Annotated in this window: 64 protein-coding genes and 1 pseudogene (2 of these 65 only partly in view); 64 read left to right on the forward strand and 1 reads right to left on the reverse strand. The window is 25.8% G+C overall.

Going from position 1 to position 57,671, the window contains the following annotated elements; translation table 11 throughout:
• The 60 genes and pseudogenes from HF862_RS00790 to HF862_RS01095 all read left to right on the forward strand — a co-directional run.
• Nucleotides 1-1,540, forward strand: partial view of an adenine deaminase gene (locus HF862_RS00790; protein WP_170186019.1) — the 3' portion only. Its footprint begins 242 nt before the window's first position; only the last 1,540 of its 1,782 coding nucleotides appear in the window; its start codon lies off the left edge, out of view; the stop codon is at nt 1,538-1,540.
• Between the two features lie 29 nt (nt 1,541-1,569).
• Nucleotides 1,570-3,303: an adenine deaminase gene (ade, locus tag HF862_RS00795; protein ID WP_170186020.1), complete on the forward strand. Its 1,734-nt coding sequence runs from the start codon at nt 1,570-1,572 to the stop codon at nt 3,301-3,303.
• A 32-nt stretch (nt 3,304-3,335) separates the two neighbouring features.
• Nucleotides 3,336-4,898, forward strand: a complete 1,563-nt coding sequence (locus tag HF862_RS00800; RefSeq protein WP_170186021.1) for a xanthine/uracil/vitamin C permease — start codon at nt 3,336-3,338, stop codon at nt 4,896-4,898.
• 311 nt (nt 4,899-5,209) lie between these two features.
• Complete coding sequence (locus HF862_RS00805; RefSeq protein ID WP_170186022.1) at nt 5,210-5,869, forward strand: epoxyqueuosine reductase QueH; 660 nt, start codon at nt 5,210-5,212, stop codon at nt 5,867-5,869.
• Nucleotides 5,862-6,797, forward strand: coding sequence for a TIGR01212 family radical SAM protein (locus tag HF862_RS00810; RefSeq protein ID WP_170186023.1), 936 nt, complete (start codon nt 5,862-5,864; stop codon nt 6,795-6,797). Before HF862_RS00805 ends, HF862_RS00810 begins: the two co-directional genes overlap by 8 nt.
• Nucleotides 6,781-7,635 carry a MurR/RpiR family transcriptional regulator gene (locus HF862_RS00815; RefSeq protein WP_170186024.1) on the forward strand — a complete coding sequence of 285 codons (855 nt, stop codon included), beginning with the start codon at nt 6,781-6,783 and terminating at the stop codon, nt 7,633-7,635. Before HF862_RS00810 ends, HF862_RS00815 begins: the two co-directional genes overlap by 17 nt.
• Nucleotides 7,636-7,665: 30 nt before the next feature.
• Nucleotides 7,666-8,505: a glucosamine-6-phosphate deaminase gene (gene nagB / locus HF862_RS00820; protein ID WP_170186025.1), complete on the forward strand. Its 840-nt coding sequence runs from the start codon at nt 7,666-7,668 to the stop codon at nt 8,503-8,505.
• Nucleotides 8,506-8,828: 323 nt separating this feature from the next.
• Complete coding sequence (locus HF862_RS00825; RefSeq protein ID WP_170186026.1) at nt 8,829-9,329, forward strand: helix-turn-helix domain-containing protein; 501 nt, start codon at nt 8,829-8,831, stop codon at nt 9,327-9,329.
• A gap of 167 nt (nt 9,330-9,496) precedes the next feature.
• The gene (locus HF862_RS00830) at nt 9,497-9,769 is read left to right on the forward strand and encodes an immunity 17 family protein (RefSeq protein WP_170186027.1); all 273 of its coding nucleotides are present in this window, start codon (nt 9,497-9,499) and stop codon (nt 9,767-9,769) included.
• A gap of 82 nt (nt 9,770-9,851) precedes the next feature.
• The gene (locus HF862_RS00835; protein ID WP_170186028.1) at nt 9,852-10,601 is read left to right on the forward strand and encodes a GNAT family N-acetyltransferase; all 750 of its coding nucleotides are present in this window, start codon (nt 9,852-9,854) and stop codon (nt 10,599-10,601) included.
• A gap of 58 nt (nt 10,602-10,659) precedes the next feature.
• Nucleotides 10,660-11,763, forward strand: coding sequence for a hypothetical protein (locus HF862_RS00840; protein WP_170186029.1), 1,104 nt, complete (start codon nt 10,660-10,662; stop codon nt 11,761-11,763).
• Between the two features lie 19 nt (nt 11,764-11,782).
• Nucleotides 11,783-11,965: a hypothetical protein gene (locus HF862_RS00845; RefSeq protein ID WP_027129107.1), complete on the forward strand. Its 183-nt coding sequence runs from the start codon at nt 11,783-11,785 to the stop codon at nt 11,963-11,965.
• Between the two features lie 15 nt (nt 11,966-11,980).
• Nucleotides 11,981-13,192, forward strand: coding sequence for a DUF1266 domain-containing protein (locus tag HF862_RS00850; protein ID WP_170186030.1), 1,212 nt, complete (start codon nt 11,981-11,983; stop codon nt 13,190-13,192).
• Nucleotides 13,192-14,676 carry an ankyrin repeat domain-containing protein gene (locus tag HF862_RS00855; protein WP_170186031.1) on the forward strand — a complete coding sequence of 495 codons (1,485 nt, stop codon included), beginning with the start codon at nt 13,192-13,194 and terminating at the stop codon, nt 14,674-14,676. Before HF862_RS00850 ends, HF862_RS00855 begins: the two co-directional genes overlap by 1 nt.
• A gap of 4 nt (nt 14,677-14,680) precedes the next feature.
• Complete coding sequence (locus HF862_RS00860) at nt 14,681-15,640, forward strand: ankyrin repeat domain-containing protein (protein WP_170186032.1); 960 nt, start codon at nt 14,681-14,683, stop codon at nt 15,638-15,640.
• A 12-nt stretch (nt 15,641-15,652) separates the two neighbouring features.
• On the forward strand, nt 15,653-16,984 hold the full coding sequence (locus HF862_RS00865) for a DUF6630 family protein (RefSeq protein ID WP_170186033.1): 1,332 nt from the start codon (nt 15,653-15,655) through the stop codon (nt 16,982-16,984).
• A gap of 20 nt (nt 16,985-17,004) precedes the next feature.
• Complete coding sequence (locus HF862_RS00870; RefSeq protein WP_170186034.1) at nt 17,005-17,742, forward strand: DUF4261 domain-containing protein; 738 nt, start codon at nt 17,005-17,007, stop codon at nt 17,740-17,742.
• Nucleotides 17,743-17,768: 26 nt separating this feature from the next.
• The gene (gene creD, locus HF862_RS00875) at nt 17,769-19,070 is read left to right on the forward strand and encodes a cell envelope integrity protein CreD (protein WP_170186035.1); all 1,302 of its coding nucleotides are present in this window, start codon (nt 17,769-17,771) and stop codon (nt 19,068-19,070) included.
• Between the two features lie 4 nt (nt 19,071-19,074).
• Nucleotides 19,075-19,857: a nitroreductase family protein gene (locus HF862_RS00880; RefSeq protein WP_170186036.1), complete on the forward strand. Its 783-nt coding sequence runs from the start codon at nt 19,075-19,077 to the stop codon at nt 19,855-19,857.
• 9 nt (nt 19,858-19,866) lie between these two features.
• Nucleotides 19,867-20,757, forward strand: a complete 891-nt coding sequence (locus HF862_RS00885) for a YwqG family protein (RefSeq protein ID WP_170186037.1) — start codon at nt 19,867-19,869, stop codon at nt 20,755-20,757.
• A 39-nt stretch (nt 20,758-20,796) separates the two neighbouring features.
• Nucleotides 20,797-21,345 (forward strand): SUKH-3 domain-containing protein, encoded by a 549-nt coding sequence (locus tag HF862_RS00890; protein WP_170186038.1) that lies wholly within the window; start codon nt 20,797-20,799, stop codon nt 21,343-21,345.
• A gap of 50 nt (nt 21,346-21,395) precedes the next feature.
• Complete coding sequence (locus tag HF862_RS00895; protein WP_170186039.1) at nt 21,396-21,980, forward strand: DUF4274 domain-containing protein; 585 nt, start codon at nt 21,396-21,398, stop codon at nt 21,978-21,980.
• 8 nt (nt 21,981-21,988) lie between these two features.
• The gene (locus HF862_RS00900; RefSeq protein WP_170186040.1) at nt 21,989-22,909 is read left to right on the forward strand and encodes a DUF4299 family protein; all 921 of its coding nucleotides are present in this window, start codon (nt 21,989-21,991) and stop codon (nt 22,907-22,909) included.
• Between the two features lies 1 nt (nt 22,910).
• Nucleotides 22,911-23,504: a hypothetical protein gene (locus HF862_RS00905; RefSeq protein WP_170186041.1), complete on the forward strand. Its 594-nt coding sequence runs from the start codon at nt 22,911-22,913 to the stop codon at nt 23,502-23,504.
• Nucleotides 23,505-23,517: 13 nt separating this feature from the next.
• Nucleotides 23,518-23,850, forward strand: a complete 333-nt coding sequence (locus HF862_RS00910) for a DUF5713 family protein (protein WP_170186042.1) — start codon at nt 23,518-23,520, stop codon at nt 23,848-23,850.
• A 34-nt stretch (nt 23,851-23,884) separates the two neighbouring features.
• A complete protein-coding gene (locus HF862_RS00915) occupies nt 23,885-24,409 on the forward strand; it encodes a cysteine hydrolase family protein (RefSeq protein ID WP_170186043.1) in 525 nt (174 codons plus the stop codon).
• A gap of 137 nt (nt 24,410-24,546) precedes the next feature.
• Nucleotides 24,547-25,245: a hypothetical protein gene (locus HF862_RS00920; RefSeq protein ID WP_170186044.1), complete on the forward strand. Its 699-nt coding sequence runs from the start codon at nt 24,547-24,549 to the stop codon at nt 25,243-25,245.
• 10 nt (nt 25,246-25,255) lie between these two features.
• Complete coding sequence (locus HF862_RS09965; RefSeq protein WP_240934734.1) at nt 25,256-26,410, forward strand: DUF4241 domain-containing protein; 1,155 nt, start codon at nt 25,256-25,258, stop codon at nt 26,408-26,410.
• A gap of 1 nt (nt 26,411) precedes the next feature.
• Nucleotides 26,412-26,840 (forward strand): macro domain-containing protein, encoded by a 429-nt coding sequence (locus HF862_RS00935; RefSeq protein ID WP_170186045.1) that lies wholly within the window; start codon nt 26,412-26,414, stop codon nt 26,838-26,840.
• A 14-nt stretch (nt 26,841-26,854) separates the two neighbouring features.
• Nucleotides 26,855-27,202 carry an immunity 51 family protein gene (locus tag HF862_RS00940; protein ID WP_170186046.1) on the forward strand — a complete coding sequence of 116 codons (348 nt, stop codon included), beginning with the start codon at nt 26,855-26,857 and terminating at the stop codon, nt 27,200-27,202.
• 29 nt (nt 27,203-27,231) lie between these two features.
• The gene (locus HF862_RS00945) at nt 27,232-27,870 is read left to right on the forward strand and encodes a hypothetical protein (RefSeq protein ID WP_206038965.1); all 639 of its coding nucleotides are present in this window, start codon (nt 27,232-27,234) and stop codon (nt 27,868-27,870) included.
• Nucleotides 27,871-27,889: 19 nt separating this feature from the next.
• The gene (locus tag HF862_RS00950) at nt 27,890-28,438 is read left to right on the forward strand and encodes a hypothetical protein (RefSeq protein ID WP_170186047.1); all 549 of its coding nucleotides are present in this window, start codon (nt 27,890-27,892) and stop codon (nt 28,436-28,438) included.
• A 15-nt stretch (nt 28,439-28,453) separates the two neighbouring features.
• On the forward strand, nt 28,454-29,218 hold the full coding sequence (locus HF862_RS00955; protein WP_170186048.1) for a DUF4253 domain-containing protein: 765 nt from the start codon (nt 28,454-28,456) through the stop codon (nt 29,216-29,218).
• An 11-nt stretch (nt 29,219-29,229) separates the two neighbouring features.
• Complete coding sequence (locus HF862_RS00960) at nt 29,230-30,084, forward strand: YwqG family protein (protein WP_170186049.1); 855 nt, start codon at nt 29,230-29,232, stop codon at nt 30,082-30,084.
• Between the two features lie 15 nt (nt 30,085-30,099).
• Nucleotides 30,100-31,383 carry a WGR domain-containing protein gene (locus HF862_RS09935; protein WP_206038967.1) on the forward strand — a complete coding sequence of 428 codons (1,284 nt, stop codon included), beginning with the start codon at nt 30,100-30,102 and terminating at the stop codon, nt 31,381-31,383.
• A 115-nt stretch (nt 31,384-31,498) separates the two neighbouring features.
• Nucleotides 31,499-31,888 (forward strand): hypothetical protein, encoded by a 390-nt coding sequence (locus tag HF862_RS00975; protein WP_170186050.1) that lies wholly within the window; start codon nt 31,499-31,501, stop codon nt 31,886-31,888.
• 109 nt (nt 31,889-31,997) lie between these two features.
• Nucleotides 31,998-32,522, forward strand: a complete 525-nt coding sequence (locus HF862_RS00980) for a hypothetical protein (RefSeq protein ID WP_170186051.1) — start codon at nt 31,998-32,000, stop codon at nt 32,520-32,522.
• Nucleotides 32,523-32,531: 9 nt separating this feature from the next.
• Nucleotides 32,532-32,954 (forward strand): DUF4375 domain-containing protein, encoded by a 423-nt coding sequence (locus HF862_RS00985; protein ID WP_170186052.1) that lies wholly within the window; start codon nt 32,532-32,534, stop codon nt 32,952-32,954.
• Nucleotides 32,955-32,963: 9 nt separating this feature from the next.
• A complete protein-coding gene (locus HF862_RS00990) occupies nt 32,964-33,497 on the forward strand; it encodes a DUF2262 domain-containing protein (protein WP_170186053.1) in 534 nt (177 codons plus the stop codon).
• A 10-nt stretch (nt 33,498-33,507) separates the two neighbouring features.
• Nucleotides 33,508-33,993, forward strand: coding sequence for a DUF4259 domain-containing protein (locus HF862_RS00995; protein ID WP_170186054.1), 486 nt, complete (start codon nt 33,508-33,510; stop codon nt 33,991-33,993).
• A gap of 114 nt (nt 33,994-34,107) precedes the next feature.
• Nucleotides 34,108-34,884, forward strand: a complete 777-nt coding sequence (locus tag HF862_RS01000) for a hypothetical protein (protein WP_170186055.1) — start codon at nt 34,108-34,110, stop codon at nt 34,882-34,884.
• A 40-nt stretch (nt 34,885-34,924) separates the two neighbouring features.
• Nucleotides 34,925-35,464, forward strand: a complete 540-nt coding sequence (locus tag HF862_RS01005; protein ID WP_170186056.1) for an SUKH-3 domain-containing protein — start codon at nt 34,925-34,927, stop codon at nt 35,462-35,464.
• A 26-nt stretch (nt 35,465-35,490) separates the two neighbouring features.
• A complete protein-coding gene (locus HF862_RS01010) occupies nt 35,491-36,030 on the forward strand; it encodes a CbrC family protein (protein WP_170186057.1) in 540 nt (179 codons plus the stop codon).
• An 11-nt stretch (nt 36,031-36,041) separates the two neighbouring features.
• Nucleotides 36,042-36,536: a toxin-antitoxin system YwqK family antitoxin gene (locus HF862_RS01015; protein WP_170186058.1), complete on the forward strand. Its 495-nt coding sequence runs from the start codon at nt 36,042-36,044 to the stop codon at nt 36,534-36,536.
• Nucleotides 36,537-36,545: 9 nt separating this feature from the next.
• Nucleotides 36,546-37,628, forward strand: a complete 1,083-nt coding sequence (locus HF862_RS01020; RefSeq protein WP_170186059.1) for an ankyrin repeat domain-containing protein — start codon at nt 36,546-36,548, stop codon at nt 37,626-37,628.
• Nucleotides 37,615-38,946: a hypothetical protein gene (locus HF862_RS01025; protein WP_170186060.1), complete on the forward strand. Its 1,332-nt coding sequence runs from the start codon at nt 37,615-37,617 to the stop codon at nt 38,944-38,946. The genes HF862_RS01020 and HF862_RS01025 overlap by 14 nt, the downstream gene beginning before the upstream one ends.
• A gap of 20 nt (nt 38,947-38,966) precedes the next feature.
• A complete protein-coding gene (locus HF862_RS01030; protein ID WP_170186061.1) occupies nt 38,967-39,239 on the forward strand; it encodes a hypothetical protein in 273 nt (90 codons plus the stop codon).
• A 75-nt stretch (nt 39,240-39,314) separates the two neighbouring features.
• The gene (locus HF862_RS01035) at nt 39,315-40,451 is read left to right on the forward strand and encodes a suppressor of fused domain protein (protein ID WP_170186062.1); all 1,137 of its coding nucleotides are present in this window, start codon (nt 39,315-39,317) and stop codon (nt 40,449-40,451) included.
• A gap of 9 nt (nt 40,452-40,460) precedes the next feature.
• Nucleotides 40,461-40,940, forward strand: coding sequence for a hypothetical protein (locus HF862_RS01040; protein WP_170186063.1), 480 nt, complete (start codon nt 40,461-40,463; stop codon nt 40,938-40,940).
• Between the two features lie 16 nt (nt 40,941-40,956).
• Complete coding sequence (locus HF862_RS01045; RefSeq protein ID WP_206038969.1) at nt 40,957-41,412, forward strand: GNAT family N-acetyltransferase; 456 nt, start codon at nt 40,957-40,959, stop codon at nt 41,410-41,412.
• Nucleotides 41,413-41,835: a nuclear transport factor 2 family protein gene (locus HF862_RS01050; protein ID WP_170186064.1), complete on the forward strand. Its 423-nt coding sequence runs from the start codon at nt 41,413-41,415 to the stop codon at nt 41,833-41,835.
• Between the two features lie 12 nt (nt 41,836-41,847).
• Nucleotides 41,848-41,997: pseudogene (locus tag HF862_RS10150) on the forward strand (GNAT family N-acetyltransferase); the annotation flags it as partial.
• A 30-nt stretch (nt 41,998-42,027) separates the two neighbouring features.
• Nucleotides 42,028-42,441: a polyketide cyclase gene (locus HF862_RS01060; protein WP_170186065.1), complete on the forward strand. Its 414-nt coding sequence runs from the start codon at nt 42,028-42,030 to the stop codon at nt 42,439-42,441.
• 1 nt (nt 42,442) lies between these two features.
• Complete coding sequence (locus tag HF862_RS01065) at nt 42,443-43,000, forward strand: RNA 2'-phosphotransferase (RefSeq protein WP_170186066.1); 558 nt, start codon at nt 42,443-42,445, stop codon at nt 42,998-43,000.
• A gap of 12 nt (nt 43,001-43,012) precedes the next feature.
• Nucleotides 43,013-43,918 carry a hypothetical protein gene (locus HF862_RS01070; RefSeq protein WP_170186067.1) on the forward strand — a complete coding sequence of 302 codons (906 nt, stop codon included), beginning with the start codon at nt 43,013-43,015 and terminating at the stop codon, nt 43,916-43,918.
• 15 nt (nt 43,919-43,933) lie between these two features.
• Nucleotides 43,934-44,401, forward strand: a complete 468-nt coding sequence (locus HF862_RS01075) for a hypothetical protein (protein ID WP_170186068.1) — start codon at nt 43,934-43,936, stop codon at nt 44,399-44,401.
• A gap of 26 nt (nt 44,402-44,427) precedes the next feature.
• Entirely contained in the window at nt 44,428-44,907 is a 480-nt protein-coding gene (locus tag HF862_RS01080) for a DUF2004 domain-containing protein (RefSeq protein WP_170186069.1), read from the forward strand.
• Between the two features lie 40 nt (nt 44,908-44,947).
• Nucleotides 44,948-46,129: an RtcB family protein gene (locus HF862_RS01085; RefSeq protein WP_170186070.1), complete on the forward strand. Its 1,182-nt coding sequence runs from the start codon at nt 44,948-44,950 to the stop codon at nt 46,127-46,129.
• Nucleotides 46,130-46,159: 30 nt separating this feature from the next.
• Nucleotides 46,160-46,657, forward strand: a complete 498-nt coding sequence (locus HF862_RS01090) for an AAA family ATPase (protein ID WP_170186071.1) — start codon at nt 46,160-46,162, stop codon at nt 46,655-46,657.
• A 112-nt stretch (nt 46,658-46,769) separates the two neighbouring features.
• A complete protein-coding gene (locus HF862_RS01095) occupies nt 46,770-49,448 on the forward strand; it encodes a tetratricopeptide repeat protein (protein ID WP_170186072.1) in 2,679 nt (892 codons plus the stop codon).
• 282 nt (nt 49,449-49,730) lie between these two features.
• On the opposite strand, the gene HF862_RS01100 is transcribed toward HF862_RS01095, so the two are convergent.
• On the reverse strand, nt 49,731-49,919 hold the full coding sequence (locus HF862_RS01100; protein ID WP_170186073.1) for an antitoxin VbhA family protein: 189 nt from the start codon (nt 49,917-49,919) through the stop codon (nt 49,731-49,733).
• Nucleotides 49,920-50,130: 211 nt separating this feature from the next.
• Here HF862_RS01100 and HF862_RS01105 point away from each other — a divergent pair, with 211 nt between their 5' ends.
• The 4 genes from HF862_RS01105 to HF862_RS01120 form a co-directional block, all read left to right on the forward strand.
• Nucleotides 50,131-52,776 carry a tetratricopeptide repeat protein gene (locus tag HF862_RS01105; RefSeq protein ID WP_170186074.1) on the forward strand — a complete coding sequence of 882 codons (2,646 nt, stop codon included), beginning with the start codon at nt 50,131-50,133 and terminating at the stop codon, nt 52,774-52,776.
• Nucleotides 52,777-52,984: 208 nt separating this feature from the next.
• On the forward strand, nt 52,985-54,919 hold the full coding sequence (locus tag HF862_RS01110; protein WP_170186075.1) for a toxin-antitoxin system YwqK family antitoxin: 1,935 nt from the start codon (nt 52,985-52,987) through the stop codon (nt 54,917-54,919).
• Nucleotides 54,920-55,065: 146 nt separating this feature from the next.
• The gene (locus HF862_RS10155) at nt 55,066-57,279 is read left to right on the forward strand and encodes a hypothetical protein (RefSeq protein ID WP_170186076.1); all 2,214 of its coding nucleotides are present in this window, start codon (nt 55,066-55,068) and stop codon (nt 57,277-57,279) included.
• Between the two features lie 14 nt (nt 57,280-57,293).
• Nucleotides 57,294-57,671 carry the beginning of a hypothetical protein gene (locus tag HF862_RS01120; RefSeq protein ID WP_170186077.1) on the forward strand. 1,395 nt of this gene lie beyond the right edge of the window, so only the first 378 of its 1,773 coding nucleotides appear in the window; its start codon is at nt 57,294-57,296; the stop codon falls past the right edge of the window.

The following is a 57,671-nucleotide window of genomic DNA, read 5'->3' on the forward strand; positions in this document are numbered from 1 at the left end:
TGGACATATCCATAGTGAGTGTAGTAAATTAAGTATCACAAGTTATGCTAAAGCAGTAGTACCTTGTGGAACTACTAGTATGATATCTGGATTAGATGAATATATTTCTGTTGCAGGATTAGAAGGATTAAAAGAAATTTTTGATGAAATTGAAAAAAGTCCATTAAAAGTATTTTGGGGAGCTCCACATCAAACTCCATATACAATTCCCCAATCAACAATAGCATGTAATTTCACAAAAGAAACTCATGAAGAAGTTCAAAAATGGAGTCAATGTTTTGGTGTTTGGGAAACAGTTAGAGAATTTATTCAAGAGGAAGATGAAAATACTTTAGGAGCTATTGTAGAAGCAAATAAAAATCGTTTACCAGTATTTGGTTGTGCACCAATGGCTAGAGGAAAAGAATTAAACGGTTACTTGTGTGGTGGAGTTCGTTTAGACCATGAAAGTTATGACCATGAAGAAGTAGTAGAAAAAATGAGAAATGGAATGCATATGCTTATAAGAGAATCTTCTGTTACTCATTTCTTAAAAGAAAATATGAGAGCTGTAACAGAAGTTAATCCAGCTTTTGCTAGAAGAGTAAGTTTCTGTACTGATGACGTTACAGCAAGTGATGTATTAGAAAAAGGACATTTAGATAATGTAGTAAGACTTACAATAGAACAAGGAATAGACCCTATGACAGCTATTCAAATGGCTACTATAAATAGTGCTGAAGCTTATAGAATAGACCACTTAATAGGTTCTGTAACTCCTGGAAAAATTGCTGATATATTATTAGTAGATAATTTAGAAAACTTTAAAGTAGATACAGTTATTACTAATGGAAAAATCGTGGCTAAAAATAAAAAACTTACATATGAATTAAAAGCACCAAAAAGAAGTTCAGTATTAACAAGTAAATTAAAATGTGACAAAGTAACAGGAGAAGACTTTAAATTTAAAGTTGCTCAAAAAGATGGAAAAGTTAAAGTTTTATCTATGAATGTCATTGGACCTTTTGTAAGAAAAAGAAGAGATGCTATTCTTAATGTAGAAAATCATTTTGTTCAACCAGATGTAGAAAATGATGTTTTAATGGTATCAGTTATAGAGAGATTTGGAAGAAATGGAAATAAATCTTTAGGATTCTGTTCTGGATGGAAATTGAAAAAAGGAGCTATGGCTTCTTCAGCAGCTCCAGATGATAATAATATAGTTGTATTAGGAGCAAATCCAGAGGATATGGCTGTGGCCGTAAATCATTTAATTGAAAATGGTGGAGGACAAGTTGTAGTATGTGATGGAAAAGTTATAGAATTTTTACCATTACCTGTTGGTGGAATTTGTAGTGATGATGAACCAGAAGAAATAGCAAGAATTGAAAAACTTTTATCTAAAGCAGCTAATGAATTAGGATGTGATTTACCAGAGCCATTAATGTATATGTTCTTCTTACCAATCACAGCAATTCCTGATTATGCAATTACAGATGTTGGACCTGTAGATTGTATAGCACTAAAAACATTTAACCCTATACTAGAAGAAAATTTATAATAATTTATAATATTTTTTAGGAGGATAAAATGACTAAAGAAATTTTAAAGAAACTTGTTGATGTTGCTGCTGGAAGAGTACCAGCCGATTTAGTTATAAAAAATTGTAGAGTTGTAGATGTATATTCTTCAAAAATTATTGAAGGAGATATAGCTGTTGTAGAGGGATTAATTGCTGGAGTAGGAAGTTATCAAGGAAAAGAAACTATAGATGGGTGTGGAAAATATGCTACACCTGGTTTTATAGATAGTCATATTCATATAGAATCATCTTATGTTTCTCCAGAAGAGATTGGAAGACTTTTAGTGCCTCATGGAGGAACTTGTATAATAGCTGACCCACATGAAATAGTAAATGTTTGTGGAATAAATGGTTTAGATTATATGATGGAAGCTGCTAAAAATACAGTGTTAGATATAAAATATATGATTCCATCTTGTGTTCCATGTACTCCATTTGAAAATGCTGGAGCTATTATAAATGCTAAGGAAATGAAAGAACCAATCTTAAGAGACAATGTTTTAGGACTTGGAGAACTTATGAATTTCCCAGGAGTAGTGGCAGCTGATAGTGATATTTTAGATAAAGTTATGGTAGCTAAAGAATCTAATAAATTAATAGATGGACATAGCCCAAGTCTTTTTGGAAATAATCTAAATGCTTATGCTTCTGTTGGAGTAAGAACAGACCATGAGTGTGCAACAGTTGAAGATTTAGAGGATAGAATTTCAAGAGGAATTTATGTTTTACTAAGACAAGGTTCAGCTTGTCATGATTTAAGAAATTTATTAAAAGGTGTTACTAAAGAAAATAGTAGAAGATGTTTATTATGTTCTGATGATAGACAACCAAAAACAATATTAGAATTAGGACATTTAGATAATCATTTACAAATTTGTGTAGAAGAGGGAATTGACCCAATAACAGCTATTCAAATGGCCACAATAAATGCTGCTGAATGTTTTAGATTAAATGATAGAGGAGCTATTGCTCCAGGTCTTCGTGCTGATATAGTATTATTAGAAGATTTAAAAGATTTCAAAGTTACAAATGTTTTTATAGAAGGAAAAGAAGTTGCAAGAGATGGAAAATATCTTTTAGAAACTAAAAAATATGATACTAGCTCTGTTAGAGGAAGTATGCATGTTAAAGATTTCTCTATTGAAAAATTAAAACTTAATTTAAAATCAAATAAAGTACATATAATTGATATTTTACCAGGAGGGGTTGTTACAAAGAAAAGTATAGCTGAAATTACTCTTGATGAAAATAATGATTTTGTATTTGAAGAAGAAAAAGATATAGTAAAAGTTGCTGTAATAGAAAGACATAAAAATACAGGAAATGTAGCAGTAGGATTTTTAAGAGGATATGGAATTAAAAAAGGAGCTGTAGCTTTATCAGTAGCCCATGATTCTCATAATATAATTGTTGTAGGAACAAGTAATGAAGAGATGACTCTTGCTGTTGAAAAGTTAATAGAACAAGAGGGAGGAGTTATTTTAGTAAAAGGTAATGAAGTAATAGAAAGTATGCCTATGCCAATAGCTGGTCTTATGAGTGACCAACCAGGAGAATGGGTAGATAAAAAACTTACTTCACTTCATGAAAAAGCTTATGAAGAATTAGGAATTCATGGAAATGTTGAACCTGTAATGACTTTATGTTTTATGTCTTTAATAGTTATCCCAGAAATAAAAATAACTGATAGAGGACTTTTTGATGTTTTAAAATTTGATTTTATTAGTTTAGAGGCAGAATAAATTTAGATTTTCATAAGGAGAAATAAAAAATAATGATAGATAATTGCAAAATACCATGGTTTAAAAAAGGAGATATAGGAGCTCTTACATATGTTGTTACAAATAATATTATAAACTATCTTATAGTAATTGCTACTTTATCAGGAGTTTTGGGATGGCCAAATGAAATAGTTTATGGAGAAGTTATCCCTGGAATGTCAATAGGATTAGCTTTAAGTTGTATTTATTATGTTTATATGGCTATGAAATTAGCTAAAAAAGAGGGAAGAAATGATGTAACAGCTCTTCCATCAGGAGTATCAACTCCAGCAATGTTTGTTATTTTATATGGTGTCATAATGCCACTTCATTATGCTTTAGGTGACCCTCAACTTACATGGTCAGCAGCTGTGGCAGCCTGTTTTATAGGTGGAATTGTTGAATTTTCAGGTGGATTTATAGGTCCTTGGATGAAAAATAATATTCCTCGTGCTGCTCTTTTAGGAACAGTTGCTGGAATAGGGTTTATTTGGATGGCTACTCAAGGATTATTTGATATATTTAGTGACCCTGTTGTAGGATTTCCAATTTTTATAGTTGCTATGGTAGGATTATTTGGTGGATATTTATTTCCTAAAAAACTTCCACCTTTAGTAGTGGCTGTTGTTGGTGGAGTAGTTTATGCTTTTTGTTTAGGAAGAACTCAAATAGATTTTACAGGAGTTGGATTTTATTTTCCTAACCCAGTAAATACTATTCAAAATTTAATAAATGGATTTACTATAGTTGCTCCATATTTAACAATTATAATTCCTATTGAGATTTATAATTTTGTTGAAACAATGGATAATGTTGAGGCAGCTAATGCAGCTGGAGATAATTATAGTGTAAGAGAAGCTCAATTTGCTGATGGAATTTGTACTATGGTTTCAGCTTTATTTGGAGGGGTTGTACCTAATACAGTTTGGTTAGGTCATGCTGGACTTAAAAAAGCTGATGCTGGAATAGGATTTTCGTTAGTATCAGGATTAATCTTTTTTGTGGCTGGAGTATTTGGACTATTTACTTTCTTTAGTGAGTTAGTTCCACCGGCTATATGTGGAATAACTTATTTATGGTGTGCTGTTATAATGGTTTCACAAGCATTTAGAGTATGTGAAGGAAAATATTTTGCTGCTATTACAGTATCAATGGTTCCACCAGTAGCTGATTTCCTATTTACTCAAATAACAGGTTCTATAGGACTTGCTAATATTTGGACAGAAGTTACAGCTTCTGGAGTAAATGGATATAATCCAGAAGTGACTACTATGATAATGAATGCTGGTGTTATGTGGAGAGGAATTCCAGAAGTAAAAGCTGGAGCAATTATTGTTGGAATTTTAGCTGGAGCTATGACAGCTTTTATAATAGATAGAAAATTAGATAAAGCAGCAATAACAATGTTAGTGGCTGCTGTGTTATCTCTATTTGGATTTGTTCATAGTGCTTCTTTAGGATTTTATCCTTCATCTCAATTTGTTTTAGGATATATAATATCAGCAGTATTATTATTTGTTTTACATATTGGAAGTAAAAGTTGGTTAGAATCTCAAGATAATTTTGATTATGTATAATAATTTAATAATAAATTTTGGGGAATAGATTTAAATTAAGGATTGATTTCTATAATTTATAGGAATCAGTCCTTTTATCATTTTATAAAAAATTATTATTAATAATATTTTTAATTATTTTGATTTTAAATATTAAAAATAATAAAAAAGAATTTTAAATTTTTATATAAAATAAAGTATAATATATTATAAATTTTTTAATATAGATAAGTAGAAAATATGATTTAAAAATTCAAAAAAATATTTTTTTTGTAAAAATAATACTTGCTATTAAAAAGATAATATATTACAATATAAATAAGAGGAAGAAAATGGTAAAAATAAACTATGAATTGAAAATGACAGAACAATTAAAGAATATAGAAAATTCTGAAAAAAAACCAAAACTTTTACTTCATGCTTGTTGTGCTCCTTGTAGTACGATGGTAATAGAAACTTTAAAAAATTATTTTGATATCTCAATATTTTTTTATAATCCTAATATAACAGAGAAAGATGAATATATCTTAAGACTTGAAGAGATGAAAAAATATATTTGTGATATAGGTGAGAATATTAAAGTAATAGAAGGAAGATATAATGTTGTAGAAGATTTTTTTGCTAAAGTAAAAGGCTTTGAAAATTGTAAAGAGGGTGGAGAAAGATGTTATAAATGTTATTCTCTTAGAATGGGAGAAACAGCAAAATTTGCATCTGAAAATGATTTTGATTATTTTACAACAGTATTATCAATCAGTCCTCTAAAAAAAGCAAATTGGATAAATGAAATTGGAGAAGATTTAGGAAAAAAATATTCTATAAACTTTTTGTATGGGGATTTTAAAAAGAAAGGAAGATACCAAGAAGGAATTAAAATCTCTCATAAATATAATTTATATAGACAAGATTATTGTGGATGTATTTTTTCAAAAATGGAAGCCGAAAATTATAGAAAATCTAAATTAGAGGAAAAAAATAACAAAAATGAATAATAATAGATTTTATAAACTTAATAATTTTTTTAAAAATAACTTCAGAGAAAAAATATATAAAGTTTCTTTAGATGGTGGTTTTACTTGTCCAAATAGAGACGGTAAAATTTCAAGAGAAGGATGTTTATTTTGCAGTGATTCTGGAAGTGGAGAATTTACTGGAAGTAGATGTAAAAGTATAAGAGAACAAATAGACGAGCAATTAGATTTTATGAAAAATAAAATAAAAGATGAAAAAGTAATTGCTTATTTTCAAAATTTTACCAATACCTATGATAGTGTTGAAAATTTAAGAAAAAAATATTATGAAGCTTTAGAGCATCCAAAAGTGATAGGGATAGCTATAGCTACAAGACCTGATTGTCTTTCTTTGAAAATTATAGAACTTTTGAATGAAATTAATAAAAAAACATTTCTTTGGGTAGAATTAGGACTTCAAACTGCTAATGATGAAATAGCTAAGATTATTAATAGAGGTTACAAACTAGACTGTTATTTAGAAGCTACAAAAAATTTAAGAGAAAAAAATATAAAATTTGTTACTCATATGATAGTTGGATTACCTAATGAAACAAAAGAAGATTTATATAAAACTATTGAAATTATAAATTCTGTTAAATCTTGGGGAATAAAAATTCATTTATTATATATTTTAAAAAATAGTAAACTATTGAAATATTATGAAAAATATCCTTTTAAAATTTATACTCAAAATGAGTATACAGATATAGTTATAGAATTATTGGAGAGGTTGGATTCAAATATAGTTGTACATAGACTTACAGGAGATGCTAAAAAAGAAGATTTATTTGAACCAAAATGGAGTTCAAATAAAAGAGGAATTCTTAATGAGATAGAAAAAAAATTAAAAAGTAGAGATACATTCCAAAGCAAAAAAATAGGAGGCAAAAATGAGTATAATATTTAGAATAAACTCAGTAAAAGATAAATTTACATCTAAAGAAAAAGATATTTACAAATTTATTGTTGAAAATACAGATAAAATAATGTATATGAATACTTATGAGATAGCAGAAAAATGTAATACAAGTCAAGCCTCTGTAGTAAGATTTGCAAAAAAATTAGGTTATTCTGGATTTCCAGAATTAAAAGTAGATTTTAGTAAGGAACTTGGAAGAAGAGAGGCAAAAGAAAAAGTAACTTTTACATATGAAGATTTTTCTGAAAATGGAGAAATTCAAGATGTAATAAAAAATGTTATAAAAATTAATACAAGCATAATAGAAGATACTTATTCAATGATAGATATAGCAACTATTCAAGAAACAATTTTATCTATGAAAAAAGCTAGAAAAATAATGATTGTAGGAGCTGGATATTCAGGAGTAGTAGCAAAAGACTTACATTATAAACTTTTGGAGTTGGGAATGAATTCAATTTGTGAAAAAGATTATCATACTCAATTAACTATTATTTCTACTTTAGAAGAAAATGATATTTTATTTGTTATATCTCAAAGTGGTAGAACATTGGAAATGTATCATCTTGTAGAGTTAGCAAAACAAAGAAAAATAAAAATAATTTCAGTTACTCAAAAAAGTGATAACCCTATAAAAAAATTGGCAGATATTCAAATTAATACTGTTATAGAAAAAAATAATTTTAGGTCAACATCTTTATACTCTAGAATTTCACAACTTACAATAATAGATATAATATATGTATCATTAATTTCTGGTGACAAAAAATTGGCAGAAAAATATATTGGAGATGCCATTAAAATAGTTAGTAAATTTAAAATTTAATATAAACAAAATTTAGATAGGAGGATAATAATGAGATTAATAATCACAGAAAAAAATATTGGAGACTGGGCTGCTGTACATGTAGCAAAAAGAATAATAGAGGCTAATCCTACACCAGAAAAACCTTTTGTTTTAGGTCTACCTACAGGAGGAACACCAGTTGGAATGTACAAAAGATTAGTTCAATTCTATAAAGATGGAATTTTATCTTTTGAAAATGTAGTAACATTTAATATGGACGAATATGTTGGACTAGATAAAGATAATCCTCAAAGTTATTGGAGATATATGCATGATAATTTATTTGACCATGTAAATATTAAACCTGAAAATGTAAATATGTTAAATGGAATGGTTAAAAATGAAGAAGAAGAAATTGAAGAGTGTAGAAGATATGAAGAAAAAATAGCTTCTTATGGAGGAATAGATTTATTTGTTGGAGGAATTGGACCAGATGGACATATTGCTTTCAATGAACCAGGTTCTTCTCTATCTTCAAGAACAAGAAGTAAAGAATTAACTAGAGATACTATAATAGCAAACTCTAGATTCTTCGGTGGAGATTTAACAAAAGTACCAAAAGTATCTTTAACTGTTGGAGTAGGAACTGTTATGGATGCTAAAGAAGTATTAATACTTGTAAATGGAGCTTCAAAAGCTAGAGCTTTACACTATGCAGTAGAAGAGGGAGTAAATCATATGTGGACAATATCAGCTCTTCAATTACATAGAAATGGAATAATAGTTTCTGATGAAGATGCAACATTAGAGTTAAAAGTTGGAACATATAGATACTTTAAAGATATAGAAGCTAATAATCTAGATACAGATAAATTAATAGAAGAATTTTATACAAAATATAAAAAATAATAAAATTTCCTAAAAAACTTTTATAAAGAGATATTGTAAAATTATACAGTATCTCTTTTTTTATTAGAGGAAATTCTATAAAAATAAAATTAATACAAAAATTAAAAAAATTTTTTAGTACAATAAAATCTAACATCTGATTTTTTAAATTATGTGGTATAATTAAAATAAATGGAACAATGAAATAAAATTGAAATAAATAATAAAAAAATAAAAGGTAAAAATAATAAAATGTAAATTTAAAGTTGCTAAAAAGTATGTATATAGTTGGTTGCATTTTGCAAAAAAATAAGTTATAACTAAAATGGAGAAAGGAGGTATCTATGAACTTTGGAAATAAAATACAAATTCAACGAAAAAGAAAAGGAATAACTCAAGAGGAGTTGGGAGAAAAATTAAATGTTTCTAGACAAACAATTACAAAATGGGAAGCTAATAAATCTTTTCCTGAGATAGAAAAGATAATAAAGCTTAGTTACTATTTTAATGTAACAATAGACTATTTATTAAAAGATGAGATAGAAAATTATGAAGAAAATTTTTGTGAAATAGTAGAAAGAGTAGAAGATAAAAAGATAATACCTAAAACAATTAAAGCTTTTTTATTTTTATTAGTTTTTAGTTTTATAGGAATAATGTATTTTTATGTTGATTCATTTATTCATCCAGTTACAATAACTGATTGGGATGGAACTTATTATAAAGGTTTTTATGGATATCTTCATATTCATAATATAGAATATATTTTATATAGTTTGATTATATTATTTATTATTAGTTTAGGATATATTATAATTTATTTTCTAAAAATAAAACAAAAATAAAACATCTTGTCAAAAAAAAAAAAAAAAATGATACAATTTTAAACATAAAGATAAATATTTTTTAACTTGAAAGAGAGGTGATGCTTATGAAAATTATTTTTTGTAAACAAAGGATAATTTTGTCATGAGCATTTTTTTATTAGATAAATCTGAGAAAGGAGAAAAATATGAATAATCCTATTAGCGATTTATATGTAAAATTTATGGAAACAATAGAACCTTATATAAAGAAATATCCCTATCTTTTTGGAATAGTTATGGGAGGAATATTTTTCTTCGGAGCTATTTTTAAATGGAGTTGGATTTGTGACCCTACAGGCTCAAAAAGATTTATGAGAACTGTTTATGAAATCTTTGGAGAAGGTGGATTTAGATTTTTTACAGGTTTATTTGGGGCAATAATAATGTTAGCTTGTTTATTTTCATGGATAAAAAAATAATCTATAAAGAGGTAAATATATAAAAAAATAAGATTTAGAGAATACTAAGCAACTATGAATGTAAAAATTCTGGAGGAAAAGTATGGATAAACAGTTTATAAACTTAACAATTGAAAATATAGAGAGTGAACATTTATGTTGTGCAATTTCAGATAAAAAACATCAGATGGGAGTAGTTGCAAAAAAAAATTGGCTAAAAGAAAGAATTATTGAAGGGCATGTATTTCGTAAACTTAATGAAAAAGGAAAAGTTTTTATTGAATATGCTCCTCTAGAAACTGCATGGGTACCTATTTATGGAAATAATTATTTATATATTTATTGTCTTTGGGTATCAGGTTCTTTCAAAGGTAAAGGATATGCAAAATCTTTGATTGAATACTGTATTAATGATGCAAGAAAAAAAAGAAAATCTGGTGTTTGTATTCTTAGTTCAAAAAAGAAGAAACCATTTTTAATGGATAAAAAATTTTTACTTAAATATGGATTTAAAACTGTAGATGTAATAAAAGATGAATATGAATTATTAGCATTATCTTTTAATGGAGAAAAACCTTATTTTTCTGAAAAGGTAAAGGAGATGAAAATAGATAGCAGAGAATTAATAATATATTATACTTTACAATGTCCATATATTCTTAACTGTATTAAAGAAATAACAGAATATTGTAATAGAAATAATATATTATTAAGTTTAAAAATTGTAGATACTTTAGAGAAAGCTAAAAATCTTCCATGTATTTTTAATAATTGGGCAGTTTTCTATAATGGTAAATATGAAACAAATCATCTTCTAAATGAAACTTTTTTAAAAAAGAAATTTCAACTATAAGAAAAATTATAGATTTTTTAAGAAATAATTAAGAGATTTTAGTCTATAGGAGGTAGTTATGAGTTTAAAATATAAATGCCCAGAATGTGGGACACCTTTAGGATTTGAAGGACTTTGTTGGAGATGTAGAAAAAGAAAACATAGAGAGGAAGTTAATAGTTGGACAGAAGATGAGATACAGAAAAAAATAAACCAAGTAATAGAAAGATTAAAAACTTCAACAGAAGATGAGTTTTATCAAACAGATGAATGTGATATATTTCAAGATTTAATGACTAGAGGAATAGATATAAAAGAGATTTCTAAAGCAGCTTGTGAAAGAGAAATTTATTATCCAAGTGAATTATATTATAAAGCTGATGAAAAGGTTAGAGATATACTAATAGAAAAAATTATGAGTACAAAATCTGCTGATGATGGTGGAAGACTTTTACAATGCTTAGCTATGATAGGAGATAAAAAATCTCAAAATACACTATATGAGTTAAAGATAAATCCTAGACCTTGGCGAAAAAAATTGTATGTAGATTCAGATATATACGCTGAAGAGGGTGGTTGGACTTTTGATAGTAAAAATAACTATATAAAGCTTAACTATGATAGATGTTTCTCTTTTGATATAGGAGAGAAAAAAGATGAAAATGGAACTTTTATAGCTAGAAAAAGAGGAGAAAAATGTCCTCATTGTGGTGGAGAGATGTTAGATATTTTAGTTATAGATGGAAAAGATGAAAGATTTTCATTTTTAGGATTAGATGGAATAATTACAGTAAGTTGTTGTCCTAACTGTGTAACATTATCTGAGGGAATATCTACTAAATTTAATCTTGATGGAACAAGTGAAGTTTTAGATTATGAGGGAGAAGAAGAGAATTATTTTAGTGAAAATATAATAGATGAAATGGTAAATAATAAATTTGTTGTTTCAGCTAAAGAAAAACCTCTATTTTATGGTGCTTTTGGAGATGATGTAAGTACATTAGGAGGATTTGCTAGTTGGGTACAAGATTGGGAATACAGAGAGTGTCCAGAGTGTGGAAAGAAAATGAAATACCTTGCTCAAATTCATTGGGACACTATAATGGATTCAGCAGAGGGAACTTTGTATATAGAAATTTGCCCAGATTGTAAAATTGTAACAGCTTTTCATCAACAAACTTAATTAAAAATGAGTGATAAAAATGAAAAATTTTGATATAGTTGCCTTTATATGTGTTGTAATTGTTGTTTATATGATAATAGGTTCTACAATATTTATCTTAAAACAACTTAAATATAATTTAAAATTTACAATAGTAATATTTATTTCTGTGATAATAGGATTGGGATTAATTTGTCTTTATAATTACTTTAAAAATTTTTAAACAGGAGGAATTTATATGTCAAATGAAATGAAAAAAGCTCAAGAAGAAATGGAAAAATTAATGAAGGAACATATGAAAGATGTTTATGGAGAAAATTTTGAAAATATGGGAGATTTAATGAAACAAGCTTTTGAAAATTCTTTATCTAATTTAGAAAAAGAAATAGATATAGAAGCTATTCAAAATGTAGTTCCTGGTGTTGATATGGCAACTATATTACAAAAAACTCAAGAAGCTAAAGAAGAAGCTCTTCAAAGAGGAAATGATGCAATAGTATCTCAATCTGAAGCTATAACAAAAGCTATGAATGAAATGTTTTCCTCAGGAAATACAGGACTTCAAGATATGATATCAGAGCAAATGAAACAATTTCAAGCAATGACAGGAATAGAAGATTTTACAAAAATGACTCCAGAAGATATGCAAAATTATTATGAAAGTCAAATGAATATGTGGAATGGATTGGAAAATGGAGAAGAGGAAGATGTATCTTTAGAGGGTGTTGGAAGTTTAATTGAAAATATGTATAATTCATTACCTGATGGAAATAAAATAAAAGTAAAAAATGGAGATGAATATATAGAAAAATTTGAAATTTTACTTTCTGGAATTTTATCTTATATAAATGGTCATGAAAACGATACTTTAGATGTAGAAGAACATGATGATTTCTTTAATGAAAAGATAAATTATATTCTTACAGAATTTTGGGGAATAGAAAGTAAAGAAGATGTATATGATACAATAGGTTGGCTATTAAATGAAGGACATACAGATGAATATTTAAGTTATGTAAATGCTAATACTATTGATGAGTTAATAACAGAAGATATGGATGAAGAAGAAGTTGAAATTGTAAAAAATGGATTTGAATTTGCAAAATACTTTAAAGATAAATTACCAGAAAATATTATGCTTGGTTGGGACTATGGAAGAGCTAGTGCAATAGTTCGTTGGGCATATTTTATGAATTATATTAACGAAGAGGAAGCTTGGGAAATTTTAGATAAAATAGCAGGAGTTATGATAGGTACATTTAATTCTTGGAAAGAGTTTGGAATATCTTATATTGTAGGTGGATTATTCTGGACTTATAGAAAAGACCCATCAGAAACATATAATCGTTATTATGAAACAGTAGAAGCTTTAGAGGGACTTTTAACTGAAACAGATGATGAGGATGATGGAGAGTGGTTGAGAAATCCTTGGATTAAAGAGGTGTTATAATGGAAATTGATGTATATTCTTTAGAAGAACTTTATAGAAAAAATTTATCCTTTGAAGAAAGAAAAAAAGAGTATGAAAAATATCAGGTAGATGATGAAGATCCTTATGGAAATACAGTTTTTCATATTACAACAAAGTTTGCAGATAGTGAGATTTTTGAATACTTTTTTATGATGGGTAAACTTCAAGGAAAAACAAGGCTTTTTAAGACTAATAAATATGGAAAAACACCATTTTTTATGTTAAATGATATAAAAAATCCAGAAGAAAAATATGAGGATATAAAAAAAATAATGAAAATTCTTGTAGAAAATGGTGGAAATATAAATAAAAGAGATGAATCAGGAGAGATGTTTTATCACAAATGTGCTGATTTTCAAAAATATATAATTTTTGAAATAATGAATGAGCTAGGAATAAAATATGATAAAGTTATTTTATCTAATGGCTGGAATGTACTACATATAGTTTGTAATTCTCTACATAGAATAGATTTTTATTTAAAAAGAGAAGAAGAATATAGAAAACAAGAAGAACCATATTTAAGAACTATAAAAGCAATTTTAAATTCTGGAATAGATGTTGAAACAAAAACAGCGATAGATAAATTAGCTTATGACTTAGCTTTTGAATCTAAAAATAAAAGAGCATGTGCACTATTAAAAGGTGTAAGTGAAGATGATAAAACTTTTGGAATTGGTTTACATGAAGCCTGTTGGTTTGGATATGAAGATATAGTAAAAGAATATATATCAAGAAAAAGTGACTTAAATGAAATTTATGAGGGAAATATGGGAGAGTTAAAAAAACTCTCTCCCCTTGCTATAGCTTCTAAACATTTACAAAAAAATATTGTAAAACTTCTTATAGAAAATGGAGCTAATGTTTGTGAAAGAAATGGTGAAACTGGATTAAGTAGTTTTTATTATTTTGTAAAAACCATGATAATTACAGGTATAAATATCAAAGGAGAAAAAACAAAAGAGAATTTTCAAGAGATAACAAAATATTATCTTAGAGATGAAAAATTTTTAAATGGTTATGTTGATGATGAATACAACACACCAATTAATTTAATATGTAGTATATCACATAGATTTAATTGGGTAGGGGAAGAAAAAGCAGAATTTATTATTTTTGAAAAATTAATAGATAGAGGAGTAGATGTAAACATAGGAGATAAAAATGGAAATACACCACTTCACAAATTATTTAAAAATGGTGGAGATAAAATAGGAGATATGACAGAACTTTTAATGGAAAGTGGAGCTAATCCAAATAGTAAAAATATAGATGGTGAAACTCCTCTTATGTTACTTCCTAATATTTGGAGAGAAGAAGAGGGGGTAGAAGCTTTAGAAGTTTTAGAAAATTATGATGTAGATACTTCTATTACAAATAATAATGGTGAAACTGCTTTGGATATAGCTTTAAAAATGAAAAAAGAAAAATTAGCACAATATCTTTTAAATATAGGAGGTTAGACTTATGGGAGCAAATTCGTTTATAATAGCTTGTAAAAATAGACAAAAATCTGTTATAAAAGTATTTCTAAACTCTAAAAAAATAGATGTAAATGAAAGAGATGATATGGGAAGAACGGCTCTTTTTTATAGCTGTGGTGAAGGAGATAGAGAGATAGTTAAACTTTTAATAGAAGCAGGAGCAGATATAAATTTAGGAGATAATAACAGTATAACCCCTCTTCATCAAGGGGCTATGAAAGGAAATAAAGAGATTTTAGATATATTGGTAAAAAGTGGTGGAGATATAAATGCCACAGATTTTAAAGGAAGAACACCTATAATTTATGCTATTATGCAAAATAAAAGTGAGGCTGCCTTTAAATGTATAGAGCTTGGAGCTGATACAACTTTAAAAGATAATGATGGACATTTACCAATAGATTATGCCACTACCAACGGATTAAAAGAACTTGTAAATTTTTTGTCAACAGGGGAAAAAGATAATTTTGGAAACACCCCTTTACATCAAGCTTGTTATAATAACCAAAGTGAAGTAGTGAGAACTCTTCTTAAATCTTCTTCCTCTACAATAAATAATATAAATGATAGTGGAGAAACCCCACTTATTTTAGCTGTAAAAAATGAAAATCAATATATAGTGGAGTTATTACTTGAAAATAAAGCAGATGTAAATTTAGCTAATAATAATGGAGAAACCCCACTTCATTTTAGTGTTAAAAAGGATAATCAAAATATTTGTAAAGTTTTATTAGAAAATGGTGGAAATGTAAATGTTAGAAATAAAAGTGGAGAAACTCCCCTTATAATAGCAGTTCAATGGGGTAAGAAAGATAATGTATTAGAACTTATAAATCATGGAGCTAACACTAAGATTTCAGATAATAATGGAAAAACTCCAGAATATTATGCTAGTGAAAAAGGATATAGCGAAATTCTTGAATTACTTATTATGTCTGAATAAATGAGGTAAATTATGAAAAAATACAATCTATCAGCAGAAGAAACAGTAAAATTTTTATACAGAGGAAAAATAAAAAGAGTAAAAGAAGAGGATATATATTCTTTTTATAAAAATCCTAGTAAAATAGAAATAGAGTATTTTAGAGAACATTTTGTTGATAAAAGTAAATATGAGATAAGTTGGGAAGAAATAGAGGAAACAGAAAAAAGATTAGGAGTATATTTACCTAAAATTTTAAGGGAATATTATCATGAATGTGGAGATTTAGATATAAATACCTCTTTTAGTGAACTTTTTAAATTAGAAGACATAGAATTTTCTCATAATTGGTTAAGGGAAGACTTAAAAGAAGATGAGTATTCAGAGGAAGAAATAAAGAAAGATTTAGAAAAAATAGATAATTTTCTTATATTTTGGTGTGAAAATCAAGGTGTATGGAATGCTGGAATAAAAAAAGAGGATTTAGATTTGGAAAATCCCCCAATTTATATGACAACCAATGATGATTTATATTCTTGGGCAAAAATTACAAATGATATAGAAACTTTTATTATATTTCAAATTATAGATAATATAAGTGCTAGTGATTTTTATAATAAAGAGATAGAAAATGAAGATTTAAAAGATATTTTATTAGATGAAAAAATATCTTTAGAAGAGATTAGAATGAGTAATTTTCTAAGCTCAAACAAAAAAATTAAATGTTCTAGTTATGCTGATTATGATAATGATAAAATATATTTCTTTATATTAGAAAATGATATGATAAAAAAAACTTATCTTGTAAAACCTAAAGAGAAAAAAGTAGATTATAGTATAAATGAAAAGATTGATAATGGACTTTTAATAGAATTAGGAAATATTATAGCAAATGGAGATAATGAAGTTATAAATCAATTAAAATATAGCTTTGATAATATAAGAAAATATTTAATAGAAAATAAAGAATTTATATATATGGAAAAAGACATAGATAATATGTCTAATAGTGAGATAAAATTTGTAAAATTTTATATATTATCCCAAATCTTAGAAAAAAATGGATATTTATATTATTTAGATTGGAAATGTGAATTAGAAGATTTTAAAATGATTGAAAATTTATTAAAAAATATCTCTAATGATTATAGTTTGGATAATATAGAGTTTGATGAAGATGATGATATAACTACTTGGAGCGAAATTTTTGATGAAGAATTTAAAAGTAAAAATATTTTACTAGCAAGTTTTGATTTAGATTCAGATACATATGGAGTATTTTTAATTTCTTATAAAGAATTTGAGAAAATAGAAAAATTACTTAAAAATAGTGATTTAAGGATAGACTTTACTAAAAATTTATAAGGATATAAGGAGAGAAAATTATGGAAAAAGATAGAAAAATTTTAAATGGGTTTATACTTTTTGAAGATGAAAATTGTAATTTTGATGAAATAATAAAAAATTTAAAAGAAGATTGGGAAATAGAAATTGATAAATCTGAAATTAAAGATGATGTTTTAGTTTTTGAAATTGATGGAATGAGAGGTTCATTAGCTTTTATTAAATCCCCTGTTCCAAATAATGAGGCAGAGGAAAATGCTAAAAATAATTTTTTATGGCAAGGTGGAGTAGAGAAAGTTTCAAAACATAAATCTCAAATGATTGTAGCTACTTTTGGAGAAAATCCAATAGAAACAGGAAAACTTTTTGTAAAACTTTCAAGTTCTGTATTAAAATTAGAAAATACAATAGGAATTTATAAAGCTCCTACTGTAATGGCAAGAGAAGAATTTTTAAGTCATACAAAATATTTAAAAGAAGAGAAAGAACTTCCAATTCAAAGTATAGTATATATAGGACTTTACCGTACAAAAAAAGGAATAGGGGGATATACTGATGGACTTAAATTTTTTGATAAAAAAGAGATAGAAATTTTAGATTCTAAAAAAGAGGCTTTTGATATATATGATTTTATCTTTGATATTATATATTATGTAGTTGGAAATAATGTTGAATTAAAAGATGGAGAAACTATTGGATTTTCAGTACATCAAAAATTGCCAATTACAGTATCAAAAGGGGTAGCTTTTGAAGAGGACACTATAAAAATTAAATTTTAATTAGACTAATTAAAAGGAGGGATTTTATGATTAGTTTAAGAGATAATAATTCTCTTGTAAAAAAAATAGGATTTCTTTTTATATTAGCTATTTTATTACAAATACCAATGTTTTTTATAAATAGAATAATTGACGAAAGAGATTATTCTTATAGAAATATGGTAGAAGAAATTGGAAATGAATGGGGTAAAAAACAAACTATTGCAGGAGAATTTTTAATAATTCCATATAGTGATAAAGAAGTAAGTTATGATGATTCTGGAAAAAAATTAGAGAAAACTATTGTAAAAGATTGGATAGTATTACCAGATAAACTAAATATAAAAGTTGATTTAAAAGACGAAGTAAGAGAAAGGGGAATATATAAAACAATAGTTTACAATGGAGATGTTATATTAGAGGGGGAATTTCCTAAATTAAAGGATATATTACCAGCTAATATGTACCCATATAATATTGGAATAGGATTAGGAATAACAGATACTAAGTCTATAATGAAAGTTGAAAAATTTCAAGTAGGAGAGGAAGATATATACTTAGCATCAGGGACTGGACTTAAACAATGGAATTTAAGTACAGGAATATCAGGAACTATAGAAAAAAATTATTTAGAAGAAGGAAAAATAACTTTTTCTATTAAGTTAAATCTAAGAGGTAATGGTGGTATAAATATTTTACCTTTTGGAAAGGAAAATCATTTTGAAGTAAGTTCTCCTTGGAAATCTCCAAAATTTTATGGAATTTTACCAAGTACAAAAGTAATTGATGAAAATGGATTTAGAGCAAAATGGGATATATCATCTTTTGTAAGAAACTATAAACAAGATTTTGCAGATGGATTTTATTCTGATATATCAGAAGGAAAAATTGGAGTAGATTTATATGAGGGAATAACTCACTATAGACAAGTTATGAAAGCTGTAAAATATAGTATGCTTTTTATAATGTTAAGCCTTTTTGTAGTATATATTTTTGAAGTAACAAGTAAAAGGTTTACTCACTATGTTCAATATGGAGTAGTAGGATTTTCACTTACAATGTTTTACTTGGTTTTACTTTCAATGTCAGAATATTTTAGTTTTGAATTAGCTTATATAATAGCCACTTTAATGGTGGTAATTCCAAATTCATTGTATATAAAAGCAGTAACTAAGAATAATAATTATGGTATAGGAATGTTTGTATTTTTATCAGGAATATATGCAGTACTATATTCTATTTTAAAGATGGAACAATATGCACTTATGACAGGAACTCTTTTAATAATGATAGTTCTTTATGTAATGATGTATATTACTAGAAACATTGAAACTTTTAGGGAGGAATAGAAATATGATTAGGGTAGACTCCGATAAATGTATTAAATGTAAAATGTGTATTAAGGATTGTTTTCCAGAAAATATTATATTTGAAGAGGAAAAAATAAAGATAAAAAGTGATTGTATGATGTGTGGGCATTGTGTAGCTGTGTGTCCAACAAATGCTATAACTTTTGAGGGATATGAAGAAACACAAGAATTAAAAAGTTTAGATTCTAAAATAAATTCAGAAGTCTTTTTAAATTTTGTAAAATCAAGAAGAAGTATCAGACATTTTAAAGATAAAAAAATAGATAAGGATATTATTGAAAAATTATTAGAAGTTGGAAGATATAGCCCAACAGGAGCTAATATCCAAGATATAAAATATTATGTTATTCAAGATAAATTAGAAGAATTTAAACCACTTATTTGGGAGGGAATAAATAATTTTACTAATTCAGGTGAAAATAATATGTTTCTAAGAAAATATAGAAGTTTATTTGTAGAAATGTATGAAAATCGTGGTATAAATGATAAACTTTTCTTTAAAGCACCAATGGTTTTAGTAATCACAAGTTCAAATAAGACTAATGGAGTATTAGCTGGAGATAAAATAGAGATGATGGCTAATATGATGGGGTTAGGAGTTCTTTTTAGTGGATTTATAGAAATGGGAATTACTAGCAATGAGGAACTTATTAAAAAATTCAAATTAAAAAGAAATGTTGTATGTACATGTATGTTGATAGGATATCCTGATATAAGTTATCAAAGAACTGCTCCGAGAAAAGAAATTAATATAGAATGGTTGTAGGAGGTAAATATGGGTAAGAAAAAACTTACAGAAAAGGAATTAAAATTTAATGAGGAAATTAAGAAAATTGTTTTAGATATTTTAGAAAAAAATAAAAAATCTATGATTAAAATAGAAGTGTCTGATGATAAACCTAATTTATTCCAAAGTAAATTTGGGGGACTTCCATACTTACCTAAAGATAAGGAAGTCCCAAAAGATAAAGAAAATAGACAATTTACATTACTTGCTCAAATAAATGTAGAGGAATTACCAGAAAATAATATTTATCCAATGAAAGAGGGAATGTTACAATTTTGGGTATTAAATGATGATTGTATTGGACTTGATTTTGATAACCCTTTAGGAAATGGATATAAGGTAGTGTATTATAAAGAAATAGATAAAAATGTAACAGAGGAAGAAATTTTAGGAAAATATAAACCATATGAAGATGAAGATAGTTATTTCCCAATAGAAAGTGAATTTTCTTTAAAATTTGAATTAAAAGATGGTTATTGTACAGATTCAGATGATAGATTTTCAGAATTTTTTATAGAAGAGATAAAAAAATTTGAAAAAGAAAAAGGAGAAGAGTATAAAGAGATTTTTGAAAAATATAGAAAAAATAACTTAGGTTATAATATTTGTTATGATTTTTATGAAATTTTAGAAGAAGATAAAAACCTAAATGATAAATTATTTGGAGCTGGACATAAAATAGGAGGTTATCCTGATTATACTCAAAATGATATTAGAGATAAAGAGTATGAAGTTTTACTTCTTCAAATAGATAGTGAAGGTACTGATGAGCATGAAATTATGTGGGGAGATTGTGGAATAGCTAATTTCTTTATAAGAGAAAAAGATTTAAAAGAACTTAATTTTGATGAGGTAATATATAATTGGGATTGTTGTTAAAGAAGATTGATATAATTCAATAAATTAGAGGGAGTTTTTATGATAAAAAATCCAGTTAAAATAACAGGTTCTTTGCAAGAAAAAGTAAAAAAATTACTAGAGTGTGCTGGTTGGTATGAGGGAAGAAGTGTTGATATTTCTATAGTGGAAAAACATTATCAGAAATATGGATTAGAAATGATGAAAACTACTAAGAGATTTTATAAAAAATATTTTGGATTATGTAGTGAATGGTATTTTACAGATAGAAATATAAAAAGAAAAAATTATTTTGAATTTGGACTTTTTCCCTATCTTCAAAATGGTATAAAGGATAATTTAGAAGAAGCAGTTTTTAGGGATATGATAACTAGAGGAAAAGAAGAGATAGAAAAAATAGCTGGACAAAATTGCCAACCTCTTGGAGTTATAGGATATATTTATCCAGCAGAAGTATGGATTTCAGAATATGGAAAACTATATGCACAATATGAATATAGAGATAATATTCTTTGTTTTGATAATATTTATTTTTTGATTGAAGAAGATTTAAAAAAAATAGATATAGAATATGTAACTATGAGGACTTTAGAAATTTTAGATAAATAAAGTTAAAATTAAATTTTTGAAAAAATATAATAGATTAGGAGGAATGTCATATGTTAAAAGTAGAAGATATTTTAAGAGAAGATTTTGATTGGGAAAACATAGAAATTGATGAAGATGAATTTGATGAGTTAGAAAACGAATTGATTATAGACTACTTAAAGAAAAACTCTCCAGAGACAAGACAACTTTTAGCAATAGATTGGAACTTTGATAATTCTAAAGAAGTTATTAAATGGATAGCAGAACAACCTGATACTGACAAAGGAACAGCTCTATTTTTATATTGGTATATGAACCCTCAAGATTTTAAACAATATGAAAATAGAGAGGATTGTAAAAAGAAAGATTCTTGGCTTTTGGAAGATTATGATATTATTGAAACTCTTGAGAAAAATTATATTTCAGGATTTTATAAAAATCAAAAATATGCTTTTGACCCTAAGAGTGACCCATATAATTCTGGATATGATTGGACAGGAGAAGTTGATGAAGATGAGATGAAAGCTAAGATACCTGAAGAGATGTATATAGCTTTAGAGGGAGAAGTTTTAGAAAGTCCAGGTTGGGGAGAGGGAATACCTGATGAAATTATACCTATTTTGGACAAACTTTATGAAGCTTTAGATGAAGATTAGGAGGTTTTATGAGTATAAGTTTTTTTATAAAAAATTTGAAGGATAAAGAAAGTATAACTATAGAAAAAGTTTTGGAAATAGGAGAAAATATTTCACAATATACTTTAGATGAAGCTGATGAAAATATAGAAAAATTTTTAGATGAAAAATTAGAAAGTTTTGAATGTATTCTTCTTGGAGAAGAAGGAAAAAGTGCTAGAGGTTTTGAGATTTCATATAATAATAAAAATAAATATTATGGAATAAGGGTTTTTACCCCTTGTAGTATTGGAGATTGGGAAGTAGTATTTGATTTTGTTGAAAAGTTAGGAAAATTTTTAGAAAATAACAAAATAGTGAATGAGCATGGAGAAGAATATACTTTAGAAACTATTAGAGATTATCCATATATTGAAGATATAGAGTATGGAATACAAAGTATAGAAGATAATCTTAAAGAAAAAGGAAGTGAAATTTCAAAAATTTATGGAATATATAGACCTATTTCTTTTAATAATGAGTTATTAGAAAGTATAAAAAATTCTGAAAAACCCATAGAAACTTTTAGTAAAATTATAACAGAAATTCAATATATAGATGCTTTCTCTGCTAATCAACGATTTTATAAAAATAATAATGAAGAGATATTTGGAGCTTATACTTTAACTGAAAGTGTAAGAATAATATTACCTTTTAAACCAAGTGTTGAATATGAGAACTTTGATATAGTAAAAAATGAAGATGTAAAATTTTGGAGATTAATTTTTGTAATTATAAATGGAAATCCAGATGATGAAAATTCTTATGAAATGCTTGGTGATGTAGATTATACTAAGTTTATTGAAAGTTTACCTAAGGATAAGTACTCATTTATAGATGGAGAATATATTTTAGTAGAGCCATTAGAAAAAAACGAGATAGAGAAACTTTATAAATTATTAGGAGAATAAAATGGTAAATATTGATGGAAATCTTGAATATATAAAAAAAGTGAAAGCTAGTGAAATAGATTGGACAAAACTTTTTGGAGCTTATAACTGTGGTAAAAAGATAGGAGAAGATATAAAAAATAATAATCTTCTTAATTTAGAAGTTTTGAAAAATATAGAAAGTAATATAGAACATCAATCAACTTTTTGGACTTTAACTCCTTTTGTAATGATTTTTTTAACTCGTCAATTAGAAAAAGGATATGGGGATAAAAAGGAAGAATATTACCATATATTAAAAATCTATAAATTAATAGCAGAAACTATAAAAGATATAAAAAAAGAATTTTTTATTGAAGAGTCTATTGAGAATTTAGAAGTTTATCCAGATATGAAAAATATTCTTAATATAGATTTAAAATTGGAAGATTTTGATGATGAAGAAGAATATATAGAAGCTCATTTTGAAGAAGAAGGCTTAGAAAAAGAATGCAATAGTGCCTTTTATTATACTAATTTTGTAGTAGAAAATAGTAAAGATATTATAGAAAAACTTTTATCAAATGATGATGAAAATATTAGAACTTTTGCAAAAGAAATCTTAGAAAATTTATAGGAGGTATTTAATTATGACAAAAAAATTAAATTCTGATTTTATATATTTAAAAGATATGTATAATGATGATTACTACCCAAGATTTTTAGTAGATAAAGTAAAAGATTGTATAGTAGAAGTAGTTGAATTTTTAGAAAAAGAAGAGTATGAAGATTTAGAAGAAGTTCAAGAGAAACTTGATGAAATGACAGAAAAAATTAATGATTTACAAGAAGAGTTTGATGAAAACGATAGTGAGATAGAAACAGTAGCAAGAGATAGTATAGGAGTAACAGTAGGGAAAATACTTGAATATTTTGACATAGACATAGATATAGAAGAAGCTATAAGAGAAAGAGATTGGTAATAAATATAAAAATATATAATGAGAAGGATTAAAAATGATTTTATTAGTGGTAGATACTCAAAAATTATTAGTAAATAAAAACTTATATAACTTTGAAAGTTTTATAGAAAATATAAAAAAATTGATAAATATAGCAAGAGAAAATAAAAAAGAAATTGTCTATATAATACATGATGATGGAGCAGATAGTGAACTTACTCAAGGAAAAATAGGTTTTGAAATTTATGAAGAATTTAAATCTAAAGACAAGGAAAAAATTTTTATAAAAACTGTGAATAGTGCATTTAAAGATACAGGGTTAAAAGAATATTTAAAGGATAAAAATGAAAAAGAAATAATAGTGGTAGGACTTCAAACTGATAAATGTATTGATGCTACAATTAAAAGTGGGTTTGAGAATAATTTTAAAATATATTTTACTAAAGAAACTAATTCAACAGTGGACAACGAGTATTTATCTGGAGAAAAAACAGTTAAATATTATAATAATTTTATTTGGAATAATAGATATGGAAAATTAATTTCTATGGAAGAAGCTATAAATAAATTAAAAAGTTAATTAATCTTATAAAATTCTTAAGTTGAATAAAGAGAAAAATATCCAAATTAAAAAGAGGTGATGCTTATGACATTGATTGTTCTTTAATTTAAAATAAGGAACAGCTTTGTCATGGGCATTTTTTTATAGGAGGGATTATGGAAAATGTAAAATTTTTTCCTGATTATAAAGATGTTTTTATAGATGAAAAATTAAAATATTATTTTAAGCCTATTTGTACAATAGGAGATTATCATTTTTTAACAATTGATGGAATCTTTTGCATAAAGTCCTATAAATTTTCTGAAAATTATTATTTTGGGTTTAAATTAAAAAATGGTAAGTATGAGTTTTTAGGAAATATAGATTGTTTTGGAAAAAATGATGTGGAAAGACTTTATGAAATTTTAGAAAGAGATTTTGAAGAAAATAAAAAATATTATCTTGATAAAAAAATAAAAATAGCAAATTATGTAGAAAATATTTTAAATAAAATAGAGGGAATAATTTTTGAAGAAGAGCAAGATTTAGAATATTATATTGAAAGTTTTTATTGTTACAATATGGCAAAATATTATTATGAGTTAAAAGAAAAAGTTGTATCTGTCAAAGCTCTTACAGAAAATTATGGAATAACTCCTGAAGATGAATTGCTTATAGATAAAGAAGAGCTAAAAAATTGTTTGGGAGATTTTTTTGTTAATATTGAAGATGAATTGGAATTGACACCAGCACCTACTGAGGATATGTGTGTAATGGGAATAGAGATTATACCATTTACAATGTGGGGAGAAATAATAGGACTTTTATATGATGAAAAAGAAGATATTATATATTTAAGAGAACAACATTCATAAGGAGGATTCTATGAGTTATGATTTAATGGCATTTGAGATTTCAAAAGCACCAAAGGATAGAGAAGAATTTTTAAAATGGTATGATGAGCAGACAGAGTGGGGAGAAGAACATGATTATGATGATATAAATGTTTCATCAGAAAAACTTCAAGCTTTTTACAAAGAGATGATAAAAACTTTTCCTCCTATGGATGGGGAAGATAGCCCAAATGATGAAGAAATGGAAAATAATCCAGAATTAGAAGATTATTTAACAGATTATTGTATAGGTTATGATGTGATATACCTTGCATTTCCATGGAGTAAAGATGAAGAAGCATATAATTTAATGAAAAAACTTTGTGAAAAATATCAAGTGGGATTTTTTGATGTAAGTGGAGATGGAGAGATTTTTTATTGGGATAAAGGAGAAGAAAATATGCAAGAAGTTGTAAATAATAATTGGCAAGAGATGTATGAAAGAAATAAAGAAAAATTAAGATGCAAGGTTGATTTAGAAAGTTATTTTAATGAAAAGAAAATTGGAGAAATGGAAGTTGATATTTTAGATATTGGAGAGGTAAACTTACCTACTGGAGAAATTTTAGCTTGTGACCCATTGGTAGATTTAATGGACGCAAGAACATTTATTCAAAAAGTTCCTGTTGGAAAATATCCTATAAAAATATCAGTAGTTCTAAGTAAAGATTATGGAGATAGATATGCTTGTGTAAAAGTGGAATTCAATAAAAATAAACCAATAGTTTATGAATTAGCTATGACAGGAGTTGAAGAAAATTTAGATGAGGCTAAAGAAGATGAGTTTTATGGTTTTGGTGTAGATGCTGGAATGGGTTGTGTTGTAGATAAAAAAACTCAAGAGGAATATATAAAATATTGGGAAAAACTTGAAGAAGAGGAAGAAGCAGATAATCCATTTGATGATATATTTGATGATTTATTGATAGAAAATGCTAAGAAATATCCTAAATATCAAAGAGAGTATGGAGATTGGGTAAATTGGACAATTCCTAATACAGAGTTAAATATTCCAATTTTTGCATCAGGTTGGGGAGATGGATATTATCCATGTTATTTTGGATATGATGAAAATGGAGAAATTTGTGGATTTTATATCCATTTTATAGATATTGAAAAAGAATATTCTGAAGAAGAGGAAGAGTAAAATGAAATATAAAATAATTCAAGATGATGTGTTTAATCATAAAGATTGTTATTATGCTCATTGCATAAGTAGAGATTATGCACTTGGAGCTGGAATAGCTGTTGAATTTAATAGAAGATATAATATGAAAAAAATTCTAATAGAACTTTCTAAAGAAAAACCAGAAACTTTAAAAGAAAAATGTATTGAAGTAGATAATGTATTTAATTTAATAACTAAAGATAGATATTGGCAAATACCTAGTTATAAATCTTTAGAAGAATCATTAATAGAAATGAGAGAAAAAATATCTGAAAACAAAAATATAAAAAGATTGGTTATGCCTAAAATAGGTTGTGGACTTGATAGATTATCATGGGATAAAGTTGAACCTATGATAAAAGATATTTTTAAAGATTTAGATATTGAAATAGTGGTGTGTTATTTATAAATCAAGGAGGAGTTATGAATAAAGAATTTGAAGAAAAAATAAAACCATTTTTTTGGGTAGAACATGATAATTCATATTCAGTTTGTTTAACAGTAGGGGAATATTTACAAGAAGTATTTGATACTCGTGAAGAAGAGGGATTTGAAGGAAATGGATATGATTGGGCTAGTTTAGCAAAAGTATTTTTAGATGAAAAATGTCCAGAGTTACAAGAGAAGGTTGATTTTGACCCAGAGGGAAGTATGTTTGTAGCATATTCAGAAGATAAAGATTCTTTAATTGAATTTATTTGTAAATTTAAAGAAAGTTGTGAAAATAGAGAGGAGATTTTAGATTTATTTAGTAGAGCAGAATTAGATTAGAAATTTTAAATATGCTTTAAGGAGTTAATATGAAGTGTAGAGGAGCTAATTTAAGAAAAAAAATAGTAGAAAATTATGAAGTTATTCCAGTATTGCATACAGTTTTGTTAAATGGACAAAAAAAATATAGTGATGCAGAAGCTATTATAAAAAATGAATATTATATTTTTAAAGTTATTGACAAAAATAACAATGAAGTTAAAATAATTCAGTGTGGAATGGGAGCAGCAAGAGATTTTTTAAAATATTTAAATCATCCAGGACTTCCTATATTCAATCCGATAAAAAGTGAAAATATAGATCTTAAACAAAAGAGCAATAAAAAAATAATAAATAACAGTAGTGATGAGTGGAATTCAACAGCAAAACAGCTTTATAATGCAATAATGTGGATTATTATTTTATGGAATTCTAAACCTGAAACAGTAATATTTAAATTTAAAGATGATATTATAAAATATAGAAAATACAAACCTTTTGATTTTATTATTTTAAGAGTAAATAATCTTTTAAAAAAAGATAGAAGTGGAAAAACTTTAACAGAAAAGATAAATAGTTTGAAAGCTAAAAATAAAATAAAAAAAGATATTTGTGATTTTTCTTTATTGAATAAAGAAATAGAACGAATTAAAAATGAAACAGGAAAAGAAATAAAATCTTATTTTTAATAAAAAAGGAGGTAGTACTATGATTGAGAAATTATGTGAAAGAAAAGCTGGTTATTTAGGATTTTGGGCAGGAAATTTTAAAGATGTAGAAGATTTCTATAAATATATTCAATCATTTTACTGTATTTTTGAAGGAGAAGAAGACGAATATAATCCTGAATATAATTTTTTAGAAAAAGATTTTAATAAAGAGTTAGAAAAAATCTTTTCTGTAGAAAGAGAGTGGAAAGAAAAATTTGAAGAGATGTTTGAAGAATACTTTAATAGATTTGAATATGATTTTGGAGTAACTTTTGATGAGGATTTTCAAGTGTGTGGAAGTAGTGAAGAGCCAACAGATGAATTAGAAGTTTTATTTAAAGATTGGGAGGAGTTAATTGAGCCTATAAAAAAATTCTTAGGAAAAGATAAATTTGATAAAAAATATAATTGTTTCTTTGGAATACCCTCTTGTAAATATAGTGGAGTTATTCCAAAAATCTCTAATGAATGGGGAGAGCTTGAGTTTTTAGGAAATGTAGAAGAAAATACTTTTTCAAATGATATAGCAGAAGAGTATAATTGTTAAAAGGAAAGTGATACTATGGTAGAAATGAGTGAATTAGCAAAGGAATTTGTGGAGTTTTTTGACTGTGAATATGAATATTTTCCTAAAAATACCTATGAAGAAATATTGGAAAAGTTTGAAAAATATGTAGAGGAGGGAAAAGAAAAAGGATATTTCCCTGTTATTGTAACAGTAGATGAGACACTTTTAGAAAGTTTTTCTTTTAATATATCAGATGATGAAGAATTTAATATAGAAGATGTAAGAGAATATAGGAAAAGATATATTTCTTCTATTTATTCAGAGGGTGGAGAAAATATATTGAGTGATTTAATAAATAGAAGAAAAGATGAAGCTGAAGATGACGAAATGGATTGGGAAGAGGAAATATTAGGAGAGTTTGAAGATAGTGGAGAGGATAAACTTAACTCTCCAATAGGATTTTTAGATTATAGAACAGAAAAACCTGTTGAATTATTTATAGTAAAAGTTCCTGTAAAAAATCCTTGGGAGATTTTTGCTTGGTTACCAATGGGAAATTGGAATGAGTGTCCTACTACATCAGAACATATGGCAGTATCAAGATATTGGTTTGAAAAATATAGAGCTATACCAATTAGTATGACTCATGATGTATTGGAATATAGAGTGGAAAAAGTTATAAAAACAGAAAAAGAAGCTATGGAAGTGGCAGAAGAGATGTATGGATATTGTCCTGATGTAGACCAAAGTTATGACACTCTTGGATTATTAGCTGGTAGTTTAGTAGATTCTAGTGTTTGGTATTTCTGGTGGGATTAGAGGTGGTTAATATGCTAGATAAAAAAGAATTAGAACCTTTAAAAAGAAATGCAATAGTAATAAATTATGATGAAGAAAATAATGAAAAAGTCCCTAAAGGAAGTTCAAAAATTGGGGGAAAACCTGATTTACCAAAAGATTTTCAATGGTATTACTACAATGGAGAAGATTATAAAAAAAGAGTTGCAAATAGACCACTTTCATTTTTAATGCAAATTAATTGTGAAGAGGTACATAAATATGATAAAGAAAGTCTTTTGCCAGAAAAGGGAATACTATATTTCTTCTATGAGTTGCTGACTATGACTTGGGGATTTTCTCCTAATGATAGGGGAAGTGCAAGAGTTTTCTATTATGATGGAGAGATAGAAGATTTAGTGTCTACTGATTTTCCAGAGGATATGGAAAAAGATTGTATAATTCCTGAAGCTAAAATAGATTTTGAAAGTATGAATGATTATCCTATTGACTTTTTAGATTACTATGATGATGAAGATAGTGATGAGGAAATGGAAAGAAAAGAGAAAGAGTTTGAAAAAGATTTAGATGAGTTAGGATATAAAACTGATACCACAAAACTTTTAGGACACCCAGAACTTATCCAAGGAGAGTATTTTGAAGAGTGTGAGGGAGTTGCTAGGAAAAATCTTTATTATGGCTCTGCACCTATAAAATATGGAGATTTAAAAGATGAGATAATAGAAAATGCTAAGGATTGGATATTACTTATGCAAATGAGTGAGTTTGAATTTGAAGATTATGGATTGTATTTTGGAGATAGTGGAAAGATATATTTTAATATTAGAAAAGAGGATTTAAAAAATAGAAACTTTGATAATGTATGGCTAATTCTTCAATGTTACTAGGAAAAGGAGGTTTTTATGAAAAGAGCCTTTGAATTTATTGATGAAAAATCTCAAAAATTTTGGTGGATAGAAACATCAGAAAATAAATTTGTAGTCAACTATGGAAAGATAGATACCATAGGAAAATATGAGATTAAAGAGTGGGATAGTGTAGAAGAATGTGAAAAACAAGCTACAAAACTTATTAACTCTAAAATAAGAAAAGGTTATGAAGAGATTAAAAGTTTTGATTTTGAAAATCACTACTATTTTGATGATATAGAATATGATATTGATTTTCTTACTTCACACCCTAATTTTAGAGAACATTTTACTGATGAACAACTTTATTGTAACTGTGGAGATGAGGAAACACCTTTTGGAAGTGATACAGGAAATGATGTACTTCATATAATAGAGGAGAAAATAAGAAAAAATAAAAATTTTAATTTTACAGATTTTCCAAAATATTTAATAGAAAAAGAATGGGGAATAGAGTATTTTGAACCTATATCTATAATTAATGAGAAAGCTTTTGCAGAGGAATTAAAAATAAAAGATAAAGGATTGAGTAGAGAAGCCATAATTAATGAAAGTGATGAAGTAGTAATAGCTACAGCTTTTGCACAGATAAAAATTACAGGTAAGATAGATGAAGAGTTAAAAGAAAAGGCTTTATTATCTTTAAAAAGAATGGAATTAATAGCTAAAATATGTGGTTATGGAGAATCTGAAATTAATAAACAGCTTTATAGTGATTTAGAGAGTTTTACAAATAGAGAAAATATAAAAGTTCCTACATATCTAAGAAATAATATTAAAGATTATGAAGAAAAAACTTTTAGTACCATGACAGTTGTTTCATCATCTGGAAATGATTTATTAGAATTATGGTATTGTGGAGAATTATTTGAAGTAAAAGGAGAAAAAGTAAAATATATAGGAAATATAGATAACATTCCAATTAAAATAGTAGCAATAGATAGGGATACTAAAGAAGAGATAATAATTTTTGATGAAGGTTATCATGGATATAATAGTATGTTTTGTGATGAATATAGTGAAGAACAGTTAGAAAATCGTTCTTTGAAAAAATATGATATTTCTCCTTCAAAACTAATATTAGAACTTGGATATAGCATTGATTATGAAGATGAAAAAGAAGAATTTATAAATGAAGATAACAAAACAGTAACTCTTATTAATGGGGATATAATCTCTTGGGAAGATGTGAAAGTAAATGGATATGATTTTTTAAGGCTTTCCTATATTAATGATAATGGAGAGAAGATTTCTATTGCTGAATATGAATTAGCTTAAATTAAGGAGATTAATTGAGGTTAATTTTGATTACAATAACCACTATTATTTTGATGATATGGATTATGATATTGATTTTCTTACTTCTTTATAATGGAAAAATGGAGGGAATACAATGAAGTTTAATGAAGCAATACAAATACTTGGAAATAAGTTACAAGAAAAGTATGGATATTTAGGATTTAAATATAAAAAATCCGATAAAACACTTATTAGACATAGTAAAAATTTTACATATATGATTGCATTTTCCTCATTTAGTGGGAACACAAAAGATAGTATAAGCATAGAGGTTTGCTATATAATAAACTCCCGTCCATATGACCCTTATGATTATGCCAAACTAGACATCAACACACAACCATTATTTTACAGTTTAAGAAACAATGAAATATATCTTGATATAGGAAATGAAGAAAAAATTGACAATACCTTTGAGATTGTTTGTTACTGGACAGATAAATTACTGATTCCCAAAATGAATGAACTTTGTGCTAATGAATAAAATAAGTGGACTATAACTGTAGAGTAGAAATAAATACTGTTCTTGAAAATGAAATTAATAAACAACTTTATAGTGATTTAGAAAGTTTAAAAAATTAAGGAGATTAACTATGGAATATATAAAAAATTTTTTAAAAAATGAAGATAGAGAGAGTTTTGATGAATTGTGGGAAAATTCTACAAAACTTGTTTGGATAGATTGGAGAGAAGAAGATGACAGTATAATTAATTATGTGGAGAAAATTATTCAAACTGGAAAACTTATTGGAAAATATGAAAATGCTGATAATAAAATGGGCTTTAATATAATTATAGAATGGAATGGAAAAGAGTATAAAATATCTTATCCTAATGAGGAGGGTTCCGATAGAGATACTACTATAAAGACTTTAAATAAGATAATACAACCAGAGTATGAGATAAGATTATTTATGGAAAGTTTAGGAAGTGATACTTTAGCTTTTGTTCCTTTTGCTAAAGAAGAATGGGAAGAATTAGAAAAAAATTTTGGAGAGGAAAAAGTAAATTATTATTTCTCTAAAATAAATGATGATAGTAAAATGTTTGATTTGGATATGGACAAACTTTTTGAAATCTTAGATAAGAGAAAAGAGATAAAAAATTTTTTTGATTAGAGGTGTAATATGGAAGTTACAGAAGATTTATGGTGGAAAACCTTTGAGAAATATGGAGAAAAATTTGCAGAGGCAAAACCTAATTATGATAATTTAGATGAAAAAACACAGGAAATAGGGGTATTATTCCAATATGAATTAGATATTTATAATGGAGGATTTCTTCAAGCATTTTGTAATTGGGGTTATAATTCTTATTTGTTAGAAATAAAAGCTCTTGAAAAAATAGGGGCTAATAATTCTAAAAGAATTTTAGAAGAGTGTTATTCTGTTATAGTTAAACTTGAAAATGATGATAGATTAAAAGAATTATGGGATATACCTAAATATTTAACTGTAGAAGATGAGGAAAAATTAAATTCTCTTGATGAAGAATATTGGGAAGATGAAGATAATATAATGGAAAAAATGTATAATTTTTATATTAAATAGAGGTGTAATATGGAAAAATTAAGAGTAGATGATTTTGAAATAGAGGAAAATGATTGGGGATATTATTTTACTTCTTGTATTGATTTTTTAGGACAAAAATCAGAAGTACTTTTAAACTATGATACAGAAGAAGAAGTTTCTGAAAGCGAATTAAAAAATATTTTAAATAAATCTTTAGAAAAAATAAATACTATTCTTGAAAAAGCTGAAAAAAATAAAGCACAACTTATGGAACTTTTAAAGGGAGGAGATTATATAAATCTTGCAACAAAATGGGTAAAATGGGAAGAAGGAGGAATAAAAGACGACAAAGAAGAAAATTGTTATCTTATAAATGGTACTAAAGTTTATACTCCAATAACTGAAGAAGATTTTGAAAAAAGTATGAATTTTACAGAAATTGCAACTGATATTTATTTAGATGGAGAAATAGAACTTTTGTCAGTATCTCTTACTTTTGAGCCTGATTATTTTGTAGGACATTGTATAGAATGCTATATAGAAGAAGATGGAAGTTTTTCAATTAATGGTTTAGCTGGATAAGGAGGTAATTATGGGGGCTTGGGGTATAAAAGCATTAGAAAGTGATGAGGGATTAGATGTTGTTGATGTTTTAAGAGAATACCTTGAAGGATTTAAAAATAAGAAAGTGATTACTTTAAAAGGAATAATAAATTTAATGATTGAAGAAGGAATGTTAGGAGAAACTTTTGAAGATATAGAATTTCTTTATGATAATACAGCAATAGCTATATCAGAACTTTATTTTGATTTTAAAGAGAATGGAAAATTAGATTATGACGACGAAGAGGAAGGTGAAACTACTTTTTCTAAATTAGAAAAATTTTCTAGTGATAAAAAATCTTTAAAATACCTTATTGATTATTTAACTAATATTTATAATAAAGTTCCAGATGAAGATGGAGAAAGAGAAATAGTAGATTTGTGGTATGATAATGGACAAAATCCAAGTTATGAAGAATGGTATAATCATCTAGGCTCTTTAATTGAAAAATTAAAAGTTGAATATAAAAGATAGGAGATGTTTAGCTCATCAAATTTTAAAATATACTGGTTGTCATACATAAATAATAGAGAAAAAATAGTAAATATATAAGTGAACTAAAAACCTAAAGTGAGGGAAAAATATTTAATGGATAAAAAAAGTAAAAAAATTCTGATGAACTATATGAATGATACAAAAAGAAATCTATTATCATATGAAGAAATTGCATATGCAAAGGAACAGGGAGCTATTTTAGAGGATTTGCCTATTTCATCTGAAGAAGCTATATCTATTTTAACACAAAGTCTTAAGTATATTTCTCTTAATGATGTTGCTAATGCTTTTTTATATAGTTTATCTACTCGTGATATGGAGTATAGATATATTTTAGCGTCATATGTATATGCTGTAAGCTGGTTGAAGTTTGACAGAGGGAGAACAGACAAAGTTCCATCTCAACTGAATAGAACATTTTATAATTGGGTTAAGTACCAAGGTGGTGGGATTTGGGGTGGAATAGGAAAACCAATTTTTTATCTTAATGAATTTACTCATATGGATAAAAAAATCCCTACAAATATTGACAAGGATATTTTAGAGAAAATAATATCAATATCATCTACAATGAACGACCAAGCTACAGGTATTATGTTATGTAAAAAAATTCAGGAAAGTAAACTATTACCTTGTAATAAAAGTGAGATTATTGGAATCCTTGAAACACTTGCTATTTGTGGAATTTTAGAAACACCAGAGCATAAAGGATATATAGATTCTTTTACTCCACCATTAATGAGAGATACTGGTAATTTAAAACAAAGTCTATCCTATCCACTCAACTGGTGGCATGGAGAAAATAAAGTAAATTATGATAACTGCTACAAAATTTTTAATATTGATTTTTCTTATTTATCAGAAAAGTAACAAAATTAGAAGTTGAATATGGAAGCTAGGAGATGATTATATGGGAAAAGTCTATAAACTTAATAGTGAAAAATCTTTAGCTCATCAGGTTTTAAAATATGCTGGTTGGTATGAAGGAAGAAAAGTAGATATAGAAAAAATAATAGAGTATTATCAAGAGAATAATTATATTCTAAATGATTTTGCTAAAAAATTTTTACAAGAATTTTCAGGGATAAAAGAAGATTGGTTTTTTAAATACATAGGTAAAAATGGAGAAGTACGAATAGGGGGAAATGATTTTAGCTTTTCCATTCCTTATGATTTACCTTTTGAAGAACAAGATAAAGAATATGAATTAAAACAAATTCCAGAAGAGGTAAGAGATAAAGTAATTCCAATAGTTGAAACAGGTTGGCATATTGGTGGCACTTTATGGATAGATGATAGAGGAAAATTTTATCATACTCTTTATTATAGAAATGATTGTATGGAACAGTATGATTCTATCTTTGATTACTTAGAATATAATTTTAGGCATTATTTAGGAAATGAAATTTATGTAACTTTTGAAAATCAAAGAGATTTAGAGAAAAATTAATATGAAAAAGTATAGGAGGAATTTTTATGAAAAAAGAATTGCCATTTTTTAAATATTATCCAGAGCCTTTAAAAACAGGAGAGTTTGAAACTGATGAAACTGTAGTATGTGAATGTTGTGGAAAAGAAACTGATGTTTATTATACTGGACCTTTTTATTCTGTTGAAGATATTGAATATTTATGTCCAGAATGTATAGCTAATGGAGAAGCAAGTAGAAAGTTTGATGGAGATTTTATATCACTTTATTTTGGAAAAGTTAGTGATGAAGAAAAAATTGATGAATTGATACATAGAACTCCTAGTTATTGTGGTTGGCAAGAAGAATGTTGGGTAACTCATTGTGATGATTTTTGTGCTTTTATTGATTATGTAGGAACTAAAGAACTAGAAAAAATGGGACTTTTAGAAGAAGTTATTAAAAATGGAAATCCTGCTGATGGAAATGAATGGAGTGAAGAACAGATAGAAATAATAAAAAATATGGTTAATGGAGGACATGTACAAGGATATTTATTCAGATGTTTACATTGTGGAAAACATTTTTTATATTTTGATGTTGATTAGAGGTAAAACTTATGAAAAAGTTGATATTGATGATATTTTTTAGCTTTATAGCCTATTCTTTTGGTTATCAGATAAAAGAAAATTTTACAGGACAGATAATAAAAAAATATGAAAATGGACAAGTGCAATCAATAGAAAATTTTAAAAATGGAAAACTTAATGGGGAGTTTAAAGAATTTTATAAAGATGGGACTCTATCTCAAATAGGAAGTTTTAAAAATGGAGATTTAGAAAATATAAAAGCTTTTTATGAAAGTGGAAATTTAAAATTTGAAGAAAATTTAAAGGATAGAAAAGGAAAATATAGAGGATATTATCCTAATGGACAGTTAGAAGAAGAGGGAGAAGTTTTTCAAGGAGAAGAAACGGGACTTTGGAAATATTATAATGAAAATGGAAAATTACTTTCAGAGGGAAAATATAAAGAGGGTAAAAAGATAGGAAAATGGAAATTATATAATCCTGATGGAAGTTTATTAAAGATAGAAAATTATAAAGAAAAATAGGGAGGGACTATGTATAAGATTGGTTATCTTGGAAATTTTGAAACAGTACCTCAAGTAGTAGAATATATCATAAATAGTGATATTGAAAAATTGGAAGAGGAATATAAAAAAGGTTGGGATATAAACAAAAAAATTACTTTAAATGAATTTATAACAGAAACTCCTTTAGAAATGGCTATACAATGTGTTAATGAAAAAGTTATTTTATGGCTTTTAGAAAAAGAAGTGAATGTAAAAGCTGGAATAGATGATTGGGTAACTCCTATTTCAAGTGCAGGGCGTTTTTTATCTTCAGAGATATGTGAATTATTAATAAAACATGGAGCATTAGAAAATTTAACTGAAAGGCAATATGAGAGAATTTTTGCTGATATTTACTATGGAAAAAAATTTGAAAATATAGATATTTTTGAAAAGTATGGAGTAACAGTTAAAAAATATGGAAATAATTGTTTGAGGGAAGCTATCTATGATAAAAATAAAAATTTAGCTCAAATGTTTTTAGACTATGGAGCTGATATAAATTACCATGAATATGAGATGGTTTTTACTGATAATTCAACTCCTGTGATGGTAGCTGTTCAAAGAAACTCTCTTGAATTAGTAAAATGGTTAGTAGAAAAGGGAGCAGATATTACAATTAAAAATAAATTTGGAGAAAGACCATATACAATAGCAGTTTTAAATGAAAATCAAGAGATGATAGAGTATATTAAAAGCTTAGAACCAGTAGATTTTCATAATGAAGAAACTAGAAAAAGTATAATAAAAAAATATAAATTGCCAAAAGATATGGTAGAGTTCTTTGATAAGGGAGATTTAAAGATAGAGTTCTCTAAAAATATTGATAGCAAATATATTGAGTTTTTTAAATTGGAAGATACAGTTGAAATGACTTGGAAAAGAAAAAAATATCTTTCTTTAGTAAAGGATTTAGAAAACTATTGGTTACATCTTTTATGGTATTCTAAAGAAAAAACTTTGTATATTTTTGATGGAGAGCATGAGGAGATTTATAAAATAGGAGATTGGAGCTATTTTATAAATAATTGTGAAGAGATTGTTGGAAAATTTATAAATGGGGAACTGTAAAGGGGCTGATATTATGCTAGAGATATTTAAAATTAGTGTATCAGAACTTTATAAAAAATCATTTAAAATAGTTATAATATTTTTATTAAATCTAGCTGTTATCTTTGGAGTAAATAAATTTGATATAAAAGTAGAAACATTTACTATTTTTATTCCAGCTATGTTGGGAATACTTTTTATAGAGGAGTGGAAAGGAAGAAGGGGAAAAGATATAGCAATAAATACTATAATCTATATAGTGATTTTCTTTTTAAATGCACTTTTACTCTATAAACAAATAGAAATTTTGGATAGAAATGAGTTTTTAAGTAATAGTCAAATATTTTTCTTTAATCTGAAAACAGTATCTACTGACATTATAGTATCTATCTTTGTTATGGGATTTTTATACTCTTTAGTTAAAGATTTAGAGGGTAGAATAGCTGTAATAGATATGTTTAGATACTTTAAAGAAAAAGCTTCAAGGATTTTGATATTGTTTTATGGAATAATTTTTACTTTGTATATCTCTGTTTTAATATATTATGGATTGAATACTGATGTTTGCCATGATTTACTAAACATATTTTTTCTTTTCTTTGTAACAATTTTTATTTGTTTTCTGATGTTAGTTTTTAAAAACTTTCTAATTTCAGATAGAAAAGATGAGGTTACTTATAGATTAAGAGAAAAATCTTTAGGATTTTATATGAAATCTATATTAAGTATAGGAGCAGTAATAGTTATATTTGGAACAGGATTATCTTTTTATTTTGTAATTAGTATTTTGGCAGATAAGATACTTTTATTGATAGTTTGGGGAGTATTAGTTTTATTGGTAATAACAGGATTAGAAATTTTAATTCTAAATATGTTAATTAAAATTAATGGAAGAGTTCAACCAAAATCAATGAATGTAAGAAAATTTTTCAATATTTTAATTATTAATATTATAGGGGGAATACTCTTAACAATTATTGTATTTATAGAATATAGTATTAATATGAATATAAATTTTATTCTTGAAAATGATTTCTTACATAATTTTTTACTTATTCTAATGATAAGTTTTATAGGGTTAGTTATAAATTTTCAAATACTAAGTGCTTTCATTGATAATCCACTTACTTTAGCTTTAAAAGATGGATTTAGTTTAACTACAAAATTTTTAAATCCTAAAGTTCTGTTAATTTTAATAGGAGAAAATACTTTTTTAATGATTAGTATTCTAAATGGAAGTTTTACAGGGCTTATATACTTTATAAATTTAATTATATCATTTTATTTAATAGAATTTTATTTAGATAAAAAGGAAGAAGTAAAATGGGAATACAAATAATTTTAATTATACTCTTAATTATGGCTGTTTTTTACACCTTTATATACTTTCTATTTGTAAGAAAATATGAAGATTTAAGAAAACTTTTTATAATAAATAAACTTTATGATATTTTTATTATAATTCCAGGATTTTTTATAGGCTTTTATAGTTTAATATTTTTTAGAATCTTAATTCTTGTAAATCTTTTAAGCATTATTTATATAGTTATTAAAGTTATTAAAAATAAAGAGCCTAAAAGAAAAATTATATATGCAATAGTTAGTCATTCAGAATGGTTACTTTTTATATAAATATTTTATATTTTAAAGGTGGCCTGATTAAAAAATCAGACCACTCATTAAGATATTAAATAAGGAGGTTTTATTATGGAAATTATGGAATACACTCAAAATGAAAGAATGGAGATTATAAAATTTATAGAGGAAAATTTTGGAAAAATAGAAAAAATATACCAAGATGTTGGCTTTGATGATTTATATTTAGATGTGGCTCAAATTAATCCAACAGAGGAAAAGCCATATTATACACTTATAACTCTTGGAATGGGAGAGCATAAGATGTATAACCAAAATAATGAAAATTTTTCAAGCTATACAGAACTTATGATTTCTTTACCTCCTGATTGGAATTTAGATGATGAAAATTATACTTGGGCATTGGATAACTTAATGAATTTAACATATATACCATTTTCATACTATTCTGCATATGAATGGGGACATTTAGAAAATAATTTTGAGCCTTTTAATTCTAAAACTAATTTAAGTGCATTAGTTTTATTATATCCAGAAATGAAAGAAGAAAACTCTGGACTTTTAAAACTTGAAAATAGAAATTTACAATTTTATCAAATAGTTCCTTTATATGATGAGGAATATACTTTTGCTTTAAAAAATGGAATGAAAAATTTATTGTTACTAGATGTAGAGAAAAAAATAAACTATGTTGTAGATATGCAAAGAGAAAAAGTTCTTGAATATTCAGAGGAAGAAAAAGAGTTGCAAAATGATATTATGGATTCATCAGAATGGCATTTAGGAGATTACTATTCAAAAGGAATAGAGGTAGATGAGATAAATATATATAATCACTTAGCTATCTTTCTTCGTTGGGCTATGGAAAATAATTTTTTAAGTGATAATTTCTTAAAAGCTTATGGTAAAGAGCTTGAAAAATACACTTCTCAAGATTTTATTGATTTAAGAGAGTTGGTAAAATATAGATTAAAAGGGGATTTAAGAAAATCATTCTTTAACGATGTAGGAAAAGAATTTATTAGATATTACTATGACTATGATTTTGATAATGAAGATTTTTTCCCAGGAGATATAGACAACTATGCTAAAAGAATCTTTGGAGAGGAGAAATATTATTCGCCAGAATTAAAAAGAGAAGCTTATTTATATCTAAATTTTGATGAAAAATATTATCAAGATATGAAAGAGGTTATAGATAAAGTCTATAACAAATGGCTAAAAGAATTAGAAAGTTATAAAAATTAGGAGAATCCTATGGAAAATTACAAGATTAAAAGTAAGATAAATATTTTATCAAAAATAATAGATAGTATTTTTATAAGTTTTTCTTGCTTTGTAGTTTATTTTGGATTAAAAACAAAAGTTACTTTCTCTAAAAATAGTTATATAATTTTTACAATTTTATTGGCAATTTGTTATGGTTGGATATTTATAAGAGATTTTATTTTATATAAGACTATGAAGATTACCCATTATGAATTAATATTTTTTTACCCACTCTTAAGAAAAGAAGTTAGAATTAAGAAAAAAGATATAGAAAAAATAAAATTTATAGAAAGTGAATTTATACCTAAACTTTATATTCACTATTATAGAATTAAAATAATTACAGAAAATAAGAATTATATTATATCTTCAAAGGATTACAGAAATTTTTGGAAAATACTAGATAATATAGGAACAAAATTGCCAAAAAGAACTATTGAAAGTTATAGGAGAAATACTGGATTGTAGAAAGGAAGAGAGTATTTTGAAGATTTTAAAAGTAGAAACTAATAAGAAAAAATATATTGATTTATTATTATTAGCTGACGAAGAAGAAAAAATGATTGATAAATATCTTGAAAGAGGAGAAATGTATATTCTTGATGATAATGGAGTAAAGGCAGAGTGTGTTGTAACAGATGAGGGGAATGGAATATTAGAAATAAAAAATATAGCAACTTTACCTAATTGGCATAAGCAAGGTTATGGAAAGAAATTAATAGAGTTTATAACAGAAAAATATTCAAAAAATTATTTAGTCATACAAGTAGGAACAGGAGATAGTCCTACTACTATCCCTTTTTATGAAAAGTGTGGTTTTAAAAAATCTCATATTATAAAAGATTTTTTTATTAAAAATTATGATAAACCTATAATTGAAAATGGAGTTCAATTAGTAGATATGATATATTTGAAAAAAATTTTGAAAAGAGGGGAGTAAATGAATGAGAAAATTTATATAGAAAGAGAAAGTAAAGTTAGATTGTGGTTTGAAATGTGGTTACAAAAAGAAAATAAGGGTATAGAAAACATATTTTCAGAATCAGCAATTTATATAGAAAGTTGGGGACCTCAATATGATAATTTATCGGAAATTACTTATTGGTTTAATGAATGGAATCAAAGAGGAACAGTAAAGAAATGGGATATATTAGAATTTACTCACAATAAAGATAAAACTTTTGTTGAGTGGAAATTTTTTTGTGAAATGAATGATGGGGAAATACAAAAGTTTGATGGTATTTCCATAATAAAATGGAATGATTTTAATAAAATTATTTATTTAAAAGAATTTGGTTGTAATGATGATACTTATAACCCTTATGAAGAAAAGAGAAAATCTAAAAAGTACAATTGGTTTTAAATATAGGAGTAAAATAGTCCTACTACTATCCCTTTTTATGAAAAGTGTGGTTTTAAAAAATCTCATATTATAAAGGATTTTTTTATTAAAAATTATGATAAACCTATAATAGAAAATGGAGTTCAATTAGTAGATATGATATATTTGAAGAGAGAAATATAGAATAAACTCGTAAAGAAGAGAGGGATTAAAATGATTTTTAGTATTGAAAAAACTTTTGATTTTGATATAAAAATAGTATGGAATGTCATAACAAATTTTAAAAAATATCATTGGAGAAGTGAACTTTCAAGAGTGGATATTATCAATGAAAAAGAATTTATAGAAGTTACTAAAGATGGATATTTAACTAATTTTAAAATTATTAAAGAGGAAAAATTTAAGTACTTAGAATTTAAAATTAATAATTCAAATTTGGAAGGTTATTGGAAAGGAGAATTTTTAGTTGAGAACGGAAAAACTAAAATAAAATTTGTAGAAGATTTAAAAGCTAAAAAAACATGGTTAACTCCTATTTTAAAAATTTATGTAAAAAGACAACAAAAAATATATATGAAAAACTTAGAAAAATATTTATATGAAAATGTAAATAAATTAGGAGTATAGTATGAAAAAATTAGATGATGTAAAACTTGGAAAATTTTTAAGTCTTATTCTTAGACATAAACCAGAAACAATAGGAATAGCTTTAGATAAAAATGGCTGGGCAGATGTAAAAGAGTTGATAGAAAAAATAAAGCTTTCTGGAAGATATATTGATATGGAAATATTAGAAAGAATAGTTAGAGAAAATAATAAAAAGAGATATTCTTTTAGTGAAAATAAAGAAAAAATAAGAGCTAGTCAGGGACACTCTATTGAAGTAGAATTAAATTTAAAAGAAATGACACCTCCAACTATTCTATATCATGGAACAGCAACTAGATTTTTAGAAAGTATTAGAGAAAAAGGGATAATAAAAGGGAATAGACAATATGTTCATCTGTCTAAAGATATAGAAACAGCTAGAAATGTTGGGAAAAGACATGGAGAAGTAGTTATTTTATCAATAGATATAGAGAGTTTAAAGAAAATTGGACATAAATTTTATTTATCAGAGAATAAGGTTTGGTTAAGTGATGATATTCCAAGTAAGTATATTTTATGGGATAAGATTATTTATTAAGAGGTAAAAATTATGAAGAATATATATTGTTATCAAAGGATTGAGGGAAGATATATCCCAGGTATTATTAAAAATGGAAATTATTTTTTTACAACAGTAGCTCTTTATGAAAATGGAGTAATTAATTGTTGGGAAAAAGTAGAATTTCAGGATATTAAAGAAGTTATTGAGAAAGATTGGTTATGTTGTGAAATTCCAAATGGAAAAAATATTTCTATTTTTGAAGTTGGAGATTATGTTATAAAATCAGCTAATTGGGAGTATAATAAAGATACATATTATAAATCTATTATAGAAAATATAAAAGAGTTAAATCCTTATATAGAAGAAATTAACAAAATAGTTAAAAAAATTCCAAAGGAAGATTATAAAAAAGAAATGATGGTTACTTCTACTCCATTTAAAATGGAACATAAATCTAAATTATATAGCTGGTTTGATGGAGATGATACTTTTATTTTTTATAATTTTGAAGAGAAATTGTATTTAACTACCTTAATAGCTTATGAGGATAAAACTTTTGAAATTGGAATGTTAGAGGAAAAATATTTTTCTTTAGAAGAAATAAAAGAGATGTTTGATAAAAATATTCTTACAACAGAGGTAAAAGATAGATTTTTTATAAAAGATTTTGCAGAAATAGAAATAGAAAAAATTAATTATTTTGTAGAAAAAAGCCAAAAATTTAAAGAAGTAGAAGATATGATGAAAAAAGTTTGTGAAGAAGAAACAACTCTTGAATTATGTAGAGAAGCGTATTTTGAATATTTGGCTGACCCTTGTGATTATACAAAAGAGAAATTAAGAAAAACTTATGAAGCTGTTCCTGAACATGAAAGAATGTATTTAGGGGATATGGATTCTAAAGATTGGGACTACCAAAGAATTTTATATTCTAATAAAAAGAGAGAAGTATAAGAGTAGGTGGAGAAAATGTATAAACATTGTGACTTAGATGATTCTTATATTAATCTTCATGATTGTTGTGTTGAAAAAATAAATTTTGATAATGGGATTTTATCTTTTATTTTTCCTAATGGATTTTGGATAATGCAGCAACATTCTTTAAATAATTCTGAAAATACAGTTCTAACAAGTTCTTCACAAGTTAGTTTTTCGATTATTGATAAAAAAATTGATGGAATTAAGATTTATATGCTCAATGAAGAAAATGGAATAATAGTTAGAGAAAAATGGAATACAATTGACTTTATAAATGCTGTTAATAACGGTTATTTTAAAATAGAATTTACTAAACAATACAAAAGTTATCAGTGTTTTCACTTTGAATGTTGGGTGTGGTTTGATAAAGAACCATACTATTCAGGGTGTGAAATTATTTTATATAGTGAAAATGCATTATATTATTGGAATGATTTAAGATATGATTGTTGTTGGTAAAAGTTAATATAAAATAAGGAGGAACTATGGATATAAAATATTTTAAAAATGTGGATTTTAATACTGATTACCTTGAAACTACAATAGAATTTCAAAATAGGGAAATAGAGCTTGATATAAATACTGATGTAGTTCTTGGAAAAGATAGTTGGGTAAAAGAATATGAAGAATATATTTCTAAATTAGAAGTTTTTAAAGAAAAAATTGATAAAGAGATTGTAGAAGACTTTGAAAATGATGGAATAACAAAAGAATGGGTTGATTTTCATTTGGAAGAATTAGGAGAAGCAATAGAAGAAGAAAGATTACTCGAAGAGTGTGATAAAAAATTATCTTTAGATAGGCAAGTTCTTTCAATAATAAAACTTAGAAGAATAGGAATTTATCCTGAATATGAAGATTATGCTATTTGGGATTATATTCTTGATGATGAAATAAGTGATGAAATTTTAGTTATAGTTACTGATAAAAATGGAGAAATAGTAGATATTACTTGGGAAAGTTAAAATTTCATTTCTCCATTAAGTTAGAGATGGAGGATAATTTATGTATAAAATAATGTCAAATAATTTGACTGATTATGAAGCTATAAATCAGATAGAAGAAATTAATAGAATATTTAATGATAATAATATAGTAATTATGCCAGATTATCATGCTGGAAAAGGTTGTGTAGTAGGAACTACTATGCTGATAACTGATAAAGTTTGTCCTAACCATGTAGGTGTAGATATTGGTTGTGGAATAGCTGGTTATAAAATAGACAAGAGATATTTTAAATTTCATATAGAGAAATTAAAAGAGTTAGATGATATAATAAGAAAAAATATTCCAAGTGGATTATCAGTAAATAAGAGAAAATCAAAGTTTATCCCTAAAGGTTATGAGATAAAATTAAAAGCTAAGGTAGATAAACAATCTATGGATAGAGCTTATTTGAGCTTGGGAACTCTTGGAGGAGGAAATCATTTTATAGAGGTAGGAGAAAATGAAGAGTGTTATATTCTATTTGTTCACTCTGGAAGTAGAAATTTAGGAGTTCAAGTAGCAAGTTATCATCAAAATATTGCAATAGATACTTGTAATAAAGAGAGAGTAGAGTATATTTATAATATAACTAAAAATGTAGCTCCAGAAGAGAGAGAAAATATGATAGAGGAATATAAAAAAGAAAATCCTCATATTCCTAATACAAGCTGTTATTTAGAAGGAGTTTATTTAGAAGATTATCTCTTTGATATGAGAGTTATGGAAGAGTTTGCTTGTTTAAATAGAGAGATAATGATAAAAACTATTTTAGAGAAATTGGATATTCCCTTTGTTAAGGGAAATTATATAGAGAGTACTCATAACTATATAGAAGATTATAAAGGACTTCATATTTTAAGAAAAGGTGCTACATCAGCTAAAAAAGATGAAAAAGTTATAATTCCTTTAAATATGCGGGATGGAATTATCATAGGAATAGGAAAGGGGAATCCAGAATGGAACTATTCAGCTCCACATGGTACTGGAAGGATTCTTAGTAGAAAAAAAGCTAAAGAAAATCTATCTTTAGATGAATTTAAAGAAGTTATGGAAGGAATATTTACTACCTGTATATCTAATAACACCTTAGATGAATCTCCTATGGCTTATAAACCTATGGAAGAGATTTTAGAAGTTATTGGAGATACTATTGAAATAGAGGAGATAGTAAAACCAATTTATAATTTTAAAGCTAATTAAAATTTTAAAATTAAATTAGGAAGAATAAAAATGAAAAAATTATATATAATTAAAGGAACAATGGGAATTGGAAAAACAACTGTATCAAAGTTATTAAAAAATTCTTTAGATAGAAGTGTTTTTTTAGATGGAGATTGGTGTTGGGATATGTCTCCTTTTATAGTAAATGAAGAAACTAAAAAAATGGTTATTGATAATATAATTTATCTTTTAAATAATTTTTTAAAATGTAGTGAATACAAGAATATAATTTTTTGTTGGGTATTAAATTTAAAAGAAGTAGAGAAAGAAATATTAAGTAGGTTAAATTTAGAAAAAGTAGAAGTATTTTCTATCTCTTTAGTATGCAATGAGCTAGAATTAGAGAAAAGATTAAAAAAAGATATAGAACTAGGATTACGAAAAGAAGAAATTATATTGAAAAGTAAGGAGAGATTAAAAGATTATAAAAATCATGAGGGAATAAAAATAGAAGTTTCTAATTTAACTCCTATTGAAATAGTAAATATAATAAAAAATATAAAGTAAAATTAAAAAAATTATAAATAAAAATAGAAAAATTATTTAAAAATGAGAAAATTTTATTTTCTATTAAACTAAAAAATAATTTATAATTTTAAAGATAATTAAGGAGAACTCTATGGGAATTTTAACTAAGAAAATAATTAAAGAATTAGAAAATCAAGAGTATGCAGTTGATGTCCTACCAATACTAGATAAATTTCAAGTTAAAAATAACTATTCTGATGAAGAGATGGATAATGACTTAGAAGTTGCTCTTTGGAGAGCTTATGCTTATAATAATGTTAATAAATATGAGTTTTTTGAATTGACAGAAAAAACTCTTTCTAAAGTTAAAGAAAAAGGAATAAATAATAGTGAGTGGTGTTGTACCTATGCTTGTGCAATAGTTTATTTAAGAAGATTTGAAGAAGCTTTAGAATATTGTAAAAGAGCAGTAGAATTAGACCCTAAATATCCATGGGCTTGGTTAGAACTAGCAAAACTTTATTATAAGTTTAATTTATTAGATGAAGCTTATAAAGCGATAGAAACTGGACTTCAATTAAGACCTAATGCTTATACTTTTTTAACTTTAAAAGATGATATAGATAATGATAGAGGATTTGCTTTTTGTCTTACTCATTATGTTGATGAAGAAGTAGATAATGATGAATCTGAAGATGACCTTCTTAATATTGATGATGAGAAGCTATATAATGAATTTCTAAGTAGAAGTGATATAGAAAAAGAGATTATAATTTTAGATGAATTAGAAAAATTCCAAGAGATAATAGATTTGATTAATTCTCTTCCTAATGAGAAATTAACAGTTGGAATCTTATATTCTCTTTCTAAAGCATACAATAATAATTCTGAACCAGAAGAAGCTATAAAAGTTTTACTTAGACTGAAAGATAATGAAGAGAATACAGCTCTTTGGAATCATAGAATGGCTTATTCATATTTATGTTCAAATAATTTAGAGGAAGCTGAAAAATATATTGTAAAAGCCTTAGAAATAGAGCCTGAAAGAAAAAATTCAATAATGTTGTATAGATTAATATGCTCAAAGATAGGAAATGGTAAAGTTGAATCTGGAGAATCTGAAGTTGGATTAAAATACCTTTTAAAAGCTAGAGATTTAGCAACTGATGAAGAAACTATTATTTTAACTGAAAGAGATTTAGGCTGGGCATACGACCATATAAAAGAATATGAAAAGGCATATAAATATTTACAAAATGTTGTTACTTTAGGAAGAGATGATATTTGGGTACATTCAGAGTTAGGATTCTGTTTAGGTGGATTAGAAAAATATCAAGAAGCTATAAAACATTTTGAAAAAGCTATTGAAATGGGTAGAAATGATGATTGGATATATGCTAGACTTGGCACTATGTATGAAGAGGTAGAAAATTATGAGAAAGCTTTGGAGATTTTCTTAAGAGGACTTGAAGCAGAAGAAAAAAAATCAGAAATTTGGTTACTTTCAGAAATTGCTTGGATTTATAATAATAAAAAATCAGACTTTTCTAAGGGATTAGAGTATTTGAATAAAGCTAAAAAATTAGGAAGAGATGATATTTGGATAAATTCAGAATTTGGTTGGTTATATAATCATTTAAAAGACTATCCAAAGGGATTAAAACATATATTGAGAGCTAAAGAGTTAGGAAGAGATGATGAAGGGATTAATTATGAAGTTGGATTTTCTCTTAATAGAATGAATAGAGAGGAAGAAGCTTTAGAATATTTATTAAAATCTGAAAAATTAGGTAAAAATGATGAATGGCTTTACTCTGAAATTGGATATTGTTTTGATTGTTTAAATAGATATGAGGAAGCTTTTCCTTATTTAATAAAAGCTAGAGATAAAAGAGATGATGAGTGGATTAATTCTGAAATAGGTTATTGTTTAAATAGATTAGATAGATACGAAGAAGCTATTTTATATTTACAAAAAGCTAAGACTTTAGGAAGAAAAGATGATTGGCTATTTACTGAAATAGGATTTTGCTTAAAAAATTTAGAAAGATATGAAGAAGCTTTAAAATATCTATATAAAGCTGAAGAATTAGGAAAAGATAATGATTGGATTAATGTTGAAATAGCTGAATGTTTAACAGAAATGGATAAGTTAGAAGAAGGAATTATAAGACTTAAAAAAGCTCTTACTTATGAAGAGTGTGATAAACTTTATATAAACTCTGAAATAGGAAGAATATTAGGGAAAGAGGAAAATTATGAAGAAGCTTTAAAATATTTATATGAAGCTGAAAAATTAAAAAGTGATGATACCTGGGTTCTTTCAGAAATAGCTTGGAACATATTAAATATAGCTGATGAAATGGAAAGTAGTAAAGATAAGTTAAAGAATTATAAAAAAGGATTGGAATATTTAATTAAAGCTCAAGACTTAGGAAGAGATGACAAGTGGCTTAATGGACAAATTGGGTTTGCTTATATGAAACTTGAAAAATTTAAAGAAGCCATAAAATATTTTGAAAAAGCTAGATTTATAGAGCCTGATGATGAGTGGATATTATATAATTTAGGGGCAACTTATAGAAAGTATGGAGAAATATCAAAAGCAATAGAGTTGTTAAATATAGTTTTAGAGATGGGAGAATTTAAAGGTTGGACAGAATTAGAACTTGCTTGGTGTTACGCTCTAATTGATGAAAAAGAAAAAGCACAAAAATATTTAGAGGAAGTAGACTCATATATTGGAGGAGAAATTGCAAAATCTTTAGAAATTAAAAAAGAATACGATACAGTTAAACAATTAATTTCCAATAATATTTATTTATCATAAGATTAATATCAATACTATAAGAGATTAAGAGCAAAAAATTTTTTATAGTTATATTATTAATAATTAAAAATAAATCTTATTAAATAGAATTTATATAAAGAGAGAAATAAAATAAAAAAGCTCCTAAAAATAGGAGCTTTTTTTATATCTTCTTTTTGAGCATTTCTTTTGATTATCTTGTTCGCTACTCTACGAACATATCTTCTCTTTAAGTATTTTTTTTGATTACCCTATTCGCTACTTTACGAATAAATCTTCCTAAATAAAAATTTTATAGTACTATTATTTTTTATTTTTTATAATTTCTATTGCTTCTTCAACAGTTATTTTTTCTTCTGCAACATCTGAAAGAAAGGCTAACTCTTCTTTTGTATATACAAATCCAGCTAACTCATTACTATGAATAGCATAACTCATAGCTTCTATATTTTTTTCAATTCTTTTAGCTTTTTCAATTTCTTTTTTAGTCATTTTTTATCCCTTTAACATAATAATATTTTTATGTGAAATATCTATATTATAAGTATAATATAAAATTTTTATTTTTTCAAGTTCTAATTATCATTAAATATCAATGGTTTTTTATTAAAAAATTTTATTATAAATAATTGACTTTATAAAAAAAGTGAACTATACTTTAATATAACAAAAATACATTGAAACTAGTTAAGGAGGTATACTTATGTCACTGGTAACTAAAGAATGGGCTAAAGAATTTGAAGAAGCAGAATATCTTGATGAAGTAATAAAAGGATTAGAAGCATTACAAAAGGAAAATAACTATACAGATGAAGAGATGGATAATGATTTAGATGTCGCTCTTTGGAGAGCCTATGTTTATAACAATATGGATATGTATGAATATTATGAACTATCAGAAAAAACTCTTGCTAAAGTAAAAGAAGAAGGAGTGAAAAGTGGAGTTTGGTGTTATAGATATTCTTGTGCATTAGTTTACCTTAGAAGATTTGATGAAGCTTTAGAATATAGTAGAATGGGAACTGAGATAGAACCTAATTATCCTTGGGGTTGGTTACAACTTGGAAGACTATGCTATAAATTCAATCTTTTAGATGAAGCTTTTAGAGCTATAGATAAAGGATTGGAGCTTGTACCAAATGATTATGAATTTTTAACATTAAAAGATGATATAGAAAATGATAGAGGATATGCTTATGCAAACTCTCACTATATAAATGAAGAAGCAGATAAAAATTTAGAAGAAAGATTAATAAATATTGATGATGAAGAGTTATATAATCAATTTTTAAATAAAAGTGATTTAGAGAAAAAGTTAGATATGTTACATAAGGATAATCAACATAAAGAAATTATCAATATAATTACCTCTCTTCCAAAAGAACAATTAACTTACGATATTCTTGGAAAACTTGCAAGAGCATACAATAATAATGATGAATATGAAAAAGGAATGGAAGTTTTACTTTCACTAAAAGATGAGGGAGAAAATACATCTCTTTGGAATTTCCGTATAGGATATTCTTGTTATTATTCTGGAAAACTTGAAGAAGCTCAAAAATATTTTGAAAGATGTTTAGAGTTAAATCCTAATGAGCCAGATGGAGATACTCTTTTAAGATATACTTATTCTGATTTAGGAAATAAAAAAATAGAAGAGGGAAAAGATGAAGAAGCTATAGAGTATTTTAAAAAAATATTATCTATTGCAAAAGATGATGAGGGAATTATCTATGGAGAATCTGAATTAGCTTGGGCATATGACCATATGAGAGAATATGAAAAAGCTTATGAACATTTACAAAAAGTAGTGGAGTTAGGAAGAGATGATATTTGGTTACACTCTGAATTAGGATATTGCCTATCAGGATTAAATAGATTTGAAGAAGCTGTTGGAGAGTATAAAAAAGCTATAGAACTAGGAAGAGAAGACAGTTGGATATATGGTAGACTAGGATTAGCTTATAGAGAATTAGAAAAATATGATGAAGCTATGGAAAGTTATCAAAAAGGATTGGAAGTAGATTCAGAAGATGCTTATATTATTTCTGAAATAGCTTGGATATATGATAATATAAAAAATGATATTGAAAAAGGTTTAGAATATCTTAATAAAGCTAAAGAACTAGGAAGAGATGATATCTGGATAAATTCTGAATTTGGTTGGGTATATAATCATATTAGAGAAAATGAAAAAGCTTTATCATATATAGAAAAAGCTATGGAATTAGGAAGAAATGATGAATGGATTTATTTTGAAAAAGGTTATGCTCTTGCTAGAATAAATAAAATAGAGGAAGGAATAGAATGCTATAAAAAAGCTAAAGAATTAGGAAAAAATGATGTAGGAGTCAATGCTGAAATTGGATATTGGCTAAATGCTTTAGGAAAAAATCAAGAAGCTCTTGAGTATTTAGAAATGGCCAAAGAATTATTAGGAAAAGATGATTCTTGGATAGATTCAGAAATAGGCTTTTCTTTAAATAGATTAGATAGATATGAAGAAGCTGTTTTATATTTACAAAAAGCTAAATCTTTAGGAAGAGAAGATGATTGGATATTTACTGAAATAGGTTTCTCTTTAAAGAAATTAAAAAAATATAAAGAAGCTTTAGAAAATTATTTAAAAGTAGAGGAACTAGGAAGAAATGATGACTGGATAAATATTGAGATAGCTGAATGTCTTGGAGAGTTAGGAAATATAGAAGAAGCGATTATAAGATTACAAAAAGTACTTACATTTGAAAATTGTGATAAAATATTGGTAAATTCTCAAATAGGATATTTATATGGAAAACTAAATAAATCTAAAGAAGCTTTAAAATATCTGTTTGAAGCTGAAAAACTTGGAAGAAAAGATATTTGGTTATATTCAGAAATAGGTTGGAATTTATCAGATGATTCTACAAAATATAATGAAGCTTTTGAGTATCTTAATAAGGCAATAGAATTAGGAAGAGATGATAACTGGATTTTTGGACAATTAGGATTTGTTTCATCCAAACTTAACAAGAAAAAAGAAGCACAAAAATATTTTGAAAAAGCTTTATTTATAAATCCAGATGATACTTGGGTTGCATATCATTTAGGTATGGTTTATAGAAAAGGTGGAGAAGTTCAAAAAGCTATAGAAGTTTTAGAAAATAGTTTAGAAAATACATTATTTAGAGGTTGGGTAGAATTAGAGCTTGCTATTTGCTATGCTTTAATAGAAGATAGAGAAAAAGCTCAAAAATATTTAGAGATTGCTGAATCATTTATAGGAGGAGAAAAAGAAAATTCTTCTGATGTAAAAAAAGATTTTGATATGGTAAAACAATTATTACAACCATTAAATTTATTATCATAATTTAATATGAAAAGAGTTGATATAAAATAGAACTTATCAACTCTTTTTTATATAAAAATAACTTATTTTCGTCTTTTAATTATAATAAAAATATGATATAATACTCAACAGAAAAACATATTTTTGTAATGCTAAGAGAGGTGATGCCCAAAGTAAAATTATTTTAAAAAGAATAATTTTATTATGGGCATTTTTTTATGGGGGGATTATGGAAGAGGATGGAATAAAGAAAATTTTTATTTATGCAATTAGATTAATAGCTGGAATATTATTATTTATAAATTTATTAGATACTTGGATGATGTTTTGGACTAGGAGTAGCAGAGCAGAAAAAAAACTTGAAAGATATTTAGAAAAGACCTATGGAGAAGAATTCTATATAGGACATTTTGGTAAAAGAAGAATAAATAAAGATAAAGTATGGTATGAGGCTGGAATAATTTTTCCTAAAAGTTATCTTGGGACATATAAACAAAATGATGAATATTATTGGGGAACAGGATTTGTTGAGATAAAAGGAATGTATTTAGACCCAGGAGATAATTTTGGAGCAGTAGTATTAAATGAGGGAGCTAGTGAATTCTTTTTACCCAAATTAAAAGAATTATTTGGAGATAATGTTTATACTGTTTTTGATGTACAAGGATATTATGAGAAAAGAAACTTTATTGAAGAAATGGAAAGAAGAAAAGAGGCATTTGAAAAGTATGCTATAACTAATGGAAATCCTACAATAGGAAAAATTTTTATTTTTGGTAGAGTGAAAGATGAAAAAGATAAAGAGTGGTATAGAAAACAAATTTTTGAATTTGTAAAATTTTATAAAGAAAGTGGATATTTTAACTTTGTAACTTTACATATAAATGTTATTGATGAAAGAATATTGGCTTTAAATTCATATGACTATATAAAAAATTTAAAAAGAACAGGAAATGTAAATGAAGATTTAAAAGTTTTAGATGAGCCATTTAAAAATACTACAAAAGAAACAATAGAGTATGAGCTTGAAGAAGGTTTATCAAAAAGTAATATTTATGAGATAATGAATAACTATGGAGCTTATTTATTAACAACTACTGTTACATCTCCAAAAAGACTTATGGCTAATACAGAAAAACAACCTATAAATAAATATGAAAAAGCTAATGATATTTTATTTGAAGGAGAAAAGTTAGAAGTAAAAGATGGAGTTGTAAGAGAAAGTTCTGCAGATGAAAAATATTATATGACAGAATATAAATCTAAAGAAAGAAATGGTGTTTCTAAACAATATGATAGTACAGGAAAAATTGTTTTATGGGAAGGTAGTTACAAAGATGACAAATTAGAAGGTCTTTTTAAAGAATACTATGAAGATGGAAGTTTAAAATCAGAGGGAGTATATAAAAATGATAAGTTAGAGGGGGAAGTTAAAAATTATTATGAAAATGGAAATATAAAGTCAAAAATTATATATAAAAATGGATTAGAAGAAGGAAAAGCTCTATATTATTATAATAAAAGTGAAGTTATTTTAGAAAAAGAGAAAATGTATAAGGGTGGAAAATTAAATGGAAAATCAAGAGAATATTATTCTGATGGAACATTAGCCAAAGAAACTGAGTATAAAAATGATGAAAAAGATGGAATAGAAAAAGAATATAATTTTGATGGAGTATGTGAAAGAATGACCACTTTCAAAGCAGGATTTAGAAATGGAATAGAAAAAATATATACATCAGATGGAGAGTTAATAGAAGAATCAAATTATCAAAATGGTAGACTTCATGGAGATGTTAAAAAATATTATGAAAGTAAAAAATTAAAATTCTATGGAGTTTACAAAGAAGGTAGAGAAATAAGAAAAGAAGAATACTACTATAATGGAAAAATAAAAGAAATGTACGACTATGATAAAAGAATTAGAAAAATTTATAGTGAAAATGGGATATTAGTAAGTGAAACTATCTATGATAAAACAAAAGATTTTAAATGGATAGAAAAAGAATACAGAGAAGATGATGGAACATTACATTATATTCATTATTTTGAATATCATAAACCTGCACTTCCATCTCAAGAATTTGATAGAGATGGAAAAGAGATAACAAGAAAAACACCAGGAGTAATAAAATTTTTAGAAAATTTTGAAGGTAATAATTAAAAGGAGTTAAAATGAAAAAGATATTTTTATTAGGGATACTGTCTTTACTTCTTATGGGAAATGGAAAGATAGAATACTCAAAAGATGTTTATATAAAAGATAATAAAATGTAGAAAAAATCTGATAAAAGTTTATATACAGGAAATGTGTATAAGACTTTTAAAAGTGGTACTAAAGAAGTTCAATATATAAATGGAGAAAAAACAGGAAATGAAAAAATCTTTTATTTAGATGGAAAATTGAAAGCTGAAAAAGTAATAAAAGATGGAATAAGTTATGTAAAAATATATTATCCAAATGGAAAACTTGCTTTTGAAGAAACAATAGATAAAAGTAATGGCATAGAAAAGATAGAAAATAAATATTATTATAAAAATGGTAATATAAAATCAGAAACAAAAAGAAATAGAAATATAAAATCTGATAGATTAATTTCAGTTTATAATATTGAATACACTATATCTGGAGAGATTAAAAAGAAATATATAGATGATGGAAATAATAAAATTACACAAAAAGTTTTGGAAAAGAAAGATATAGAAACTTATGAGGAATACACAAAGAAAGATTCTAAATATATTGGAAAATATATATCTTATAAAGATGGAGCCTTAAAACAGGAATTAATTTATGATGAAAATGGTAATTTAACAGAGGAAAGTAAAGTTTACAATGAAAGTGGAGAAGTCCAAAAGAATTTATTTGTAACTTCATTAAATGATTTTTATAATAAAGAGATAACAGATAATATTATAAATATTTCTAAAAGTGATACAAAAAATAAATATCAATTAGAATATGAAGATAAAAATGGAAATTTACATAAGGATATAATCTCAAAAGATTTTTATTTAGATAGTGGTGTCAAGTATAATGATTATGGCTTAGTAGAATTAGAGGAACCTTCAAAAAATAATAAAGCAGAGGGAGTGTTCAAAAGATATAAAAATGGATTATTAGTTTCTGAAAAATTTTATAAAGATGGTTTCCAAGAAAAGAAAAAAGATTATTGGCTAGAATTTCCAAATAATGAATATATTATTAGTGAGTATATAGATGTCAATTCTACAAAAACTTGGTATCCTAACGGGAAATTGAGAAATGAAGAAAAAATGGAGGGAGAAAATATCATTGAAAAAAGATATGCTCCTAATGGTGAGTTGGCTTATGAAAGATTTTATAAACCTAAAAAGGAAGTTTATACAATAGGAAAAGAATTAATAGACGAGAAACAATATCTTCCAAAATATTTTTCAGCAGTAGAGATTCGTGGAAATTGTGAAGTACATTTTTCTAATGGAAAATTAGCATTTCGTGGAACATATGATAAGGGAAAAAGATTGATTGGAGATACAGAGATGTATAGAGAAGATGGTTCTCCAGTATATAAAATAAAATATGAAAAGAATAAATTTGGACATAATTTACCAACAGATATAAAAATTTATTATCCTAATGGAAATTTAAAATATGAAAGAATATTGAGAAATGATGTAATTACCCTTGAAAAAAGTTATTATGAAGATGGCAAAACTATGTATCTTGATATAAGAGATGAAAATGGTAAAACAAAAACAGAGGAAAGATATTATCCTAATGGAAAATTAGCAGGAAAAACTTTCTATATAGATGAAGAAAAACAGATAAAAGATGGTGAGTATTTAAGATATTATCCTAACGGAAATTTAAAAATTGCTGGAAATTATAAAGATGGAATATTAGTTGGAGAATACAAAGAATATTACTCTAATGGAAACTTAAAATCTTCTATAAACTATGATACTTTAGAAGGAACAACATATTATAGAGACAATAAATTAAAAACAAAATCTATATCAGAAAATAATTCCAATGTAAATAATATATATAGTTATTATACAAATGGAAAATTAAAGAGTAAAAGTTACTATGATACAAATAGTGAAAAAATAAAAAATGAATCTTATTATTTGAATGGAAATTTAAAAACTTCCGATAATATTATATATTACTCTAATGGCAATATAAAAGAGAAAAAAATCTCTAATGATGAATATATAAAATATTATATAAATGGACAAATAATGGAAGAAAAAACTTTAGATAAAACTATTGTTTATGATGAAGATGGACAAAAAATTTCTGAAGAGATTATCAATAAAAAAGAAAATATTTTTAGCTCAGATACAGAAAAAGTTACTATAAAATATTATGTAACAGGAGATGTAGAAACAAAGACTTATACAACAGCTGATAGTTTTATTATAGAGTATTATGACTATGCAGAAAATATAATAGGAAAAGAAAGTAATACATATAGAGGTAACGAAATAACAACTTATAATGATTGGGAAGAAGTTTTAGAAAAATCTAATTATTAGATGAAAGGATGAAAATGAAAAAGATAATTTTAGGTATGTTTATAATCTTTAATTTTCTATTAGGAAATGAAATTTCAATAGAAGATTTAGATTTTAAAAATAATAGATATTATGAAAAAAATAGTGAAAAACTTTTTAATGGAGAAGCATTTTCAAGAAGTTCTAATTTTATAGAAGTAGACCAGATAAAAGATGGAATAAAAATTTCAGGGAAGAAAAATAGAATTTATGATAATTTTCTTGTATCAGAATTTACTTTTGATGTAAATAAAGTTTTTTTGGAGAAGGTTATTTACAAATTTGATGGAAGTTATAATGTTTCAAAATTAATGTCCGATAAATCAATGAATGAAGAATATTATAGTAATAAAAAAATCAAAGAAAGCCACACT

The organism is Fusobacterium sp. FSA-380-WT-3A (genome assembly GCF_012843705.1).
Lineage (GTDB): Bacteria > Fusobacteriota > Fusobacteriia > Fusobacteriales > Fusobacteriaceae > Fusobacterium_B.

Bases quoted from the DNA above. Each gene is read 5' to 3' on its own strand.
- creD (WP_170186035.1), top strand. From the start codon at position 17,769: ATGATTAGTTTAAGAGATAATAATTCTCTTGTAAAAAAAATAGGATTT.
- HF862_RS01025 (WP_170186060.1), top strand. From the start codon at position 37,615: ATGGGGAACTGTAAAGGGGCTGATATTATGCTAGAGATATTTAAAATT.
- HF862_RS00835 (WP_170186028.1), top strand. From the start codon at position 9,852: ATGGATAAACAGTTTATAAACTTAACAATTGAAAATATAGAGAGTGAA.
- HF862_RS00945 (WP_206038965.1), top strand. From the start codon at position 27,232: ATGAAGTGTAGAGGAGCTAATTTAAGAAAAAAAATAGTAGAAAATTAT.
- HF862_RS00980 (WP_170186051.1), top strand. From the start codon at position 31,998: ATGGAATATATAAAAAATTTTTTAAAAAATGAAGATAGAGAGAGTTTT.
- HF862_RS00960 (WP_170186049.1), top strand. From the start codon at position 29,230: ATGCTAGATAAAAAAGAATTAGAACCTTTAAAAAGAAATGCAATAGTA.
- HF862_RS01010 (WP_170186057.1), top strand. From the start codon at position 35,491: ATGAAAAAAGAATTGCCATTTTTTAAATATTATCCAGAGCCTTTAAAA.
- HF862_RS01110 (WP_170186075.1), top strand. From the start codon at position 52,985: ATGGAAGAGGATGGAATAAAGAAAATTTTTATTTATGCAATTAGATTA.
- HF862_RS09965 (WP_240934734.1), top strand. From the start codon at position 25,256: ATGAGTTATGATTTAATGGCATTTGAGATTTCAAAAGCACCAAAGGAT.
- HF862_RS01060 (WP_170186065.1), top strand. From the start codon at position 42,028: ATGATTTTTAGTATTGAAAAAACTTTTGATTTTGATATAAAAATAGTA.
- HF862_RS00905 (WP_170186041.1), top strand. From the start codon at position 22,911: ATGGTAAATATTGATGGAAATCTTGAATATATAAAAAAAGTGAAAGCT.
- HF862_RS00825 (WP_170186026.1), top strand. From the start codon at position 8,829: ATGAACTTTGGAAATAAAATACAAATTCAACGAAAAAGAAAAGGAATA.
- HF862_RS00890 (WP_170186038.1), top strand. From the start codon at position 20,797: ATGATAAAAAATCCAGTTAAAATAACAGGTTCTTTGCAAGAAAAAGTA.
- HF862_RS01050 (WP_170186064.1), top strand. From the start codon at position 41,413: ATGAATGAGAAAATTTATATAGAAAGAGAAAGTAAAGTTAGATTGTGG.
- HF862_RS00815 (WP_170186024.1), top strand. From the start codon at position 6,781: ATGAGTATAATATTTAGAATAAACTCAGTAAAAGATAAATTTACATCT.
- HF862_RS00855 (WP_170186031.1), top strand. From the start codon at position 13,192: ATGGAAATTGATGTATATTCTTTAGAAGAACTTTATAGAAAAAATTTA.
- HF862_RS00845 (WP_027129107.1), top strand. From the start codon at position 11,783: ATGAAAAATTTTGATATAGTTGCCTTTATATGTGTTGTAATTGTTGTT.
- HF862_RS00830 (WP_170186027.1), top strand. From the start codon at position 9,497: ATGAATAATCCTATTAGCGATTTATATGTAAAATTTATGGAAACAATA.
- HF862_RS01005 (WP_170186056.1), top strand. From the start codon at position 34,925: ATGGGAAAAGTCTATAAACTTAATAGTGAAAAATCTTTAGCTCATCAG.
- HF862_RS00915 (WP_170186043.1), top strand. From the start codon at position 23,885: ATGATTTTATTAGTGGTAGATACTCAAAAATTATTAGTAAATAAAAAC.
- HF862_RS00995 (WP_170186054.1), top strand. From the start codon at position 33,508: ATGGGGGCTTGGGGTATAAAAGCATTAGAAAGTGATGAGGGATTAGAT.
- HF862_RS00975 (WP_170186050.1), top strand. From the start codon at position 31,499: ATGAAGTTTAATGAAGCAATACAAATACTTGGAAATAAGTTACAAGAA.
- nagB (WP_170186025.1), top strand. From the start codon at position 7,666: ATGAGATTAATAATCACAGAAAAAAATATTGGAGACTGGGCTGCTGTA.
- HF862_RS01085 (WP_170186070.1), top strand. From the start codon at position 44,948: ATGTATAAAATAATGTCAAATAATTTGACTGATTATGAAGCTATAAAT.
- HF862_RS00950 (WP_170186047.1), top strand. From the start codon at position 27,890: ATGATTGAGAAATTATGTGAAAGAAAAGCTGGTTATTTAGGATTTTGG.
- HF862_RS01070 (WP_170186067.1), top strand. From the start codon at position 43,013: ATGAAGAATATATATTGTTATCAAAGGATTGAGGGAAGATATATCCCA.
- HF862_RS00865 (WP_170186033.1), top strand. From the start codon at position 15,653: ATGAAAAAATACAATCTATCAGCAGAAGAAACAGTAAAATTTTTATAC.
- HF862_RS01015 (WP_170186058.1), top strand. From the start codon at position 36,042: ATGAAAAAGTTGATATTGATGATATTTTTTAGCTTTATAGCCTATTCT.
- HF862_RS01040 (WP_170186063.1), top strand. From the start codon at position 40,461: ATGGAAAATTACAAGATTAAAAGTAAGATAAATATTTTATCAAAAATA.
- HF862_RS00800 (WP_170186021.1), top strand. From the start codon at position 3,336: ATGATAGATAATTGCAAAATACCATGGTTTAAAAAAGGAGATATAGGA.
- HF862_RS00850 (WP_170186030.1), top strand. From the start codon at position 11,981: ATGTCAAATGAAATGAAAAAAGCTCAAGAAGAAATGGAAAAATTAATG.
- HF862_RS01065 (WP_170186066.1), top strand. From the start codon at position 42,443: ATGAAAAAATTAGATGATGTAAAACTTGGAAAATTTTTAAGTCTTATT.
- HF862_RS00840 (WP_170186029.1), top strand. From the start codon at position 10,660: ATGAGTTTAAAATATAAATGCCCAGAATGTGGGACACCTTTAGGATTT.
- HF862_RS01075 (WP_170186068.1), top strand. From the start codon at position 43,934: ATGTATAAACATTGTGACTTAGATGATTCTTATATTAATCTTCATGAT.
- HF862_RS00920 (WP_170186044.1), top strand. From the start codon at position 24,547: ATGGAAAATGTAAAATTTTTTCCTGATTATAAAGATGTTTTTATAGAT.
- HF862_RS00810 (WP_170186023.1), top strand. From the start codon at position 5,862: ATGAATAATAATAGATTTTATAAACTTAATAATTTTTTTAAAAATAAC.
- HF862_RS00870 (WP_170186034.1), top strand. From the start codon at position 17,005: ATGGAAAAAGATAGAAAAATTTTAAATGGGTTTATACTTTTTGAAGAT.
- HF862_RS00895 (WP_170186039.1), top strand. From the start codon at position 21,396: ATGTTAAAAGTAGAAGATATTTTAAGAGAAGATTTTGATTGGGAAAAC.
- HF862_RS00860 (WP_170186032.1), top strand. From the start codon at position 14,681: ATGGGAGCAAATTCGTTTATAATAGCTTGTAAAAATAGACAAAAATCT.
- HF862_RS01100 (WP_170186073.1), bottom strand. From the start codon at position 49,919: ATGACTAAAAAAGAAATTGAAAAAGCTAAAAGAATTGAAAAAAATATA.
- HF862_RS01080 (WP_170186069.1), top strand. From the start codon at position 44,428: ATGGATATAAAATATTTTAAAAATGTGGATTTTAATACTGATTACCTT.
- HF862_RS00805 (WP_170186022.1), top strand. From the start codon at position 5,210: ATGGTAAAAATAAACTATGAATTGAAAATGACAGAACAATTAAAGAAT.
- HF862_RS01030 (WP_170186061.1), top strand. From the start codon at position 38,967: ATGGCTGTTTTTTACACCTTTATATACTTTCTATTTGTAAGAAAATAT.
- HF862_RS09935 (WP_206038967.1), top strand. From the start codon at position 30,100: ATGAAAAGAGCCTTTGAATTTATTGATGAAAAATCTCAAAAATTTTGG.
- HF862_RS00935 (WP_170186045.1), top strand. From the start codon at position 26,412: ATGAAATATAAAATAATTCAAGATGATGTGTTTAATCATAAAGATTGT.
- HF862_RS00885 (WP_170186037.1), top strand. From the start codon at position 19,867: ATGGGTAAGAAAAAACTTACAGAAAAGGAATTAAAATTTAATGAGGAA.
- HF862_RS00910 (WP_170186042.1), top strand. From the start codon at position 23,518: ATGACAAAAAAATTAAATTCTGATTTTATATATTTAAAAGATATGTAT.
- HF862_RS00955 (WP_170186048.1), top strand. From the start codon at position 28,454: ATGGTAGAAATGAGTGAATTAGCAAAGGAATTTGTGGAGTTTTTTGAC.
- HF862_RS01105 (WP_170186074.1), top strand. From the start codon at position 50,131: ATGTCACTGGTAACTAAAGAATGGGCTAAAGAATTTGAAGAAGCAGAA.
- HF862_RS01035 (WP_170186062.1), top strand. From the start codon at position 39,315: ATGGAAATTATGGAATACACTCAAAATGAAAGAATGGAGATTATAAAA.
- HF862_RS00880 (WP_170186036.1), top strand. From the start codon at position 19,075: ATGATTAGGGTAGACTCCGATAAATGTATTAAATGTAAAATGTGTATT.
- HF862_RS00940 (WP_170186046.1), top strand. From the start codon at position 26,855: ATGAATAAAGAATTTGAAGAAAAAATAAAACCATTTTTTTGGGTAGAA.
- HF862_RS00990 (WP_170186053.1), top strand. From the start codon at position 32,964: ATGGAAAAATTAAGAGTAGATGATTTTGAAATAGAGGAAAATGATTGG.
- HF862_RS01020 (WP_170186059.1), top strand. From the start codon at position 36,546: ATGTATAAGATTGGTTATCTTGGAAATTTTGAAACAGTACCTCAAGTA.
- HF862_RS00900 (WP_170186040.1), top strand. From the start codon at position 21,989: ATGAGTATAAGTTTTTTTATAAAAAATTTGAAGGATAAAGAAAGTATA.
- ade (WP_170186020.1), top strand. From the start codon at position 1,570: ATGACTAAAGAAATTTTAAAGAAACTTGTTGATGTTGCTGCTGGAAGA.
- HF862_RS01000 (WP_170186055.1), top strand. From the start codon at position 34,108: ATGGATAAAAAAAGTAAAAAAATTCTGATGAACTATATGAATGATACA.
- HF862_RS00985 (WP_170186052.1), top strand. From the start codon at position 32,532: ATGGAAGTTACAGAAGATTTATGGTGGAAAACCTTTGAGAAATATGGA.
- HF862_RS01095 (WP_170186072.1), top strand. From the start codon at position 46,770: ATGGGAATTTTAACTAAGAAAATAATTAAAGAATTAGAAAATCAAGAG.
- HF862_RS01090 (WP_170186071.1), top strand. From the start codon at position 46,160: ATGAAAAAATTATATATAATTAAAGGAACAATGGGAATTGGAAAAACA.